60 protein-coding genes, 12 tRNA genes and 1 other RNA gene (1 of these 73 running past the window's edge) are annotated in these 56,924 nt (G+C 35.8%); 17 read left to right on the top strand and 56 right to left on the bottom strand.

Features of this window, described 5'->3' with window-relative positions:
- From ACFSCX_RS11070 to ACFSCX_RS11035, 8 genes are all read right to left on the bottom strand, one after another.
- Nucleotides 1–124: the 5' portion of a cold-shock protein gene (locus tag ACFSCX_RS11070; protein ID WP_377928291.1), read on the bottom strand. Its footprint begins 77 nt before the window's first position; 124 of the gene's 201 nt are visible here — the first part of the coding sequence; its start codon is at nt 122–124; its stop codon lies beyond the left edge, outside the window.
- A gap of 501 nt (nt 125–625) precedes the next feature.
- On the bottom strand, nt 626–1,558 hold the full coding sequence (locus ACFSCX_RS11065) for a manganese-dependent inorganic pyrophosphatase (RefSeq protein ID WP_377928290.1): 933 nt from the start codon (nt 1,556–1,558) through the stop codon (nt 626–628).
- Nucleotides 1,559–1,679: 121 nt separating this feature from the next.
- The gene (locus ACFSCX_RS11060) at nt 1,680–1,835 is read right to left on the bottom strand and encodes a hypothetical protein (protein ID WP_377928289.1); all 156 of its coding nucleotides are present in this window, start codon (nt 1,833–1,835) and stop codon (nt 1,680–1,682) included.
- A gap of 149 nt (nt 1,836–1,984) precedes the next feature.
- Entirely contained in the window at nt 1,985–2,125 is a 141-nt protein-coding gene (locus tag ACFSCX_RS11055; RefSeq protein ID WP_377928288.1) for a hypothetical protein, read from the bottom strand.
- A 133-nt stretch (nt 2,126–2,258) separates the two neighbouring features.
- A complete protein-coding gene (locus tag ACFSCX_RS11050) occupies nt 2,259–2,405 on the bottom strand; it encodes a hypothetical protein (RefSeq protein ID WP_377928287.1) in 147 nt (48 codons plus the stop codon).
- Nucleotides 2,406–3,195: 790 nt separating this feature from the next.
- Nucleotides 3,196–5,556, bottom strand: a complete 2,361-nt coding sequence (locus tag ACFSCX_RS11045; protein WP_377928286.1) for an FdhF/YdeP family oxidoreductase — start codon at nt 5,554–5,556, stop codon at nt 3,196–3,198.
- Between the two features lie 365 nt (nt 5,557–5,921).
- Nucleotides 5,922–6,281 (bottom strand): Na-translocating system protein MpsC family protein, encoded by a 360-nt coding sequence (locus tag ACFSCX_RS11040; RefSeq protein WP_377928285.1) that lies wholly within the window; start codon nt 6,279–6,281, stop codon nt 5,922–5,924.
- Nucleotides 6,282–6,353: 72 nt separating this feature from the next.
- Complete coding sequence (locus ACFSCX_RS11035) at nt 6,354–7,625, bottom strand: L-lactate MFS transporter (protein ID WP_377928284.1); 1,272 nt, start codon at nt 7,623–7,625, stop codon at nt 6,354–6,356.
- A 441-nt stretch (nt 7,626–8,066) separates the two neighbouring features.
- Here ACFSCX_RS11035 and fdhD point away from each other — a divergent pair, with 441 nt between their 5' ends.
- From fdhD to ACFSCX_RS11020, 3 genes are read left to right on the top strand one after another with little or no spacing between them, the layout of a single operon-like run.
- Entirely contained in the window at nt 8,067–8,858 is a 792-nt protein-coding gene (gene fdhD, locus ACFSCX_RS11030) for a formate dehydrogenase accessory sulfurtransferase FdhD (RefSeq protein ID WP_377928283.1), read from the top strand.
- A 27-nt stretch (nt 8,859–8,885) separates the two neighbouring features.
- Nucleotides 8,886–9,905 (top strand): GTP 3',8-cyclase MoaA, encoded by a 1,020-nt coding sequence (gene moaA / locus ACFSCX_RS11025; RefSeq protein WP_377928282.1) that lies wholly within the window; start codon nt 8,886–8,888, stop codon nt 9,903–9,905.
- A 14-nt stretch (nt 9,906–9,919) separates the two neighbouring features.
- Nucleotides 9,920–10,159 (top strand): hypothetical protein, encoded by a 240-nt coding sequence (locus ACFSCX_RS11020; RefSeq protein ID WP_377928281.1) that lies wholly within the window; start codon nt 9,920–9,922, stop codon nt 10,157–10,159.
- A 215-nt stretch (nt 10,160–10,374) separates the two neighbouring features.
- Here ACFSCX_RS11020 and moaD read toward each other — a convergent pair whose 3' ends face one another.
- The 4 genes from moaD to ACFSCX_RS11000 are packed head-to-tail and all read right to left on the bottom strand — an operon-like array spanning nt 10,375 to nt 12,854.
- Nucleotides 10,375–10,608, bottom strand: a complete 234-nt coding sequence (gene moaD, locus ACFSCX_RS11015; protein WP_377928280.1) for a molybdopterin converting factor subunit 1 — start codon at nt 10,606–10,608, stop codon at nt 10,375–10,377.
- Nucleotides 10,601–11,074 (bottom strand): molybdenum cofactor biosynthesis protein MoaE, encoded by a 474-nt coding sequence (locus tag ACFSCX_RS11010; RefSeq protein WP_377928279.1) that lies wholly within the window; start codon nt 11,072–11,074, stop codon nt 10,601–10,603. The genes moaD and ACFSCX_RS11010 overlap by 8 nt, the downstream gene beginning before the upstream one ends.
- Nucleotides 11,071–11,595 carry a molybdopterin-guanine dinucleotide biosynthesis protein B gene (mobB, locus tag ACFSCX_RS11005; protein WP_377928278.1) on the bottom strand — a complete coding sequence of 175 codons (525 nt, stop codon included), beginning with the start codon at nt 11,593–11,595 and terminating at the stop codon, nt 11,071–11,073. Before mobB ends, ACFSCX_RS11010 begins: the two co-directional genes overlap by 4 nt.
- Nucleotides 11,586–12,854, bottom strand: a complete 1,269-nt coding sequence (locus tag ACFSCX_RS11000; RefSeq protein WP_377928277.1) for a molybdopterin molybdotransferase MoeA — start codon at nt 12,852–12,854, stop codon at nt 11,586–11,588. The genes mobB and ACFSCX_RS11000 overlap by 10 nt, the downstream gene beginning before the upstream one ends.
- A gap of 186 nt (nt 12,855–13,040) precedes the next feature.
- Between ACFSCX_RS11000 and ACFSCX_RS10995 the strand changes: the two genes are divergently transcribed.
- Together ACFSCX_RS10995 and ACFSCX_RS10990 are read left to right on the top strand one after the other, a co-directional pair.
- On the top strand, nt 13,041–13,517 hold the full coding sequence (locus ACFSCX_RS10995; protein ID WP_377928276.1) for a spore coat protein: 477 nt from the start codon (nt 13,041–13,043) through the stop codon (nt 13,515–13,517).
- A 123-nt stretch (nt 13,518–13,640) separates the two neighbouring features.
- Nucleotides 13,641–13,835, top strand: coding sequence for a hypothetical protein (locus tag ACFSCX_RS10990; RefSeq protein ID WP_377928275.1), 195 nt, complete (start codon nt 13,641–13,643; stop codon nt 13,833–13,835).
- A 141-nt stretch (nt 13,836–13,976) separates the two neighbouring features.
- On the opposite strand, the gene ACFSCX_RS10985 is transcribed toward ACFSCX_RS10990, so the two are convergent.
- The 4 genes from ACFSCX_RS10985 to ACFSCX_RS10970 all read right to left on the bottom strand — a co-directional run bounded on the left by ACFSCX_RS10985 (nt 13,977) and on the right by ACFSCX_RS10970 (nt 18,097).
- Nucleotides 13,977–14,429 carry a pyridoxamine 5'-phosphate oxidase family protein gene (locus tag ACFSCX_RS10985; RefSeq protein WP_377928274.1) on the bottom strand — a complete coding sequence of 151 codons (453 nt, stop codon included), beginning with the start codon at nt 14,427–14,429 and terminating at the stop codon, nt 13,977–13,979.
- An 86-nt stretch (nt 14,430–14,515) separates the two neighbouring features.
- Nucleotides 14,516–15,100: a DNA-3-methyladenine glycosylase I gene (locus ACFSCX_RS10980; RefSeq protein ID WP_377928273.1), complete on the bottom strand. Its 585-nt coding sequence runs from the start codon at nt 15,098–15,100 to the stop codon at nt 14,516–14,518.
- A 156-nt stretch (nt 15,101–15,256) separates the two neighbouring features.
- Nucleotides 15,257–16,204 (bottom strand): ATP-grasp domain-containing protein, encoded by a 948-nt coding sequence (locus ACFSCX_RS10975; protein WP_377928271.1) that lies wholly within the window; start codon nt 16,202–16,204, stop codon nt 15,257–15,259.
- A 453-nt stretch (nt 16,205–16,657) separates the two neighbouring features.
- A complete protein-coding gene (locus ACFSCX_RS10970; RefSeq protein ID WP_377928270.1) occupies nt 16,658–18,097 on the bottom strand; it encodes a PAS domain S-box protein in 1,440 nt (479 codons plus the stop codon).
- Nucleotides 18,098–18,232: 135 nt separating this feature from the next.
- Between ACFSCX_RS10970 and ACFSCX_RS10965 the strand changes: the two genes are divergently transcribed.
- Nucleotides 18,233–19,168, top strand: coding sequence for a CobW family GTP-binding protein (locus tag ACFSCX_RS10965; protein WP_377928268.1), 936 nt, complete (start codon nt 18,233–18,235; stop codon nt 19,166–19,168).
- 290 nt (nt 19,169–19,458) lie between these two features.
- On the opposite strand, the gene ACFSCX_RS10960 is transcribed toward ACFSCX_RS10965, so the two are convergent.
- Nucleotides 19,459–19,953 (bottom strand): hypothetical protein, encoded by a 495-nt coding sequence (locus tag ACFSCX_RS10960; protein ID WP_377928267.1) that lies wholly within the window; start codon nt 19,951–19,953, stop codon nt 19,459–19,461.
- A gap of 136 nt (nt 19,954–20,089) precedes the next feature.
- Here ACFSCX_RS10960 and ACFSCX_RS10955 point away from each other — a divergent pair, with 136 nt between their 5' ends.
- The 4 genes from ACFSCX_RS10955 to ACFSCX_RS10940 all read left to right on the top strand — a co-directional run bounded on the left by ACFSCX_RS10955 (nt 20,090) and on the right by ACFSCX_RS10940 (nt 22,703).
- Complete coding sequence (locus ACFSCX_RS10955) at nt 20,090–20,380, top strand: hypothetical protein (RefSeq protein WP_377928266.1); 291 nt, start codon at nt 20,090–20,092, stop codon at nt 20,378–20,380.
- 66 nt (nt 20,381–20,446) lie between these two features.
- Nucleotides 20,447–20,692 (top strand): DNA alkylation repair protein, encoded by a 246-nt coding sequence (locus tag ACFSCX_RS10950; protein WP_377928265.1) that lies wholly within the window; start codon nt 20,447–20,449, stop codon nt 20,690–20,692.
- 123 nt (nt 20,693–20,815) lie between these two features.
- Nucleotides 20,816–22,069 (top strand): two-component system sensor histidine kinase NtrB, encoded by a 1,254-nt coding sequence (locus ACFSCX_RS10945; RefSeq protein ID WP_377928264.1) that lies wholly within the window; start codon nt 20,816–20,818, stop codon nt 22,067–22,069.
- 76 nt (nt 22,070–22,145) lie between these two features.
- Nucleotides 22,146–22,703, top strand: a complete 558-nt coding sequence (locus ACFSCX_RS10940; protein ID WP_377928263.1) for a hypothetical protein — start codon at nt 22,146–22,148, stop codon at nt 22,701–22,703.
- Nucleotides 22,704–22,726: 23 nt separating this feature from the next.
- Here ACFSCX_RS10940 and msrA read toward each other — a convergent pair whose 3' ends face one another.
- The 13 genes from msrA to ACFSCX_RS10875 all read right to left on the bottom strand — a co-directional run bounded on the left by msrA (nt 22,727) and on the right by ACFSCX_RS10875 (nt 39,147).
- Nucleotides 22,727–23,683 carry a peptide-methionine (S)-S-oxide reductase MsrA gene (gene msrA, locus ACFSCX_RS10935; protein WP_377928262.1) on the bottom strand — a complete coding sequence of 319 codons (957 nt, stop codon included), beginning with the start codon at nt 23,681–23,683 and terminating at the stop codon, nt 22,727–22,729.
- A 502-nt stretch (nt 23,684–24,185) separates the two neighbouring features.
- Complete coding sequence (locus tag ACFSCX_RS10930) at nt 24,186–25,022, bottom strand: manganese catalase (protein WP_377928261.1); 837 nt, start codon at nt 25,020–25,022, stop codon at nt 24,186–24,188.
- An 80-nt stretch (nt 25,023–25,102) separates the two neighbouring features.
- A complete protein-coding gene (locus ACFSCX_RS10925) occupies nt 25,103–25,372 on the bottom strand; it encodes a hypothetical protein (protein WP_377928260.1) in 270 nt (89 codons plus the stop codon).
- A 143-nt stretch (nt 25,373–25,515) separates the two neighbouring features.
- On the bottom strand, nt 25,516–25,857 hold the full coding sequence (locus tag ACFSCX_RS10920) for a DUF120 domain-containing protein (RefSeq protein ID WP_377928259.1): 342 nt from the start codon (nt 25,855–25,857) through the stop codon (nt 25,516–25,518).
- A gap of 317 nt (nt 25,858–26,174) precedes the next feature.
- Complete coding sequence (gene rsgA, locus ACFSCX_RS10915) at nt 26,175–27,236, bottom strand: ribosome small subunit-dependent GTPase A (RefSeq protein ID WP_377928258.1); 1,062 nt, start codon at nt 27,234–27,236, stop codon at nt 26,175–26,177.
- Between the two features lie 304 nt (nt 27,237–27,540).
- The gene (gene parC, locus ACFSCX_RS10910; RefSeq protein ID WP_377928257.1) at nt 27,541–29,982 is read right to left on the bottom strand and encodes a DNA topoisomerase IV subunit A; all 2,442 of its coding nucleotides are present in this window, start codon (nt 29,980–29,982) and stop codon (nt 27,541–27,543) included.
- A gap of 3 nt (nt 29,983–29,985) precedes the next feature.
- Nucleotides 29,986–31,956 (bottom strand): DNA topoisomerase IV subunit B, encoded by a 1,971-nt coding sequence (parE, locus tag ACFSCX_RS10905; RefSeq protein ID WP_377928256.1) that lies wholly within the window; start codon nt 31,954–31,956, stop codon nt 29,986–29,988.
- Between the two features lie 166 nt (nt 31,957–32,122).
- On the bottom strand, nt 32,123–32,536 hold the full coding sequence (locus tag ACFSCX_RS10900; protein WP_377928255.1) for a CoA-binding protein: 414 nt from the start codon (nt 32,534–32,536) through the stop codon (nt 32,123–32,125).
- Between the two features lie 441 nt (nt 32,537–32,977).
- The gene (locus tag ACFSCX_RS10895) at nt 32,978–33,277 is read right to left on the bottom strand and encodes a hypothetical protein (protein WP_377928254.1); all 300 of its coding nucleotides are present in this window, start codon (nt 33,275–33,277) and stop codon (nt 32,978–32,980) included.
- A 215-nt stretch (nt 33,278–33,492) separates the two neighbouring features.
- Nucleotides 33,493–34,905, bottom strand: coding sequence for a DEAD/DEAH box helicase (locus tag ACFSCX_RS10890; RefSeq protein WP_377928253.1), 1,413 nt, complete (start codon nt 34,903–34,905; stop codon nt 33,493–33,495).
- Between the two features lie 11 nt (nt 34,906–34,916).
- Nucleotides 34,917–37,091 (bottom strand): DNA topoisomerase III, encoded by a 2,175-nt coding sequence (locus ACFSCX_RS10885; RefSeq protein ID WP_377928252.1) that lies wholly within the window; start codon nt 37,089–37,091, stop codon nt 34,917–34,919.
- 39 nt (nt 37,092–37,130) lie between these two features.
- On the bottom strand, nt 37,131–37,319 hold the full coding sequence (locus tag ACFSCX_RS10880; RefSeq protein WP_377928251.1) for a hypothetical protein: 189 nt from the start codon (nt 37,317–37,319) through the stop codon (nt 37,131–37,133).
- A 79-nt stretch (nt 37,320–37,398) separates the two neighbouring features.
- Entirely contained in the window at nt 37,399–39,147 is a 1,749-nt protein-coding gene (locus ACFSCX_RS10875; protein WP_377928250.1) for a glycosyl hydrolase family 18 protein, read from the bottom strand.
- Between the two features lie 184 nt (nt 39,148–39,331).
- Here ACFSCX_RS10875 and plsY point away from each other — a divergent pair, with 184 nt between their 5' ends.
- The 3 genes from plsY to ACFSCX_RS10860 all read left to right on the top strand — a co-directional run bounded on the left by plsY (nt 39,332) and on the right by ACFSCX_RS10860 (nt 41,500).
- Nucleotides 39,332–39,931, top strand: coding sequence for a glycerol-3-phosphate 1-O-acyltransferase PlsY (gene plsY / locus ACFSCX_RS10870; protein ID WP_377928249.1), 600 nt, complete (start codon nt 39,332–39,334; stop codon nt 39,929–39,931).
- 85 nt (nt 39,932–40,016) lie between these two features.
- Complete coding sequence (locus ACFSCX_RS10865) at nt 40,017–40,196, top strand: hypothetical protein (RefSeq protein ID WP_377928248.1); 180 nt, start codon at nt 40,017–40,019, stop codon at nt 40,194–40,196.
- 134 nt (nt 40,197–40,330) lie between these two features.
- Entirely contained in the window at nt 40,331–41,500 is a 1,170-nt protein-coding gene (locus tag ACFSCX_RS10860; protein ID WP_377928247.1) for a CapA family protein, read from the top strand.
- 15 nt (nt 41,501–41,515) lie between these two features.
- Here the strand turns inward: ACFSCX_RS10860 and ACFSCX_RS10855 are convergent, their stop codons facing one another.
- From ACFSCX_RS10855 to ACFSCX_RS10840, 4 genes are read right to left on the bottom strand one after another with little or no spacing between them, the layout of a single operon-like run.
- Entirely contained in the window at nt 41,516–42,583 is a 1,068-nt protein-coding gene (locus ACFSCX_RS10855; RefSeq protein ID WP_377928246.1) for a DUF4097 family beta strand repeat-containing protein, read from the bottom strand.
- Nucleotides 42,580–43,074 carry a hypothetical protein gene (locus ACFSCX_RS10850; RefSeq protein WP_377928245.1) on the bottom strand — a complete coding sequence of 165 codons (495 nt, stop codon included), beginning with the start codon at nt 43,072–43,074 and terminating at the stop codon, nt 42,580–42,582. Before ACFSCX_RS10850 ends, ACFSCX_RS10855 begins: the two co-directional genes overlap by 4 nt.
- Nucleotides 43,075–43,081: 7 nt before the next feature.
- The gene (locus ACFSCX_RS10845) at nt 43,082–43,555 is read right to left on the bottom strand and encodes a hypothetical protein (RefSeq protein ID WP_377928244.1); all 474 of its coding nucleotides are present in this window, start codon (nt 43,553–43,555) and stop codon (nt 43,082–43,084) included.
- Nucleotides 43,552–44,106: an RNA polymerase sigma factor gene (locus ACFSCX_RS10840; protein ID WP_377928243.1), complete on the bottom strand. Its 555-nt coding sequence runs from the start codon at nt 44,104–44,106 to the stop codon at nt 43,552–43,554. The genes ACFSCX_RS10845 and ACFSCX_RS10840 overlap by 4 nt, the downstream gene beginning before the upstream one ends.
- 423 nt (nt 44,107–44,529) lie before the next feature.
- Between ACFSCX_RS10840 and ACFSCX_RS10835 the strand changes: the two genes are divergently transcribed.
- The gene (locus ACFSCX_RS10835; protein ID WP_377928242.1) at nt 44,530–44,823 is read left to right on the top strand and encodes a HesB/YadR/YfhF family protein; all 294 of its coding nucleotides are present in this window, start codon (nt 44,530–44,532) and stop codon (nt 44,821–44,823) included.
- A 16-nt stretch (nt 44,824–44,839) separates the two neighbouring features.
- Here ACFSCX_RS10835 and ACFSCX_RS10830 read toward each other — a convergent pair whose 3' ends face one another.
- The 6 genes from ACFSCX_RS10830 to ACFSCX_RS10805 all read right to left on the bottom strand — a co-directional run bounded on the left by ACFSCX_RS10830 (nt 44,840) and on the right by ACFSCX_RS10805 (nt 48,695).
- Complete coding sequence (locus ACFSCX_RS10830) at nt 44,840–45,145, bottom strand: hypothetical protein (protein WP_377928241.1); 306 nt, start codon at nt 45,143–45,145, stop codon at nt 44,840–44,842.
- A 4-nt stretch (nt 45,146–45,149) separates the two neighbouring features.
- The gene (locus ACFSCX_RS10825; RefSeq protein ID WP_377928240.1) at nt 45,150–45,575 is read right to left on the bottom strand and encodes an acyl-CoA thioesterase; all 426 of its coding nucleotides are present in this window, start codon (nt 45,573–45,575) and stop codon (nt 45,150–45,152) included.
- Between the two features lie 12 nt (nt 45,576–45,587).
- Nucleotides 45,588–48,023 carry an AAA family ATPase gene (locus ACFSCX_RS10820; protein ID WP_377928239.1) on the bottom strand — a complete coding sequence of 812 codons (2,436 nt, stop codon included), beginning with the start codon at nt 48,021–48,023 and terminating at the stop codon, nt 45,588–45,590.
- Nucleotides 47,983–48,210 (bottom strand): small acid-soluble spore protein Tlp, encoded by a 228-nt coding sequence (tlp, locus tag ACFSCX_RS10815; protein WP_377928238.1) that lies wholly within the window; start codon nt 48,208–48,210, stop codon nt 47,983–47,985. The genes ACFSCX_RS10820 and tlp overlap by 41 nt, the downstream gene beginning before the upstream one ends.
- A gap of 115 nt (nt 48,211–48,325) precedes the next feature.
- Entirely contained in the window at nt 48,326–48,475 is a 150-nt protein-coding gene (locus ACFSCX_RS10810; protein ID WP_377928237.1) for an acid-soluble spore protein N, read from the bottom strand.
- Between the two features lie 88 nt (nt 48,476–48,563).
- The gene (locus tag ACFSCX_RS10805) at nt 48,564–48,695 is read right to left on the bottom strand and encodes an FbpB family small basic protein (RefSeq protein WP_377928236.1); all 132 of its coding nucleotides are present in this window, start codon (nt 48,693–48,695) and stop codon (nt 48,564–48,566) included.
- 257 nt (nt 48,696–48,952) lie between these two features.
- On the opposite strand from ACFSCX_RS10805, the gene ACFSCX_RS10800 reads away from it, so the two are divergent.
- The gene (locus tag ACFSCX_RS10800; RefSeq protein ID WP_377928235.1) at nt 48,953–49,516 is read left to right on the top strand and encodes a helix-turn-helix domain-containing protein; all 564 of its coding nucleotides are present in this window, start codon (nt 48,953–48,955) and stop codon (nt 49,514–49,516) included.
- Nucleotides 49,414–50,343: an IS3 family transposase gene (locus tag ACFSCX_RS10795; RefSeq protein WP_377928297.1), complete on the top strand. Its 930-nt coding sequence runs from the start codon at nt 49,414–49,416 to the stop codon at nt 50,341–50,343. The genes ACFSCX_RS10800 and ACFSCX_RS10795 overlap by 103 nt, the downstream gene beginning before the upstream one ends.
- A gap of 45 nt (nt 50,344–50,388) precedes the next feature.
- Here the strand turns inward: ACFSCX_RS10795 and ACFSCX_RS10790 are convergent, their stop codons facing one another.
- Both ACFSCX_RS10790 and acnA read right to left on the bottom strand, forming a co-directional pair.
- Nucleotides 50,389–50,949, bottom strand: coding sequence for a peroxiredoxin family protein (locus ACFSCX_RS10790; protein WP_377928234.1), 561 nt, complete (start codon nt 50,947–50,949; stop codon nt 50,389–50,391).
- A 179-nt stretch (nt 50,950–51,128) separates the two neighbouring features.
- Nucleotides 51,129–53,843 (bottom strand): aconitate hydratase AcnA, encoded by a 2,715-nt coding sequence (gene acnA, locus ACFSCX_RS10785; protein ID WP_377928233.1) that lies wholly within the window; start codon nt 53,841–53,843, stop codon nt 51,129–51,131.
- 243 nt (nt 53,844–54,086) lie between these two features.
- On the opposite strand from acnA, the gene sspO reads away from it, so the two are divergent.
- On the top strand, nt 54,087–54,236 hold the full coding sequence (sspO, locus tag ACFSCX_RS10780) for a small acid-soluble spore protein O (protein WP_377928232.1): 150 nt from the start codon (nt 54,087–54,089) through the stop codon (nt 54,234–54,236).
- 43 nt (nt 54,237–54,279) lie between these two features.
- Here sspO and ACFSCX_RS10775 read toward each other — a convergent pair whose 3' ends face one another.
- The 14 genes from ACFSCX_RS10775 to ACFSCX_RS10710 all read right to left on the bottom strand — a co-directional run bounded on the left by ACFSCX_RS10775 (nt 54,280) and on the right by ACFSCX_RS10710 (nt 56,898).
- Entirely contained in the window at nt 54,280–55,140 is an 861-nt protein-coding gene (locus tag ACFSCX_RS10775; RefSeq protein ID WP_377928231.1) for a tyrosine-type recombinase/integrase, read from the bottom strand.
- A 120-nt stretch (nt 55,141–55,260) separates the two neighbouring features.
- Nucleotides 55,261–55,332, bottom strand: a tRNA-Gln gene (locus tag ACFSCX_RS10770).
- A gap of 37 nt (nt 55,333–55,369) precedes the next feature.
- Nucleotides 55,370–55,751, bottom strand: an RNA gene (gene rnpB, locus ACFSCX_RS10765) — RNase P RNA component class B.
- Nucleotides 55,752–55,825: 74 nt separating this feature from the next.
- Nucleotides 55,826–55,900, bottom strand: a tRNA-Asn gene (locus tag ACFSCX_RS10760).
- Nucleotides 55,901–55,982: 82 nt separating this feature from the next.
- Nucleotides 55,983–56,059 (bottom strand) — tRNA-Ile (locus ACFSCX_RS10755).
- A 6-nt stretch (nt 56,060–56,065) separates the two neighbouring features.
- Nucleotides 56,066–56,139: transfer RNA gene (locus ACFSCX_RS10750), tRNA-Gly, on the bottom strand.
- A gap of 14 nt (nt 56,140–56,153) precedes the next feature.
- Nucleotides 56,154–56,227 (bottom strand) — tRNA-Cys (locus tag ACFSCX_RS10745).
- A gap of 3 nt (nt 56,228–56,230) precedes the next feature.
- Nucleotides 56,231–56,304, bottom strand: a tRNA-Trp gene (locus tag ACFSCX_RS10740).
- A gap of 14 nt (nt 56,305–56,318) precedes the next feature.
- Nucleotides 56,319–56,394: transfer RNA gene (locus ACFSCX_RS10735), tRNA-Asp, on the bottom strand.
- Nucleotides 56,395–56,398: 4 nt separating this feature from the next.
- Nucleotides 56,399–56,475: transfer RNA gene (locus ACFSCX_RS10730), tRNA-Met, on the bottom strand.
- A 41-nt stretch (nt 56,476–56,516) separates the two neighbouring features.
- Nucleotides 56,517–56,609, bottom strand: a tRNA-Ser gene (locus ACFSCX_RS10725).
- Between the two features lie 11 nt (nt 56,610–56,620).
- Nucleotides 56,621–56,697, bottom strand: a tRNA-Met gene (locus ACFSCX_RS10720).
- A 29-nt stretch (nt 56,698–56,726) separates the two neighbouring features.
- A tRNA-Ala gene (locus ACFSCX_RS10715) sits at nt 56,727–56,799 on the bottom strand.
- Between the two features lie 22 nt (nt 56,800–56,821).
- Nucleotides 56,822–56,898, bottom strand: a tRNA-Arg gene (locus ACFSCX_RS10710).
- Between the last annotated feature and the right edge of the window lie 26 nt (nt 56,899–56,924).

Here is a 56,924-nt window from a genome sequence, read left to right as displayed (position 1 = left end):
CTAGCGATTTAAAACCTTCTCCCTGAATTGCAGAAAAGTGAACGAACACATCTTCTCCACCTTCACGCTCAATAAAACCAAATCCTTTTTCACTGTTAAACCATTTAACTTTACCACGTTCCATTTAATACTTCCTCCTAGCAATGTTCAAAAGTCGCAAATATCTTTGCTTGCTTATTATGTCCAGTGATATGTTAAATTAAACCTATAAAATTTTTATCGTAAAATAAAATTACTTGTAAACATTTTCATCTAAAACAAGCATTTACAATCAATGTTAACTAATAAAAAGAACATATAATTCTATTTGGTAAGAAAGAGAACCAATGGATCTCCCCATTGATTACTTTATATTGCATGATTTATCCCTATTATTTTTTCTAATTCGTTACCGTGTACCTTTAAATTTAACAGAGTGGAACTGATTGCTGATAGTTATCCATCATTGAATCTGATCCAGAAACATTTGTCGTTTGTATTTCTGATTTTAGTTTACACCGGATGTTCATTTTCTTTAAAGCCGGTATCTTTTCTAGTCACCATCTAAATCAATACCAGTCATTTACAACTTTCCGTGCTAGTTTATACCATATCAACCAAACGACTTTACCTCTTAAACCATGTATTACATCTTATTTAAAGTATCTGTCAATATTGGAACGATTTGTTTTTTGCGTGATACAACTCCTGTTAATAATGCCTTGTTGTGTTCAAGTGTTACATTATACGCCTTTTCCACCGCTTCCGTATTATTACCTAGTGCTAAAGCGATCGAATTGCTATTTAAAATATCCGTTACGACAAATAAGAATAAGTTTAGATCTTTTTCATTTATAACGTTTGTTATTGCTTCCTCTAGCTCTTTTTGACGTCCCATTACATCATTTGTATCCACAGCATTTACTTGTGCTATTTCCACCTTATAATTTCCCATTTGGAATTCTTTCGCATCAAGTGTAATCAATTCTTCAATCGATGTTTGGCTTAAATCAGCCCCAGCCTTTAACATAGCGAGTCCATAGCTATCTACATCCACCTCAGCTATTTCAGCTAATTCACGGGCAGCAGCTACATCTTGCTGTGTACATGTTGGAGATTTAAATAGTAATGAATCTGAAATAATAGCTGATAGCATTAATCCTGCAATATCCTTATTAATCTCAACCCCATTTTCCTTATAGAGTTTGTTTAGGATTGTAGCTGTACATCCTACAGGCTCTGCACGATAATACAAAGGATCACTTGTTTCAAAATTAGCGATACGATGGTGATCAATTACTTCCAAAACTCGAACGCTGTCGATATCACTTACACTTTGCTGACGTTCATTATGGTCAACTAAGATGACTCCATTTACCTCATTTGCTGCTGTCTCAATTAATCGAGGTGCATTGACGTTAAAATAATCTAACGCATACTGTGTTTCTCCATTAATATTTCCAAGACGGACAGGCTCAGCATGTAATCCTAGCTTAGTTTTTAATTCCGAATAAGCAATAGCAGAACAAATTGAATCTGTATCTGGATTTTTATGTCCGAAAACAAGAACTTTTTCCATAACCCTACTCCTTACATTATGTAATAATGGATTTATTCATTATGTATGTTAATCCACATTCTATTTTACACTACATATTCTATATAGAAAAAGATAATCGTATAAAAAACATATAAAAGAACTACTCATTATTAACATCATTCATTTCTGCATGCTCATTAAAATAAGTATTATCGGTAGTTGCATATTTAACAGCTTGTAAACTCTTGTCTTTTTCAATTCCAAAATATTTCTCTAAATTATGGTCCATTTGATTCGTCGTGTTTTCCTTATTCATCCTTATCACCTCGCATTTATACTATTATTCCCCGACTATTTTTTAGTACGTTTGTCCTCTTTATACCCTCATTATCAGTATTAGTGTAATAGAAAAACCCGTACAGAACGGCACGAGTTTATTTATGTTGGTTCTATTATATTAATACCTTACTTGTTAAAAAATGAAGGAATTACTCCTTTGGCGAATTCATAATCAAAGGCTAATGTAAAAATTAGTAATGCAATTAGAAATGCTATCGTTATACCTAATAAATGTTCTTCTAATGCTTTTATAACCTTTTTGTTCATTTGAACATTCCCTCGCAATATATCTAATACCTATTCATTTAAAGGAGATGAAGATGAACAAGTGCAGGTGGGTTTTGCCACGAAAGAAATAGTATTTCTACAAGTATATTTTCTAGGATAGAAGCACATACCATTAATCTTCCATAAACTGCCGAGCATAATAGAGGGATTCTTCATCCAAACCGTATTTATCCTTAATCGCATCTAGTTGTTCACGACGTGATTCTTCTATCACCTGAAAGGATCCTGAAATATTATGTGTTTTATCCTTTTCCTCCATGTGCTGATATGCCTCCTTTTTTCATCGTATGACAAAGGTTTAATCATAAAATAGTATTCCCTCTAATTAAGAAATTAACCTTAATTATGTAATTCGATAGCAGAACAATAGGCTCAGGGCGCCCTTTTAGCCTATGGCAGAGCAAATGTTCCTAAATGATAAAAATGGTGCTTTTCCCCTTTTTCTCATTTAGAGTTATTTGACCTCGAGTGGCTGGGTGCTGGAGCTGGATTCCAAGTCACTAGCCGATTCTCTTGCTGAAAACTTTTATACTTTCCAAATAATTAAGAAAAACGAACCTACTAAATGAATGTAGGTTCGTTTTTTTATACTACTATGTAAGTCCCATTTTACCGTAACCGATATAGAAACCCTGAACTTACCTCAGGTGGATCACCGCAATCTGATCTTCCGTAATCTCTTTTAAAAGGAGCGAAACTTCAAAGCAGATAATAATTGGCATTCCGTATCTATATTTTGTTCAGTTTCTATAATAGTCACTAGTAAAACAGGATGGTAAAAGTTACGAATATTTAATAAGGGAGTGTTAGCTAATAATAGCTTACATCTAGGATTATAAAGGTTTTCCACTTCTCATTCACTAGTAAATAGAAGGGATTATTAGTAATCTGTTCCAAGATTATTCTATTGAAGAACAAAAGGATCAGCGCGCCCCAGTTAGCCGCTGGCGGGCTGGGCGCTGTTGCTGGATTACTACGCACATCACTCCGCTATCATTTTTTTGTTTCCTAAACAATAAAAATAGGCAGGAGCTAAGCCTGCCTTTCTATTATGCTGGTGCATCAACTTCTAAATCGTCAATTCGTTTTTCTAAATACTGGGAATCCTTTCTTGCATTAAAACGCTCTGCTTTTTCAACAGTAACTGTTATATTATAATCTGGTATACCAGCGTATTTTTCATAACGTCCTCTTGGTAACAAGAAGTTTCCTTCTGGAAAATGCACTTCTAAGTTTCCTTTTGCAATATCTACAAATTTAGCCTTTCCTTGGAATACACCAAAACCATTGTAAACTACAATCGCTTCTCCCTCAGAAATGCTCAACTTCTTTGCATCCTCTTTATTCATAAGAACATCGTAGCGGTCTGCTCCATTAAATGGGTCAGTCTCTTTGTAAACCATAGAGTTAAATTGTTTTCCACGACGTGATGTAACAACAAACTGCCCTTCCTTTTTTCCAAGGTCTGGGATCTCAACTGATATTAAATTTCCTCTTCCATCAGGTGTAGGACATACGCCTCCTTCACACAACCATGCTCCCCCCCATTGGAATACGTCACCTTGTTTCTTTAAGTCTTGAATTCCATCATAATCGGGATTTGCAATAGCTATTTCATTGCGAATGTCTTGACCCGTTTTAAAATCCACTAAATGAGCCGTGTCTGGTTTTACTCGTTTAGCCAGATCAATATAAATTTTCCACTCTGCACGTGCTTCTTTGATTTCATTTTTATTCCCTTCAATTTCAGGTGAAAAATATACCATTCGTTCTGTAGATGTAGAAGTCCCTCCGTCTTCTTGTTCATATCTAGTTTTAGCAGGAAGGACAATGACAGCTTCTTTTGCATCCACAAGAGTGGATGTATTTAAAATGATGTCTTGATGAACTCTTATGTCAAGTTCAGATAGTGCTTTTTCAACAAAATGTGGATCAGGCATTGTTTCTAAGAAATTTCCTCCTGATAGATAATAGAGTTTGATTTTACGTTCATGATCTTGTGGTAGTACTATATTCTCAAGTGTCACACCAACAATATCTCCTTGCCACTTTCCAATCTCAAAACCCCAAAGTTTCTCGATACGATTAATATTCCCAGCATCAAAACCACCACCAGGTAATACAAATGGGTCCGCTCCCATTTCACCAGCACCCTGTACAGATGAATGACCACGGAATGGCATCAAACCATTATTTTTACGACCTATATAACCACGTAATAGTGCTAGGTTGGCAACTTGAGATATATTATCAGTAGCAAAGGAATGCATCGTTAAGCCTAGTGCCCATGCAAATACGGCATTTTTACTTTTAGCTAATAATTCTGCTAATTCCACAATTCGTTCATGTGTTATTCCAGACGACTTCATGATATTATCCCAGCTTTGTTTTTGAACCGTATTTTTTAATTCATCATATCCATTCACATGTTCTTGAACAAATTTATGGTTTATAGCAGAACCATGCTGCTTCTCTTCCATTTCAAACCAGTGTTTCATGATTCCGTGCATAAATGCTATATCTCCACCAATATTTACTTGGTAAAAGTCATCAGCAATCTTCGTTCCAAACAATGCTGACTCCATATTTGAAGGAATCCAGTATTTATCCATCGCAGGCTCACTGTATGGATTTACTACAATGATTTTTGTTCCCCGTTTCTTTGCTTCTAACATATATTTTGTTGATACAGGTGAAGCGTTAGATGCTACACTTCCCCAGAATAGAAGTACATCAGTTCCGAACCAGTCCTGGTAGTTCGCGGTTGATGCACCAACACCAATTGAACGCTTAAGAGCAGTTTTACTTGGCGAGTGACAAATACGAGATGCGTTATCAATGTTGTTAGTCCCTAAGAAACGAGCAACTTTTCCAGCTACATAATACGATTCGTTTGTGATCCCTCTAGAAGTTAAATAAAATGCATATTGCTTTGGATCTAGCTTCTTCATCTTATTTGCAATCATATCCATGGCTTCATCCCATGAAATTCGAGAAAATTTTCTTTCTCCCTTACGTCTTATTAGTGGGTACGGAATTCGTCCCAATTTTCTTAGCTCTGTACTATCGTATTTACGTAATTCATCAATATCTGCATGAATGACTTCTTCCTTTATTGCAGGCATCGTATTTAATCGAAGGACATTTAATCTTGTTGTACACATATGAGGTCCCTTCAGAGTTTGGTCATACAGTCCCGAAACCCCCAATGCACATCCATCACATACGCCTTGTGTGATAATTCTTGTGGCATATCCTAAATTATCCTTATTATCCCAGGCAATTTTCATGGTGTCTCGAAAATGTTGTGGCTTTACCTTCCCTAACCCAAACGGAATCGGACTAACCCAGTGTTTTGGCTGAAGTGCTTTCGTTGCTTTAATAGGTCCCTGGTGTTTTGTTTGTCCCATTTGATTCACTCCTAATCTATTAAACAAGTTTATTTACTTTAATTTATTCAAATAGTTAGAAAAACTAGACTAACGATAAATCCGTTGATTTAACGATAGTCTAATTTTTCTTATGAAAATAATGAAGAAAGCGTTTTCACTATTCACTATATACTATATTTTCGGAAGATATCCTTTTTTCTTGTTATAATTTATAAATATGATGATGTTTAGACATTAAAGAAAACTCATGATCCATTGTATAATAGGAATAAATTACAAGCCAAAAAAATAAAAAACCACCGATTTCCCTCTCCAACAACTGTTAGGAAGTTATACGGTGGTTAGTCTTTAACAGGTTCGCTGTCAAGTGCCATACCTTAATTTTATTTTGAGAATTTTTCTTGAATGTTCTGATCGAAAACAAATATGGACATTCCAAAATCTCGGTCTATATCTATATCTACAAATAGTTCCAAAAATTTACAGCCCAGAAACTCTTCCATTTCATTCGGAGGGTTCTTTCGGTACATTTCTTTCACCATTTCTGTCCTTGCAGCTCGTAGTGCTTGTTTTCCTTCATCCGCACTAGCGATAAATTTCTCTACAGGAGAGAGATTTCCTTCCATCTCACAGATCGCCCAATTTTTGCAAAAAGTGGTCGTTATTTTGCTCGGTCCTTTTCCCATATGCTTCTTTCGAAAGGAGCGAACGAGATTACTAAATTCCGCTTCGTACTTGTTCATGTTACCCTCCTACCTATTAGAGGCTATGCATGATTGGTATTGTACCACACCTATTATTAAGAATAAAGTTTTTTATCCGGCTAATGTACTCGAAGTGTTTGTTGCTTCGTTTTGTTTTCGTAGTTTATGAATATCACGTCGTATTAAAAGTGATACAATTAAGGCAATTACAAAGAGACCTGCAAAGAATGACAAGCTTCCTGCGTAACTACCTGTTGTATCTTTCACCCATGCAGCAAACATAGGTCCCGCCAAGCCTGCTGCTGCCCAAGCAGTTAATATATAGCCATGGATCGCACCGAGTTGTTTTGTCCCAAATAGATCTCCAATGTATGCAGGAATCGAAGCAAATCCTCCACCATAACATGTATATACAACCGCTAACATAACTTGGAATAATAGGGCTGCAGATGTGTGTGGTAATAAAAAGAATAATACAATTTGTAAAGCAAAGAACGTTGTATAAGTGTTAGGTCTTCCAATGTAGTCAGAAATGGAAGCCCATCCAATTCGTCCGAATCCATTAAATAAACCTAAAATACCTACAAGCGCAGCGGCTTCGGCAGTTGATAAACCAATACTCTCCTGTGCTAATGGTTTTGCAGCTGATAGAATTGCTATACCACAAGTTACATTTATGAATAACATAATCCATAAGTACCAAAATCTTGACGTTTTAACTGCCTCATTTGCTGTTAACTGTGATAAGTCTGTCTTAATTTTTGATTTCCCTGATTGAAGCTTTTCTTTAAATCCAGCTGGTACCCAGCCCTCTTCAGGCTTTTCTAAATATAGGGATGATAAAACCATAACTGCTAAATATGATACTCCAAGAATATAAAAGGTGTTTGCCGTTCCAACAGATTTAATTAAGGAATCCATAATTGGACTACTAATTGCAGCTGCGAATCCAAATCCCATTATAGCAAGACCTGTTGCAAGTCCCCTCCGATCAGGGAACCACTTTACTAGTGTAGAGACTGGAGCAATATACCCTACACCAAGTCCAATCCCACCAAGGACACCATAAGTGATGTATAGCAATGGTAATGAACCTAGTTTTACAGCTAACCCAGATCCGATAATACCTGCCCCAAAGAAAGCTGCTGCTAATAGACCTGCTTTTTTAGGTCCATGTTTTTCAACAAAGTGACCTAAGAATGCAGCAGATAATCCTAAAAATAAAATAGCTAAGCTAAAAGTAAATTGTACTTGACTCGCAGACCAATTAAACTCCTCCATTAGCGGAGTTGTAAAGTTACTCCATGCATATACGGATCCGATGGAAATATGAATTCCAACTGCCGACGCAGCTATGAGCCAACGATTTTTTGTTTTTTTCACAGATTTTCCCCCTTAGTGTTTCTAACAGTACAATTTGTTCATATTGTTTGTTCGTAAAGCTATTGTTTTCGTGTAAAATAATAAAAACCGTCAACCTTACTTAAAATGCATGGTAAAGAACATACACTTTAAGCTAGATTGACGGTTAGTTTCAAGCAGGAAACGCTACTATCGGACCAACAGTTAATCGCTTTCAATTATTTACAACAATTTAATCCGAAGACAGGATCGCTATCACGAATCAAAATGTTACAAGTTTTTGAACTTTTGTAAAAATATTAACACGTCCTTTTTCAATGTGCAATATTAATTTATTACTTTTTATAATGATTATCAATTAGGAATGATAGTATATCTTTAAAAAAGGTAAATGTTTATTACTTGTCTATTAAATCATTATGTGTTTATATTTTTAGTAATCTAAGATAATGGGTGATTATGATGATACCTAACATGAGTAAAAGCTATAAAATAACAAAATATAAAAATGGACAGCTCGAAGAATTGGATGATATGGTCGTTACTGAATTCCCCTTAACGGTGTTTATCAATAATAAAGAATTTGCAACGATGGTTTGTACCCCAACTCACTTCGAAGAAATGGTCATTGGATTTTTAGCGTCTGAAGGAGTGATTCGCTTCCGAGATGAGATAAAATCCATGTCCATTGATGAAGGTCGAGGCTATGCATATATTGACTTATTTACAGAAGTAACGACTAGTCAGCAGTATTATTCAAAACGTTTTATCGGGTCATGTTGCGGAAAGAGTCGACAGTTTTATTTCCACAACGATGCGAGAACAGCTAAAACATCAACAGCCACAACTACTGTTACTCCAGCACAATGCATACAATTAATGAAACTCATGCAAGAGGGAAGTCTTGTTTTTCAAGAAACTGGCGGTGTCCACAACGCAGCATTATGTACACCGGATGAGATTATCGTAAGTAGAACAGATATCGGAAGACATAATGCCCTCGATAAATTATATGGATATAGTTTATTAAATCGTATATCCGTACGTGATAAGATTATCGTTTTCAGTGGACGGATCTCATCTGAGGTTCTTGTAAAAGCAGCAAAAATTGGTGTAGGAATTGTTTTATCAAAATCCGCACCTACAGACTTAGCCATAAAGCTCGCCGACGATTTAAATATAACAGCAGTTGGGTTTATCCGAGGAAGCTCATTTAATGTATATTCTCATCCTGAGCGAATTGTTCAAGGATAAAGGATTAGTGGAAGGAGGCTTTTAGAAATGACATCAAAAAAAGATGTATATGACCAATTAAATCGCCCCCTTCGTGATTTGCGTATCTCTGTCACGGATCGGTGTAATTTTCGCTGCACGTACTGTATGCCTGCTGAGTTATTCGGTCCTGATTATCCATTTTTAAAAAAAGATGAGTTACTCTCATTTGAAGAAATTGAACGTTTAACAAAGATTTTCGTCCAATCTCTAGGCGTCAAAAAGATTCGTATAACAGGCGGGGAACCTCTTATGAGAAGCAATCTACCAGACTTACTATCAAAGATAAGCTCAATTGACGGGATTGAAGACATTGCAATGACCACAAATGGGTCACTACTTCCAAAGTATGCAAAGACTTTAAAAGAAGCTGGTCTTCATAGAGTGTCTATTAGTTTAGATTCATTAAACGATGATGTTTTTGGCAGAATTAATGGTAAAGGGGTTTCCGTTCAAACTGTTTTAGATGGAATTGATGCAGCACATGAAGCTGGGCTACTAGTAAAAATCAACATGGTAGTAAAACGCGGGATGAATGAGGATGAAATTATTCCTATGGCGAAGTTCTTCCGGGAAAAAGGACATATATTACGCTTTATTGAATTTATGGATGTAGGAAATACAAACAAGTGGAGATTTGATGATGTATATCCGAAGAAACAAATCATTCAAGATATTCATGAAGTCATGCCACTAGAACCAATTGATCCAAATTATACGGGTGAAGTTGCTTCTAGATATAGATATAAAAATTCAGAAGTGGAAATTGGTGTAATATCATCTGTTTCAGACGCATTTTGTTCAACCTGTAATCGTGCAAGAATCTCTGCAAAAGGGACTCTTTATACGTGTTTATTTGCATCAAATGGTCATGATTTACGTACACCAATTAGAGCCAATGATACAGATGAACAACTTTCATCACTTCTTGAAACTATATGGTTTCATCGAACTGACCAATATTCTGTAGAGCGGAGCGATGTAACGATAAAGAAACATAAAATCGAAATGTCTCATATCGGAGGCTGAGGAGGGCAAGAATTTTGAGTCCATGTAACATTGACCATTCTCTTGAAGATGTACAAAACAAGCTGGTTGAACAATTACCTTTTTTACCAGAAACTCTTGCCCAAAGATGCAAGTTATTTCTTACTACCCAAATAAATCAGCACCAACTAAATGAATTATTTCATTTGTTGAAGAAGTATGACTTATCGACAGATGAAGAACAAATAGTACGGAACAGAAAAATTGAAGAATTAGTTGAACAACTACTATATTAGAATAACAAAATGCGAGAGAATGTTCTTTAATGAAGAAAAGGGGGTGACCTTTCTCATTTATCATTACCGATTATTTGACCTCTAGGGCTGGGCGCTGGAGCCGGATTCGTACGAACATCACTCAGCTATCCACAAATGATGCGCTTAATAGTATCCTAAACAATAACAATAGGCATAACTTTAATTAAAGTTATGCCTATATTATGTACAATTTTCTATCCCCCACTAACTGGCGGTATGAGTGCTACAACATCCCCTGATCTAATGATATCATCCTTTACTGCATATTCTTCGTTTATTGATACCATAATATGATCTATATCAGACAACGAGTATTCTTTCACTACTTTCTCTAGCAAGCTTTTAACAGTTAGTTGATCTTCTTGTACCTCTATATTACCTACTCCTACTTGGTCTTTTAGATGGGCGAAAAATAATACTTTAATCATCAATATCCTCCTTTTCAGGATAACCTTTTGGGTAAGATTTTGTTTCCAATTGATTTCCTATCCACTTTTCACCATCTTCCCAATGTTCTTTTTTCCAAATTGGAACGATTTCTTTAATTCGCTCGATAGCATACTCATTCGCCTCATATGCATCTTTCCGATGTGGAGTGGAAACTGCAATTACAACTGCAATATCAGAGATTGTAAGTCGACCAATACGATGGGTAATGGCTACGCTTGCTTCCGTCCATTTTTTTTTGATTTCTACTCCAATTTGTTCTAGTTTTTTTTCAGCCATAGGCACATATGCCTCATATTCTAAAAATAGTGTTTTCTTCCCTTTTGTCATCTCCCGTACTGTACCAATAAAGGTTGTAATGGCACCAACATTTCTACCAACTACCTTATCTATGATTTCTTGTGTTTGAATCGGTTGGTCAATCACTTCAAATAATTTCAATGTCATTTCATCCCCCTCATTTTTTCAGTTACTAATCGTAAATATGTGGCTTCATCATCGCCTCTTATATAATATGGAAAAGGATTGGGTTCATCTCCTGGATAGGCAAAAGTTGAAATCACGCAAATGATATTAGTGAGGGATTTCATGAGTTCAACATCCTCTGCATCATTAATCATTACAACCTTTGGATATGATTCGCTTTTATAACCTTCTATAATGATAGAATCCAATTCAAACGATTCAAATATATTGATGATAGAGGATAGGTTCCATTTTGTATCAGTTGCAGTCAATTGTATTGTTCCGTTACCTTCGACTGCAACTACTTTAGCACCCGCAGATCGATGCTTCTCACTATCTTTATCATCATCTCCAAGATATGGGATCCCGCCATGACCATGATGCTTAATAACCCCCACTGTTTTGCCTTCTTCTGTTAGCATTTTTGTAAGTTGACTTATTAACGTTGTTTTCCCACTATTTTGGTAACCTACCACCTGGATAATTCGCTCTTTTAGCTCCAAGGCCATTCACACCCCACGTCATCTTCAAGCAATAAAACATTTACCTTCATCCCCTTCTCATACCCTCGTGTTCCCCCGGGTAAAACCATTAATGCATTTGCATTCGCTAAAGATGAAACTGCATTAGATTTATCAAAACCACTAGGTTTCACAACAAGATGCCCATCTTGAATGGTAACCGTACTTCGTACAAGTCTTGTAAATGGGTTTGGCTTTGGATAATCCGCTTGAAGGATTGCCTGCGCCTTATTTAAGTGAGGTTCTTGGCTAAACAGTAGAGTACGTACAGCAGGTCGTGCAAACAATTCAAAACCGACATAACAAGCAGAAGGATTACCTGACAAACCAAATAATAACTTGCCATTCCATTCAGCTACTGTTGTTACACTTCCAGGTCTCATCGCAACTTTATTGAATAATACATTTGCCCCTAGCTTTTTGTAGATATCAGGTAAATAATCATAGTCACCTACTGATACCCCCCCTGTAGTGATGAGTATATCCACTCGGTCAAGGGCATCTAATAATGAATTATAACTAACCTCAAAATTATCTGGGAGTATCCCATAGTACGCAGCTTCGGCACCACTTCTCTCAATCTGGGCACAAACCATATATGAATTACTATTTCGTATTTTTCCTGGCTGAAGAGGTTCGTTAACATTTAACAATTCCGTACCTGTGGCAAAAACACCTATCATCGGTTTTTTTGCAACCTTAACTTCTGAATAACCGAATGTAGCTAAAAGTGCTTGTACGCCTGGATTTATTTTCGTGCCCTTTTTAACCAGTACCGTTCCTACTTTTGTATCCTCACCTTCTAAGGAAATATTATCTCCAGGTAAAAAGGAACGGTTTATGGAAAAATATTTCTTTTGTTCTTGTTCGAATTCTTTTGTTAATTCAAGCATAACAACAGCGTTGCATCCCTTTGGCAATTGAGCACCTGTCATGATACGAACCGCTTGGTTAGATCCTACCTCTTTATTAGATACATAGCCTGCACCAATCACATCAATCACTTCAAACACAATTGGATTGTTTATATTCGCCTCTCTACTGTCCTCTGCTCTAATAGCATAACCATCATATGGTGAACGATCAAACGGTGGTACGTTATGAGTAGCAACTACATCTTCAGCTAGGAAATGACCATAAGCTTTTGATATTGGGATTACCACCACTTCTCCTTGTCTTGTAAAATTCATAACTCGCCTTACTGCATCACTTATTGATATTGGCTTTCGAATTTCTACCATCCTATTCAACTCCAAAAAGTATTCATACAAGTAATGTAGCATACCTTTCCACATAATTCATGCTCTACACTCTATAAAAGTTTGAACGAAAACCAACATTTAAATGCCCATATTTATTAGGTAAAGCTTCCCTATTGCTATCCGTTGCATATTAATAATTGACTAAATTAGAGAGGGCTGACGAAAATGGAAATTAAAACACTAGCATGGCATGAAACTTTAGAACTACATGAAATTACGGTCTTTAATTCAATAGGTTTAATGAAAATGAAAGAGGCTCTAAATCAAATAACTGATACAAAACTCAAAAAGATTTATGAATCAACGATCAATAGTATAGAACTTAGTATTAAAGAATTATTACAGTTTTACCCTCATGCTCCCATGCCAGGTCAATCAAGTGAATATCGTTTAGATAATAGTTTTTATGCGGGTGATTTACTTGCATTTTTAAAATCAGGTGTCAGAAACTACTCAGTTGCCATTACGGAAACAGCATCTCCACAGTTACGTACCGTATTAACAAAGCAGCTTAACACATTGATAAAAGCTCATGAGCAAATTTTTCTTTATATGTATGAGAAAGGACTTTATCCTTCATATAACTTAAATAAACTCCTACAAGGGGATGTATCGCTCGCCCAGAAAGCACTATCTATGTGACATGCTAGTAGAAGTTGAAGAGCTTACTACTTTGCTCTTCGACTTTTAATTCTATATGGATAATTCCTACATAAACAATATAAAATATTGTTACGATAACAAAATGAAAGGATTGTTTTATTCATGAAAAATGAAGACCATGTAACGAATTCCTTTATTTACATTTCAAACGACCAGCATTTAATTAATGAACATAACCATGTTGCTACTGGCTTACCTAATGGAAAATCTGAGGAAAAGATATCTACAAATGAAGATACCGTTAATGAACAAAGAGTGATGGATGCTCGTTTCCGTATTGATCTTCATAAATTTTAATTCAGTAATTAAATAAGAGGGGGCTGTTCAATAATTTTTTTGAGTATAAAAAAATCGTCCTATCTAGTAAAAATGTAAGTGACCAAACCCACATTTTAGAAAGGCCGATTTTTTAGGGACTTATCGGACAGCCCCTTCTTTCTATTTTAAGTATTCAAGTAATAGCTCATGAACCTCATTATCTAGTTTTTCAGCAAGCGTTGCATCATACGTTTTTTTATACTTTGGTAGTTGGACTACTTTCCCTCCATAGAACATAGCGTCTTCTACCTCAGTAATTTCAATAGTTATGACTCTATATTTCATTGTTTTTTCAATAATCTCAGACACAGATGCTTTTCCCTTTATGGAATAATACGTGTCTACTGCAAGTACTCCTAACGTGACGTTTGGATTTTTTTCTAGATTTGAGATACTAGAACCTTTATGTCCTACAGCTATCGCTATTTTTTTTCCGTCTTCGCTTGGTAGAAGCCAAGAAACCGCACTTACCTGTGCTTCATTTTCAGCGGTAACGGTAATGAGAGATACAATTACCTCTTTCCTCAAATCATCAATTAATAGTTGAGGTAAAGTATCGAACGTCTTTGCCATCAATAACACTCCTTATTTAGGATTTAATAAGTATTTTCCTATTATAATGTACCCTAACTAAACAGAAAAAAACAAATGGTTGGATTTTAATAACTAGTACTTGACGAGATTTGATGACTTCCTCGATAACATTGACAAGTAACTAAATGGTCGTTGACCATTCCTGTTGCTTGCATAAATGCATAGCAAATAGTACTGCCTACAAATTTAAATCCTCGTTTCTTTAAATCTTTGCTTAAGCGTTCACTTATTGGTGTTGAACTTGGAACCTCTTTTAAGGTATGGAAGTGATTTTGAATCGGTTTTCCATCTACAAAAGACCAAATATAATCCCGAAAAGAACCATACTCCTCAATAACTGTAAAGTAAGCCTTTGCATTTGTTCTAACAGCATTAATCTTTAAACGATTCCGGACGATGCCTTTATTTTTCATAAGCTCATCTATCTTCTGATCGTTATAATGAATAATTTTCGAAGGATCAAAATTGTCAAAAGCTTTTCTGTAGTTCTCTCTCTTTTTAAGAATTGTATACCAGCTAAGTCCCGCTTGTGCTCCTTCTAAATTCAAATATTCAAACAATAGCTGGTCATCAAAAACGGGAACCCCCCACTCATTATCGTGGTATTCTAAATATAAAGGATCTTCATTAACCCACGTACATCTATCCACTTTTGCTCCTCCAAATGTTCAACTTATGTACAATTTTATACATTTTTATGAACCTTTTATTCTTTTATTATAAAGTCCTTTTTCAAAGATTTGAAGGAAAATGCCTAAAACAAAACAAACGGGACTTTACGAAATATCCAAAGCCCCGTCCATTATTTAAAACTTAACCCTGATAGCTTCTAATTCTTCACCTAATTTCTTTGCTAATTCGAGCATACCGAATTTATTTGCCACTTTTTCTGCATCTGGATTATAATTTGTGTTTGTATTTACATCGTATGTAAAAATTTCACCATCTCTGTTTCTTATAAACTCAATACCCGCTACTTTTATTTGATTTTCAGCAAGAAAACTTTCATATAACTTAATGATTGGATCATCAAATCCTTCAATAATTTGAAATTTTGGCTTTTCTTCTTTTACTTCACCAACTGGACAAAATAAGTCACCAATTTGGCAAGCTTCAGCTGGACAAAGCTCAAAACCATCAGATGTATCTACTCGTACTGCATAATGAAACTTACCACCAATAAACTCACACCGTGTTATGGAATGATCTGGTGACTGTATATATTCCTGGATAAGAGTAATTCCATCAACTGGTTCTTCAAACGTTTCTCCTAGAATGTAATCTTGCAAACTATTATAATGATCAAAAAGTTGAACACCAAGTCCTTTTCCTGCTCGATTATGCTTAGTAATTATTTGTTTAAATTCAAAGGACTTAGCTGCCTCGAGTATCTGCTCTCTCCCTGTAGCTGCAACTGTTTTAGGAGTCTGAATTCCCTGTTTATTCAGCGCTAAATATTGTAACACTTTGTTTAGTTCAAGTTGCAGTGCCCGACTCCCATTCCAGACAGTCCTTCCATAGAACTCTAACCAACTTAATAATCCTGTCGTAATTTCTGGAGCATAGCGATGACCTCTAGTATGAGAAGATGCACTCATTCGATTGTAAAAGATCCCTTGTGGTGGGGTCGTTGTCAAATCAACCTTCCCTTCTGCCATATGCCATTCCTCATATGGTAAACCAAGTTCATTCAAACGTCTTGTTAAATGAACGGTCCAATCGTTGTTTTCGTGTATGATATAAATTTTCTCCATTTTAGCATTCCCTTCAAATTGATTTCATTCCTCTTCTTTGAACACAAAACTGAATCATTTCGTCAGCAACTTACTTGATTCTACCACTATCGTCATTACTAGCAAATCGTTCCATTTCCTCATACTGGGGGTGTAGCTTGCAGTAACAGATGTGACAATCATACTGGTCATCTTCTGAAATTCTTTCAATTTGTGCTAGTGTTCCAAATAAATTTTGTCTTAGTCCACGGTTAGATAATGAATAATTGTATAGTTTTATGTCCCTTTCGCAAGTGGGAGTTATTAACAAAATCATTATAACTGCATACTCAATAGTTTCTTTTACATCAGTAATTCTAGCCTGATTTTTTTGCTTTCTTTCTATCTTTAAATTAAAGTAAACTTACCATAAAACTCGGGATTATACAAAAACCCCCCTAATGATTTAGTATATAAAGAAATAATACACCTATATTAAAAAGGGGTCTCATTACGCCAAACCGGTAATTTAACTGTAACAGTGGTTCCTTTTGCCTCTTCACTGTGTACTTCCAGTGTTCCATTGTGCTGTTCAACAATTCGATAACTCGTCATTAATCCAAGACCAGTTCCCTTTTCCTTGGTCGAATAGAAAGGTTCACCTAACTTACCTATTCGTTGTTTTGGAATTCCTATACCGTTGTCCATTATTGAAATAGAAATATTTTGTTCACATTGAGTTATTTCTATATAGATAGTCCCTTTTGATTGAATGGCATCTAATCCATTTTGAATAATGTTTAAAAAAACTTGCTTGAGGGCATTGGGATCTCCGTCAATAGAGGAAATGGTTGATTTTACGTCAACAACAATTTCCTTATTACTAAATAAAGCTTGTGATTCAAGTAGTTGAACAACCTGCTCAACAATCTGATCAACAAAAATTGACTTTCTCTTTTCATGATGTGGCTTTGCCATAACTAAAAATTCTGTAATTATCTCTTCGACTCTATTAAGTTCAGTAAGTACTATTTCTAAGTATTTGTTTGAAATGCTCTCTTTATCAAGGGAGAACAACTGGACAAATCCTTTTATAGATGTAAGAGGATTTCGTATTTCATGTGCAACTGCTGCTGCCAATTGACCTACTATTGCCAGTTTTTCGGACTTTCTAAGCATCTCATCCGTCATCTTACGTTGCTGTATGTCTCTTGAAACAGTTATTAATTCGCTAACTACTTTTGTATGTTCATTAATAACTGCTTTCACAGCTGTTTCTATCCAAACATATTCTCCTACTTTTGTTTTTATTCGGTATGTAAAAAGACCATTATTACCATTTCTCAATAATTGTTCATGGACCTTATTCACACTAAATCTATCTTCTGGATGGATATAATCATAGGGGGACTTGCCTACCAATTCATATGGGTTGTAACCTAAAATGGTTTTGACTGAAGGAGAAACATATAAGAATGTCCCGTCCACTGCGTGCAAATTTATCATATCGGAGGAATGCTCGGCTAACAACCTATACTTAGTCTCACTTTGTCGTAGCGAATGTTCCATTTCTTTTTTCTCAGTTATATCCATCACTTGTGCCAACAAACAACACTCTCCGGTATGTGGATCTTCAATTTTGGAAACATGAAGTAACCCCCATAAAATCAATCCAGATTTATGAATATACCTTTTTTCAATCTGATATTCTTTTCTCATTCCATTTAATATTTCTAGATATAACTGAAAATCAAGATGATAGTCTTCTGGATGAGATACGTCTTCTACTGTTAGTGTTCTCCATTCTTCTTTTTTATATCCAATAAATTCATAGAATGCATCGTTAGCTTCCAATTCCATGGAATCTTTATAACTAACTATTTGTGGTACTCGGGACTGATAGAAAAATTGTTTAAATAAAGATAGACTATTCATATACTCCCACCGTTCATAGCAAATATCTATATGAGTATAATAACACGATTTGTTCAAACAAATAATTGTAATTATTATATAATTGATATCTATAAATGTAACTCTTATTATATTGAATATACGGAGGAGAATGAAATGAAGGTACCTATATATATTTTATCTGGATTCTTAGGGGCAGGTAAGACTACCCTTTTAAAAAACATTCTTGAACAAGAAAAATCATTTAATCGAAATATTGCCGTTTTAATGAATGAATTAGGTGAAGTCTCTATTGATTCAAGATCTGTTGATGGGGATATTCCTTTAAAAGAACTTTTAAATGGATGTGTATGCTGTACCATTCAAGGGCAGTTAGAGGCACAATTGCAAGAACTTGTCCAATTACACAAGTTAGATGCCATCTATATCGAAACAACAGGAGTAGCACACCCACTAGAAGTGGTAGATGCTTGCATGTCACCTATCCTTATTGAAAAATTGAATGTTGAAGCAGTTATTACCCTCATTGACGCTAATAGATGGTGTGATCGGAAAAGTTTGAGTCCACAGCTACAATCTTTATTATTACAACAAGTTAAGTATGCCGATGTTATTCTCATCAATAAAATCGATGAAATTACGGAGATGCTTCAGGGTCAGCTGTCTTATGAAATTCAACAAATAAACTCTTATGGGAAACTGCTTCTTACTCGATTTGCTAAAGTCCATTTAAAGGACTTTCAAGTTAATAATACGGCGAACCGGAAAATAGCTGAGGGTTATGAAGCAACACATGTTCACCATCATCTTCAGTTGAAAACGTTTGTCTATAATTTCACTGTACCAGTAAATATTGACATATTCGAGGACTGGATCCGAAATATGCCTGACACAATATATCGAATTAAGGGATATATTCGATTTACTCATTCTGATTCACTGTTTCTATTTCAGTACTCATACGGGATGCCTTTGTACATGAAGGAACTTATTAAGATAACTACAAATCTTGTATTTATTGGTGAAAACCTTCCTGTTGAACAAATCAGACAAGAACTTCAGCAGCTAGAACGGGAATCGAATTCGAAATAATTAAAGTAAAAAGGATACGAATTTTGTAATTTGTATCCTTTTACTTATTAAGGTAGGTAGTTTCTCTACCATTTTTCTTGATAAAGCTTAGACTTTATTCCCACTATGAAAGGGAAAATTCTCCCTAAATAATTCACATGTAATTCAGCATTGCTCTTGTACAAGTATAAAAGAGCTTTCTTTCACTCTCTTCACCATAAACATCAGTCGATGAATTATTCACAATAACTGCGTCTAATTCAACACCTTTCGCTAAGTAAGAAGGAATGTTAACTTTCCATTCTTCGGAATTATTGTAAGGAGTTAGCGGCATCTAGTAATGCTTTTGATTTCCGTGGAATATCAGTATCCTTGGTAATTAATAAACGATATTCTAGACCACTTGTAATAAACTCAATTGAATAAGCCTCTCCTATTCCTTTATGGATTGCTTTTGCTCCGTTCTTCAGTTCAATCCATTTTCCTATTTGTCCAGGTTGAATGCTTAACTCTTTTTTCGAAGGTTTAATGATGATCATAAATAAATTATTTAACTTTTTATCATTTACATACATTAGCTCTAGGCTGTTATCAGACTTTATTTCTCCAAATTGATGTGTTGGATTAAAGGGTAGTTTTGTAGGAAGTGCGACTTCTTTTCCTACAATGCCTTCAAATTGTTCAACTGCAGCATGAATAGAAACTAATCCGTTAGAAGGAGTTGTAAATACCCTCTGATGCCTTGCATTTACCTCATTCGAAAAAAATAGTATTATACAAAACAGTAATAGACATTGTTTCTTCACAATATCACCTCGATATATATTTAGAATTATTATGACCAAGAATAGTGATACTATGAAACTAAAGGTTATACTTTCCGCTGTAGTCGAATAAGTTGATAACAACAATTAGCTTGTACATTGGTGGAGGTAGATTTTAATGAAAAAGAACTGGCTATTAGTTGTTTTGTTCGTAATTTTCTTGTGTGCATGTTCATTTGTTAAACGAAGCGAACCGTCCGATTCGGATCAGAATATGTATGAAATACAGCTACTTGAACAATTTGATGATGTTGTAAAACGAGCAACTAATTACGCAAAACAAAATGGAGCTTCTGAAGTCCTTTCTGTTTTTCAAAATACAGAAGAAAATTTATGGAGGTTAGAGTTTGAAAACGGGCTAGTGGTTTTATATGATGAAAAAACAAATGAAATCATACATGTTAGATAACGGAGTCTACCATACGTACATACTTTTTCTTAATTTTGGAAATCATAAGTATAGGAGGTGTCAGTAATGACAGAACCATACTTATGTCCAAATTGTAAAACGAATCGATCACGGTTTAATATTATTGAGCAAATTCCAAACTCTGTTAAACTTGATCCTTCTAGTGGCGAAGTGGTCCAACAATTCACAAACGAAACGTTAGATCCTTTTCACCTACCATATAGGGGACCAAAAGTAAAAGTACAGTGCGGCGCTTGTGGTTTAATTGAGGACGAGCAAGCATTCATTAAGCGTGCACAATACGGAAAATAGCTAAGACTTACTTTCGTCTTAGCTTTTTTAATTCGAATTGTATGAATTTTCTACTACATTTTTTTTTTGTGTGATATAGTTAACATAATAATTCAAGATTACTATAAGAGGAGAAACTCTTGAATGAAAGATCTAAATAACCAAAACATTAAACAATTAACAGCTCTTGAAAAGGAATTACTAGCTTATAGAGATCTTATATCGAAATTATCAATGGGAATTCAGTATGAAAATCCAGAACTGGGAATTCGTATTAATAAGGATCGTGGACAGGTAAAAACTGAAGTTATACATATACAGACGAGGAATCAGCCGTCTTTTTGTATTCAAGATCTTGTGATACCAAGAGACACTGACTTTGAAGAGGTAGAAGTACTTCTGTCCCCAATACTTGATACCGTCCCCCATCACATCGTTTTTTGTAATAATAAGGGGGAAATCACATTAATAAATAAAAAAGCGGCGTCTGACTTACACGTTAACCGAGAGAGGATGATAGGTAAACACATTCGCGAATTATTAAAAATCCCAGATAGCCTTATTATGTTACTTGAGACGATTAAAACACGTAAACAGATAGTGAATAGAGACGTGTTAGACTCGAACTATGGGATAAATAATACCCATATTGTATGGGATCAAGATGGTGAAATTAAACGAGTAATCGGTACTTTTGAGTTTTTAAATGTGGTGAAAGAAGCAGAAAAGCAGGCAATGGCTGGACGAATTGCTGCTGGTATTGCTCATGAGATTAGAAATCCACTGACTACAGTTAGAGGTTATTTACAATTTTTATTGGATAAGCTCTCCCCAGAAGTGTCTGGCATTGTAAGTTCATTATTAATACCTGAGCTAGATAGAGCCAATAAGATAATCTCCGATTTTCTTTCTATCGCTAAACCATCTGAAACTAAATTCGAGCTTGTGAAAATAAATAGCTATATATGTGATGAGCTCGGGTCGTTTTTAAAGAGTGAGGCTTTTCTACATAGAGTGGAGATTGAATTTAACTGCTCCCTTGAGGTCGAGGATTCCCTTGTATCAATTAATCATCAGGAAATTCTACAAGTCTTTATCAATCTCTTCCGTAATGCACTAGAGGCAAAAAATGATAATCCATTAAAGATTTCACTTGAAACAAAACGTGAAATGAACTTCGTTCAAATTATCTTCAAAGACAATGGAACAGGTATCTCCCCTATTCATTTAGAGCACATTTTTGATCCTTTCTTTACAACAAAAGATGAAGGAACTGGATTAGGTTTATCAGTATCAAGAAAAATGATAGAAAACCACGGTGGAAGCATGTTGGTAAGTAGTAGTGAGGATGGAACAACCTTTCTTATCAATCTACCAATCGCAAACACAATGTCGTAATTAATACATATTTGGTGAAAAGGAGTTTAGCACTTCTTTTCTTTTTACTTTATAAACCAAGTAGAGGAGGGAAAGTATGGTTGATATAGATAGAAAACATTTGAAACCAAACTCATATATATATCCACTAGTCGTGACTGTAGTGATATTTTTCCTTTTTCATTGGGACAATTCTAAGAACGAGCTAAACGAAATTCAAGATCTCCATTCAAGATTGATTACTTCCCAGCTTAAAGAAATTAGTTCAGTGCTATTCAGTGTTGAAGAAACATTGAATCAATACGATTATCCAATTAGCGATAATACAAGATCTTACTTTCAAGACGCACTTTCAAAAGATAAGGATAGGTTAAATCACATAACAACTACCATTTCAAGAATTAATCAGTATCCAACTTTCAATAGTTTGAATGAAAGATACCTTGATGAACTAAAAAACTCAGTACACGAACTGAGTGGTTTTCAGTACACTGAAGCAGAAATAAATTACGCAATCCACGGAATTTCTATAGCCCAAGCAGAGCTTTATACAATACTCGATAGTAGTTTTGATGTAGAAATGAAACAACACCGTGATGAGTATTTACAAATTCTAAATCAGTTGAACCAACATTTATCATTACTTAAAAAATAGGCAGCACCAGGTGCTGCCTATTTTTATTGAAATAATTTTTTATACTCTCCATACCCTTCCTTTTCTAAATCCTCTTTTCGTATGAATTTTAAAGCGGCAGAATTTATACAGTAGCGTAATCCACCCTTATCAACAGGCCCGTCGTCAAATACATGACCTAAATGGGAATCTCCCTTTTTGCTTCTTACCTCAGTTCGTATCATGTTATGTGAGACATCAAGTTCTTCCTTTACACTTCCTCCTTCCATAGGAGCTGTAAAGCTAGGCCATCCACACCCGGAGTCAAACTTATCTAGGGAGCTAAACAATGGTTCACCTGAAACGATATCTACATAAATGCCTTCATCTTTATGGTTCCAGAACTCATTTTGATATGGTCGTTCTGTCCCATTATTTTGTGTAACTTCAAATTGTAGAGGTGTAAGTTTTTTCTTTAATTCTGATTCTTTTTCTATGTCTCTCCATGTCTCTTTTAAGAATCGCTCTCTGCCAGAGCCAGTTCGATAGAGTTTATAGCGAATAGGATTTTTTTTATAGTACTCCTGGTGGTACTCTTCGGCTTCATAAAACACACCTGCTGGTAGGATTTCCGTTACAATTGGTTTGTCAAACCGACCACTTTCTTGAAGATCTCTAATCGATTTTTCGGCTAATTCCTTTTGTTCATCAGTATGGTAAAAAATAGCCGTTTGATACGATTTACCTCTATCAGCAAACTGTCCTCCTGGATCGGTAGGATCAATTTGTTGCCAAAACAATGATAATAATTGATCATACGGGAATACTTCAGGATCATATGTAATTTGTACAGCTTCATAATGACCCGTATTTTCTGAGCATACCTCTTCATATGTTGGATTTTCTTTTGATCCACCTGTATATCCAGAAACTACTTTATGTATACCTGGCTGTTCATCAAATGGCTTAACCATACACCAGAAACATCCACCTGCAAATGTAGCAAGTTGAAGATTTGACATATTACATCACTACCTTCCTAAATATGACTATGCTTTTTATCCATTATAACAGTCTCAACCACTATTCATCCATCTAAGGATATCGAAGTTAGTATTCCGATAATGTCATTATGTTAGAACTCGCATTTGATCTTTCGAATATGAATTGTTTTTATTATGAGTTAAAAAGATGCAAATTAATGCCTCACTGTAACTATTATCTATCACTGCAGCTTCTGCGTTTGTATACCCATAAGATAATCGGTGGTATTAAAAATAATATGAAGAAGATCCGAAACATTTGTAACCCTGTAACAATTGGAAGTTTGGCTCCTATCTAAAGGTAGTTGGAATAAGGAGAATAGAAAGCCTCCTATACAACCGACAAGGATTGTTTCAAAAAGTAGATTATTTTTTTCATAAAATCACACTTTCCTTTGCTAAACTACCACCACATCATATCATATCGAGCATTTGAACAGTTAAAAGAACTGCTCTACAAAGAGCAGTTCCTCTAGTTTTTCTACGCCTTATACATTGGCAAAAGAGTATCATGTATATATAAAGGAGCCGGATTTAAGAAAGGTTTGGGACCATATGGAACCGGCTGTGATACATATTGGAATACAGAACGGCCATCCATACTTGGACCATTAGCCCATCTCCCTTTACTGCTTGCTTCTCCTCGTGATAGATTATAAAAATCATATGCTACTGCTTGCTTTTCAAGTTCGCGAGGGAATGTCGTCGGAACAACTATATCTCCTTCGCGCGCTTCTAGTTCAGCTATTGCAGCCTTCCATTGATTTTGATGTGCGGTATCACGGGCAATAAGGAATGATAACATATCTTTTACACCCGGATCATCAGCAATTTCATATAAACGAACGACTTGTAATCTTCCTTGTGATTCAGCGTTCAAGTTTGCTCTGAAATCAGCAAGAAGGTTTCCACTTGCAATCGTATATTTTGCATTCCACGGGTAACCGGCACTATCAGTTGCCATTGCACCGAGTCCACTTACGATGGCATGTTGTGGATTCATATCCCCCATAATGGCGGCCAGCACTGGATTACTTGCATAAGCTGCTTCTTGTTCTTTCACTGGTGCACCATCAAGTAGTCTAGCAATCATAGTTGCTAACATTTCAACATGGGCAATTTCCTCGGTTCCAATATCTAAACACAAATCACGATACTTCGCATCTGCTCGGCAATTAAATCCTTGAAATAAGTATTGCATCATTACCGTTATTTCACCAAATTGTCCACCTAATACTTCTTGAAGTTTTTTTGCATATACTGGATCCGGACAAGATGGTTTTGCCTCATATTGAAGTTCTTTCACATGATAAAACATGAGTACCCCTCCCATAATTTAAACATCTGTACATAAATATTATGAAAGGGATTAATGTGTGTCTGTCCTTACTCCATACTCTACTTTGGATTTTTCTTTTGCCCTTCGACGACAACCTTATCTGTATGATATTTGTCAAATTCACCAATTTCCTCCTGAATCTGACCTATAGTTGGTAAATCATCATAACTTTCAATAATTTCATGATTAACAAGACTGACTAAATGATATGGATAATCATCGTCATCGTATGGAGACTGAATGATTGTATATACACCTCCACCTCTTGTAAAAAAAAATTGTAGATGGCTTTCTAATTTATCTTCACTCTCTTTAATAATGTAGACCATACTCTCACCTCTATTAAAATCTTCTAGTAAAAGTTTATTCATTTAATAGAGAATTAGAACGCAAAAAAAGCCGCCTAACATAAGTAGGTAGCTAGAATTTCATCATATTGCAATTCAAAGGAATAACCAATGAGCGATCCTGGTTAAACATATTCTGGAATTGTTACTTTGACCTCATCACCATCTTTTAAGCCAAATGAGTCATTTATGTTGGCTAGCGTTGCTATTTCTATCATTGTCGGTTGGTGTTTACTATCATGATTTGCTTTCACTATGAATACTCTTTCTCCATTTAGATAACAGAGCATGTTTTGACAATTATTCAATATATTGGATTGAATATGTAGTGATTCCTCAAGTTGAATATTTAGTGTATCAGGTAAAATATTTATACCTGTCTTCTTTGAATATTCATTTTCTAACTTTTCCATCCATTTTGAAGAATGACTGACAGAATTGACAACCTTACCACGAAGCACTTTCATAGGTCTCTTCCTCCTTCTATTACTTTTACACTTGCTGATTACCGTATTTAATTGTAATTCTATTGTATTTATAAAGTCTTTTTCAAAATTTGTTCGCTTTTATCTATTTACTCTCTTATTCTATTATACAAAAAATCCAGTTAAACGTTTATAATTTTCAGTCTATTTTTTACACCCTATTCCGACATCGTTTTGTCGAAAAAAGATTCATGTTGGTTTTTTCCTTATACTTTCCAGACTATGTTATAATTAAATACTTCAAAAAGTATCATTTTTAAAGAAAAAAATGCCTAGATTAATTATCTAGGCATTTCCCCTTACTTGCGGTGTATTCTCGTTCTGTCCCCGGCTACTTTTTTCCACTTCGCTTTTTCTGCAAGCTGCGCTTTTTTATCATTTTTTCGATCCAAGTAAGCCAATTCACGTTGAAGCTTTACAAAGCTTTGAAACCTCTTCTCATCCAACTGTCCATTCTCAATCGCTTCTCGAACAGCACAGTTTGGCTCATTCTCATGTTTACAATCACGATAGAAACACTTCTCTGCGATTTGTTCAATATCTGAGAAGCTATGACTCATTGAGCCTTCTGCCTCCCACAGCTGAAGCTCTCTCATCCCTGGAGTATCGATAATCATTCCCCCAGATGGCAATAGGACTAATTCACGATGTGTCGTTGTATGACGGCCTTTTCCATCTTCCTCTCTTATATCCTGAACTAATAGTTTCTCTTCGCCTAAAAGGTAATTCGTTAACGTTGATTTTCCAGCACCAGATGACCCTAATAGAGCTACCGTTTGACCCTCTTGTAAATATCCTTGAAGATCTTCTAAGCCCGTTAAATCTTTTGCACTCGTAATATGAATAGGTACGCCAAGAGCAACAGATTCAACAGCAGCAATTTTAGAAGATATATCCTCACATAAGTCCGACTTTGTTAAGACTACAACCGGATTTGCACCACTTTCCCATGTGAGCAATAAATATCGTTCTAAGCGTCTTATATTAAAATCTTGATTTAATGCATTTACTAAAAATACACTGTTTACATTTGTTGCAACTATTTGCTCTTCTGTCGTATCCCCTGCAACTTTTCTTGAGAACTTACTGAATCTCGGAAGTACCCCATGGATTGTGGCTTTTCCTTCTTGATATCTAGGTGAAAGGATGACCCAGTCACCGACAGCTGGGTAGTCCTCTCTATCCTCTGCCTGAAATCTCAACTTCCCACTTACTTCCGCTAATAGTTCACCTTGTTCTGTTAATACTCGATACATCCGTTTATGTTCTAACGTTACCCTACCCGGGACTAGTTCTTTATTTTCAACTACCTCTAGTGCTTCTTGTAGATCTGTATTCCATCCAAATTTTGCTAAATTCAATTTTGTTTCCTCCTACGGAACGTTTATTATTGTTTTTTTTAAACTAAAAAAGAACCGTTACACGGTTCTAAAAAAAGACATACAAAAACCATGGGAGACAACACAACCCATGGTTTCATAACGTTCATATAGGATGAAGTTATTTAACAAATACCAAGGGTTGTGATATGAAATTATTAACATTGAATTCAATTAACTTTTTCATAAAACATCCCTCGCTTCCGTTCATATATTTGATTTAATTATATAACAGAAAAAATGGTATGTAAATACTTTATTACCATTTATTTATATTTATTTTAGTTTACTCGTTTTTCTCCTCAGTATCTTTTGGTACTTTCCAAGCTTCAACTACTTCCCCTGCATCATCAATATCGATTATAAATGAGCCATTACTATATCGATCGTTTGAACGTAATTTTAATGGATCAATCGATTCAAATATATTATCAGATGTACGGATCATCACTTGATTCTTTTCATCATATACAGTCACGATACGAACAATACGGTGAGGATTTGATTTTAATTCTCGTAGCATTACAACCCCACGTTTGGCTCTCGTTGCTTTTTCAAACTCAGATAGTTGCATCTTTTTAGCCGCTCCACGATGTGTTACCAAAACAAGATTCGGCGGATTATCTGGAAGTAAAATTACCCCAGATACAACAAAGTCCCCATCCTTTAAGTTAATTCCCTTTACACCTGCTGACCTTGCTCCAGTTGGATTAACCTCTTCCTCATTAAACCATAATGCATATCCAGTGCTAGTTGCGAGGAATACATCAAGAGTTCCATCTGTTATATGAACATCAACTACTTGATCATTATCTTTTAAGTTAATTGCCACTAATGGCTTAGAATAACGCTGTACTTTGTATTGATTTAATTCAGTTTTCTTAATCATTCCTAGTTTTGTCATAAACAGAACGTAGTGAGGAGTATCAAAATCCTTAATTGGAATAACTTCGATTATTTCTTCTTCCTTATCAATCGGAATTATATTACCTATATGCTGCCCTAAGTCTTTCCAGCGAATGTCAGGGAGTTCATGGACAGGAAGATATAAATAGTTCCCTTTATTAGTAAAAAGAAGCACTGTGTCAGTCGTATTAACTTCAAGCTGTCTTAACATCCGGTCTGTATCCTTCATTCCAAAATCTTGACCGTTTGAGGCAGCATAGGATCGTAAACTTGTCCGTTTTACATAGCCATCTTTCGTTACAGTAACCATTACGTCTTCAGATGGAACCATAACCTCTAAATTGATTTTAATCTCTTCAATTTCTGCTTCAATCCTTGATTTTCTATCATCAGCATATAACTTCTTTACTCTCTTTAAATCAGCTTTAATTACACTTGATAATATTGATTCACTATTTAGAATGTGAGTCAATTCTGCGATCTTTGCTGCTAGCTCTTCAGATTCTTTTTGTAAAGCAGTAATATCTGTGTTCGTTAAACGGTATAACTGTAATGAAACAATTGCTTCTGATTGTGGCTCTGTAAACTCATACTGTTTTATTAAATTATCTTTTGCATCTTTTTTGTCTTTAGAAGCACGGATCGTTGCGATTACTTCATCTAGAATAGATAATGCCTTCATGAGACCTTCTACAACATGCTGTCTTTCCTCAGCTTTTGAGAGCTCGTATTTAGAACGGTTTGTAACGACTTCCTTTTGATGATCAATATATGCATCTAATAAAGATGGAAGACTCATTAATCTTGGTCTACGATTGTGAATAGCAACCATATTAAAATTAAATGCAACTTGAAGATCTGTGTTTTTATATAAGTAATTTAAGACTCCGGCTGCGTCTGCTTCTTTCTTTAATTCAATGACAATCCTTAATCCAGTTCGATCTGTTTCATCTCGAACCTCTGATATTCCTTCTAATTTGCGGTCCAGCCTTAGCTCATCCATTTTTTTCACTAAGTTTGCTTTATTCACTTCAAAAGGAATTTCTGTAATAACAATTTGCTGTCTGCCACCCTTAACATCTTCGATTTCAGCATGGCCACGAATAATAATTTTTCCTTTACCAGTTTCGTATGCCTTCTTAATTCCATCAATACCTTGAATGATTCCACCAGTTGGGAAATCAGGACCTTTCATGACCGTCAATAATTCGTCAACGGTTACATGTGGCTTGTCCATTCGCATCACAACTGCATCGATAACTTCACCTAAATGATGTGGAGGTATGTCTGTTGCATAACCAGCTGATATACCAGTTGATCCGTTCACTAGAAGGTTAGGGAACATTGCAGGCAGCACGGTTGGTTCTCTGCTTGTATCATCGAAGTTCGGGATAAATTCAACTGTCTTCTTGTCGATATCACGCAATAACTCTGATGCAATAGCCGAAAGTCTCGCTTCTGTATAACGCATAGCAGCAGGTGGATCCCCATCAACACTACCGTTATTCCCATGCATTTCAACTAAGACATTTCGAATCTTCCAATCTTGACTCATCCGCACCATCGCATCATATACAGAGGAATCACCGTGTGGATGAAAGTTACCTATAACGTTACCAACTGTTTTAGCTGACTTCCTAAATCCTTTTTCTGCTGTATTCCCTTCTGCATGCATTGCATATAAAATACGACGCTGCACAGGCTTAAGTCCATCGCGCGCATCAGGAAGAGCACGTTCTTGGATAATATATTTACTATAGCGACCAAATCGGTCACCAAGGACATCCTCAAGTGGTAAATCCTTGAACACCTCTAAAGACATTTGTTAAACCTCCTCTATTACCGTTAGATTATCATTTTCTAAAAGATTTGGGTCATCTTCCATACCAAAATCAACGTTTGTTTCAATCCATTTACGGCGAGGTTCAACCTTATCTCCCATTAACGTTGTTACACGACGTTCTGCTCTTGCAGCATCATCAATACGGACACGAATCAGTGTACGAGTCTCTGGCCTCATTGTTGTCTCCCAAAGCTGATCGGCATTCATTTCTCCTAGACCCTTATATCGTTGAATTGTGTATCCTTTTCCAATTTTCTTAAGTGCACCTTTTAAGTCATTTTCAGACCAAGCATACTCCACGACTTCTTTCTTCCCTTGTCCTTTGCTTACTTTGTAAAGCGGTGGAAGAGCGATATAAACCTTACCTGCTTCAATTAATGGTCTCATGTATCTATAAAAGAAGGTTAAAAGAAGAACTTGAATGTGTGCTCCATCTGTATCTGCGTCAGTCATAATGACAATCTTATCATAATTAATATCTTCGATTGAAAAGTCTGGACCTACTCCCGCGCCAATTGCATGGATGATTGTGTTGATTTCCTCGTTTTTGAAAATATCAGCAAGCTTTGCTTTTTCTGTATTGATAACCTTTCCTCGAAGTGGAAGAATAGCTTGAAAGCGACGGTCTCTACCCTGTTTAGCTGATCCTCCTGCAGAATCACCCTCCACCAAATACAACTCATTTTTTTGAGGGTTTCTAGATTGAGCAGGAGTTAGTTTTCCGCTTAACACCGCTTCTGATCGTTTTCGTTTTTTACCGCTTCTTGCTTCCTCTCTTGCTTTACGAGCTGCTTCCCTAGCTTGATAAGCCTTAATTGCTTTTTTTACTAATAGAGAGCTCGTATCAGGATTCTCTTCAAGAAAGTAAGCTAACTTCTCCGAAACTACAGAATCTACAGCAGATCTTGCTTCGCTTGTACCTAGTTTTCCTTTTGTTTGACCCTCAAACTGAAGGAGTGCCTCAGGAATTCGAACAGAGACCACAGCTGCAAGACCCTCACGTATATCCGACCCGTCAAGGTTTTTTTCCTTCTCCTTTAATAATCCAACCTTTCGGGCATATTCATTCATAACACGTGTCATCGCAGTTTTAGCCCCAGCCTCGTGTGTTCCTCCATCCTTTGTTCGTACATTGTTTACAAATGAAAGGACATTCTCAGAGTACCCATCATTAAACTGAAATGCAAAATCAACTTCTATCTCATTTGCTTCCCCCTCAATGTATACAACGGAATGCAATGTATCTTTTTCTTCATTCAAGTACTCCACAAAGGCTTGGATACCACTTTCATAATGGTACACATCGTGCTGATCATAACGTTTATCAATTAATTCAATTTTTAATCCTTTTAATAAAAAGGCAGATTCACGTAATCGTTCACTTAACGTATCAAAAGAGTAAACAATTGTGCTGAAAATCGTTGTATCTGGTTTAAAATGTATGGTTGTTCCCGTCTGTTTCGTTGTCCCAATCTTCTCTAGCGTTGTTGCAGGTTTACCACCGTTTTCAAACCTTTGTTTATATATGAATCCATCACGCTTTATTTCAACCTCTAGCCACTCAGATAAGGCATTTACAACAGATGCCCCTACTCCATGAAGTCCCCCACTTGTTTTATATCCACCTTGTCCAAATTTACCGCCAGCATGGAGTACCGTAAATATTACCTCAGGTGTTGGTTTTCCAAGCTTATGCATACCAGTGGGCATACCGCGCCCTTTATCTTGAACGGAAATACTATTATCTTTATGTATCGTTACGATGATGGATTCCCCATATCCCGCAAGTGCCTCATCAACTGAATTATCTACAATCTCATACACTAGGTGATGAAGTCCTCTGCTATCTGTACTACCTATATACATACCAGGTCTTTTTCTTACAGCCTCAAGACCTTCAAGTACTTGTATTGCATCATCGTTGTAATCAAACTGGTGTTGTTGCCTAGCCAAAGAGTTCGTCCCCTTTCGTTACTTCCAAAATCTCATTGTCTTTTATCTATTGTCACGAAAATAGTTGTCTATGCATTATTGTACTTGTTGTTTTGAATTTCGCAAACACCATTTTGCAAAAAGAAGAAAAAAATCCTTGATACATCAAGGATTTCACGATTAAAAATTATTTTGTTAACGCATGTTCTACCTTTATGCAACGATCCATAACAACAGTATGTCCGTTATCCTTTAATAAGGTATAAGCTTCTTCATTTTCTAATCCTAGTTGTGCCCAGAATACATCCGCATCAATCTCTAAAAATTCTTTTGCTACCCCAAACAGATGCTCGGACCTTCTAAAAACGTTGACGATGTCGACATGACCTTCAATATCCTTTAAACTCGGAACTGATTTAACCCCTAATATTTCAGTAGCTTTAGGGTTTACAGGAATAATCTCATAGCCAGCTTTTTGCATTGCTTCACTAACCATATAAGAGGTCTTTTCTGGATTATCTGATAATCCAACAACTGCAATTCTTTTGCTTTTCTTTAAAATTTGACCAAGCTCGTCTCTTGTTGGATATTCAATAGGCATCTTTTGGCACTCCTTTTTAGATTAACTATGCTCTAATTTGTACGTGATTTCAAGTAATATGCGATTTTGGTTTCATTCATGGAGAAATACTATTCTGTTATTACTGTGCCACATGTCTCAGTTAAACTCGAAAAATTCTTCGAATATGTTCATTTATCGCTCATTCATTTTGTCTCAGCATCCACTGAACAAAAGGCTCAGAGCGTGCCGTTTAGTCTCAGGCAGAGCAAATGTTCTGTCATGAAAAAAGGGTGATTTTCCCGTTTATTCATGACAGGATAATTGATCTCTAGTAGGATAAATGGCAAAGATCGTGGCCATTTCATCTTGGCTGGGCGCTTGAGCTGGAGCTGGATTACTAAGCACATCGTAATAAGAAACTAAAAACTTATCATTTCATATTCATTAAAAAATAGAGCCTTCAAAAAGGCCCTCAACCAACTATAGATAAGCATTTTCACAATTATCATGATCCCCATAAATCATATTTACCATTTCGTGAGCGGCTGACTCAGACACTCTTTTGTAATCATTGGCAAAGTGTTTTAAACTATCACAGAAACCAACATTATCTATTCCCACACCTTCAGACCAGCTAGCAAAATTATGATAGTCCTGAAGAGGGTCATAGGATTCAAACCTCGCTACAACATCACTTTTATTACCTAGTGTTGTTACTTCAATTCCCTTATATGTATTGGGATTATGTTCATCATAAATGACACAAGCATAAAAAATCATTTGAATGCTCCTTTATTCTTTTTGTTTAGTTTTGACAATCCTATCATCTATTATGAGTTAATCATGTATTTTCCAATATTACCTTTCTTTACACTGAATCGGATACAATTTAAGGTTGTAATTTGAATGTAAGTAATTTACAGTTTAGTTCTTTCAATGTATCACGATTCAGGATATTATAGACCAAAAAATAACATGAAGTTTGCATGGTATTTTTATGATTTGTGTCTACCTCTTCCAGACGACCTTCTTCCCACTGTCATAGTGGACTGTTTTTGATTTCTAGCTTTACTCGTCCTATTTTTTCGTGACCGAGTAGATATATCTTCAGTGCTTTTATAGGTATAATTACTTGAATTAACTAAATGCTTTTCCCCCGATTCGTTCTTCTTTACGTGACGATTTCTTTGAGGGGATGATACACTCTCACCTTCGCCTTGATTAGTCAAAGAGGTAGCCTCTAATGATTTTTTAGGCAAACTGAGCTTTATTCCTTTTTCAATCATTTGTAATTGATTCTTATCTTTTGGTGAAATTAAGGTGATTGCCAAACCTTTTCCACCTGCACGACCAGTTCTACCGATTCGGTGAATGTAGCTCTCGACATCCTCTGGAATATCGTAATTAAATACATGGGTTACCCCTTCAACATCAATTCCACGAGCGGCTACGTCTGTTGCAACTAAAAACTGCAAATCAGCATTTCTAAATCGTTCCATTACTTTTTCACGCTTTGATTGCGAGATATCACCATGAAGCTCGTCACTATTATAGCCTAAAGATAGTAATGCTTCATTTAATTTAGATGCTCTTCGTTTTGTTCTACAAAAAATAACGGCAAGAAAGGGACGATATTGATCCAGCAGTCTGCATAAAGTTGTTTGCTTTTCACGATCTGTTGTCTCATATACAATTTGTTTGATTTCTTTTAAGGTTTGTCGGTCTTCATTGATTTTAATAACCTCAGGGTTATTGGTGTATTTTCTAGCTAAAGAACGAACCTGCTGAGAAAGTGTTGCAGAGAAAAGCATCGTCTGACGATTAGGAGGTGTATATGACAGAATCTCCTCTACTTCATTTAGAAAGCCAATATGAAGCATTTGATCTGCCTCATCTAGTACCACCATCGAAGCGGTCCGCAAATTTATCGTTTCTCTTTTTAAATGGTCTACTATTCTACCTGGTGTTCCAACGACAATATGTATAGAACCAGATAACTTCTTAATCTGCCTATCAACATCTTGCCCACCATATACAGCTAGAACATGTATCTCATTAGATTTGTATTTAGTTGTTTCCTCCGTGATTTGGATGGCCAACTCACGGGTAGGTGTAATTATAATTGCCTGAATATGATTTGATGATATATCAATATTATCAAGTATTGGAATCATAAAGGCTAACGTTTTCCCGGTTCCTGTTTGGGCTTGGGCTATTACATCTTTTCCATCCCGCAGTACTGGAATAGCCTTTTCCTGAACTGGTGTAGGGGTAACGATTCCGTTTTTTCGTAATTTATCTATAAGCGTTGAACTGATACTTAGCTTCTGTAATGAATGCAATTCCTTCACTTCTTTCTTTTTTAAGTCTATTACTAGCATGACCGATTCGAGTAAACAAAATGTCACAAAAAAGAGCCTCATTTTAATTGAGGCTGATCACCATTTATGTAGGGCAAAAACGTAACCTTATATTCATTTCCACTTAGTTCCAAGAATGAATCAAATGACTTATCTCCTTTCTTAAAACCCTTTATTAGATCGGTCTTCCCAACAGAAAGTAGTTTTTGTACATTTGATTGTGAGATTTTTTTACCTAATATCATTTTTGAAATGGTAAATGAACACTTTGTTTTACTGTAATTTGCACAACCGTAAAATTTGCCTTTGTCAATTACCGATCCACCACATCGTTTACATGTACCAACTGATTTCCCCATTGAAGCCCTAGCTCTAACACTTTGGATGGCTTCTGTGTTTAAATCAACAAAACTCCATTTTTCAGATCCTTCTACTGCATCTTGAATGATCTTTTCTGCCATTTTTTTAGTTTGTTCCATGAAAACAGCTGGTGATGCTTTGCCATGTCCAATTTCTGATAGTCGTTGCTCCCATTTTGCAGTCATCTCTGGTGATGCTAATATTTTATCGCCTACTGCTCGAATCAATACCTTTCCTTTATCAGTTGCGTATACTAGATTCTTTTTTACATCAATATACTTTCGATCCTTTAACATCGTAATAATACCGGCTCTTGTTGCTTCCGTCCCTAATCCTTCAGATTTCATTAATACCTTTTCAAGCTCACTATCCTCTAGATGCTTTCCGGCTGTTTTCATTAATGTGATGAGTTGTCCTTCTGTATAACGTTTTGGAGGTTGTGTTTTCCCCTCCTTCACTTTAACAGATGTAACAAGCCCTGAGTCACCCTTATGAAGAATCGGTAGGATGGTATCTTTCTCCTGGTTATCATCGTAAATCACCTTTCTCCAGCCTTCTTGTATCTGCATCTTACCTTTTGAAATAAACTCAGCTCTTTCATCAACCATTGTTCGAATCGTCGTATAATCAAAGACTGCTTTCTCGTAATGAGCGGCAATTAATTGCCTTACAACTAAATCATACATTTTCTGTTCATCACCTGACAGTTTAGACAAGTTGGGAACCTGCTCTGTCGGAATGATTGCATAGTGGTCGGTAACTTTCTTTTCATTTACATATCTTTTGTTGCTTTTAATGGATTGGACAGGTAATGGAAACAAATCTAGGAAAGATTCCAGTTTACTTATTTTTTCAAGGATAGCTGGAAACGTTTCAGCCTCTCCTTCTGTTACAAAAGACGAATCAGAACGAGGATAGGACACGATTCCTTTTTGATATAGTTGTTGCATAATATCTAATGTTTTCTTCGGTGAGAATTTGTAGCGTTTATTGGCTGTTGCTTGTAAGGACGATAAGTTAAACAAGAATGGCGGCTGGTACTCTTTTCTGTCTGTTTCAATCTCTTTTACTTTTGCTTCTTTTTGATCACAAAATCTAGCAATCTTGTTTGCTAGGATTTCATCTAGAATTCTGGAGTCGTTGTCCTTTTGCCATTTCCCTTCATATTTATTTCCATCAATTTGGAATGTTGCAACTACCTCCCAAAACTGTTCTGACTTAAAGTTTTCAATTTCATGTTCTCTCTTTACAATTAATGCGAGTGTAGGTGTTTGAACTCTACCCGCTGAAAAGACATCCGACATTCCTTTTTCTTTTAAGAGGAGGCTATACACTCTAGAAGCATTCATGCCGACAACCCAGTCAGCACATGCTCTAGTATAAGCCTCATAATAAAGGTTTCTTGTGTCAACTTCGTCTAATAATTTTTGAAATCCTTCATGAATTGCTTTTTTCGTAAGGGATGAAATCCACAACCGTTTAATCGGTTTCTTCACACCAGATTGAGTAATAATATTGCGAACAATAAGTTCACCTTCACGCCCCGCATCACCCGCGTGAATAATCTCCGTTACATCCTTTTTGATAAGCAATGATTTGACAACATGAAATTGCTTTGCTTTTGATCTCTCAACTTCATATTTAAAACGGTCAGGTAAAATAGGTAGATTATGTAATGACCACCTTTTCCATTCTGGATTGTAAGATTCTGGAGCAACTAGTTGGCATAAATGCCCTATTGCCCAAGTCACATATGCACCTTTTGGAAATAGTTCATTTGGAAGTATTTCTATATATCCCTGGTGTTTCTTGGATTGAAAAGGAGATGCGAGTGTAGCTCCTTGATCTGGTTTTTCTGCAATTATCACTTTCATAAAAAAGCTCCTTCAAAATAGTGCTTATTCATTATAAGGCTAGCCTAAGTATTCTTCAATAAGTTCAAAATTTAGAGGAAAATATTGTATTGCATACTGATAGGAATATTGAATCGAAGAGTTTGAGGCAGTATCGTGGTTATTTAATTCTTGTTTTCCCTTTTTCGGTACAGATTTTAATTCTACAGATTCAAAGTGTTGAGTAAGTTCCATAACCATTTTCTCCATGAAAGTGTCCCCCCTTTACTTCCATTATATCATGAATCTTTATCAATATGATTAAAGCAAAAAACTGAGCAGGTTGCCCTTACTCAGTATTTTCACTCTTGCTATATTTTACGTGTTTTAAGGAGTCATCCATACTTTTCCAGGCTTCATCACTTGCAAAAAAGCGACTCCATGTTGCAATACCAGCTAAGTGATATTGATGAACAAACTGTGCTCTTCTTGCTAGTGAATCTTCATCTTCAATCCAAACTTTGTATGTGGCCTTCTCTTTTTCATCTCGGTATTCCCCATACATTTGTCCGGATACTTCATCAAAAATTGGATTTACATCATGCTCCGTAATCCATTGTTTTACATAGTCCATTGAATATGCTTTTGATGATACTTCGATGTTACCACCTTCTGTATCTTGTTCCTTCCATATCCTTGTATAGGTTGGTAAACCTAGAATAAGCCTGTCATTTGGAACAACTTCTAAAAGTTTCTGTAGATTTTTTTCAACCCATGGAAAGCTTGCTACACTACCAGCTTCTGGGGATGTAGCCCAGTGCTCATCATAGGCCATGACCATTATATAATCAACAATATCAGCTAATTTAGCGCGTTCATAAAACATCGACCAATTTTCACTACTAGAGATGAATGTAATATCTAATGAGACGATTAACCCTGCTTCATGCAAATAAGGTGTCATTTCTCTTACAAATTGGGTCAACAGTTTTCCATCCTCAAGATTCACATTTTCAAAATCTATGTTAATCCCATCTAGATTATACGTTTCACTATAAACAAGCAGCTGACGAATCATCTTTTGCCTCGTCTCATAATCCTTTAACACTTTATGAGTAAGGCCAGGATCAAATGCATTGGAAAATAAGCCCCATACTTGGAGGTTCTTTTCTTTTGCCCATTTCATATATTCCATTGAACCTAGATTAGTAATATCCCCTGTTTCATTGTTTACTTCAAACCATGTTGGAGATACAACATTTACACCTTGTAAATTCGGCAATGTATTTGTATCAGGATTTTTGGAATATACTGCCTCCCATGTTAGATTAATGGGCCAAGAAATCGGTGGTGAGAATCTTTTAGGTTCGTCAAGATTAATGATGACCGTTTGTGGATCTAATAAAGAAACTACATTTTTCTTAACATATCCCGCTACACCATCATTTGCCCTTACAAAGTAATAACCTTCTTCTTCTGCTTCAATATCTACAATCTCTTCAGCAACAAGATCTCTCACATATGAGCTTGTAAGTGTCGGTTTAGTTCTAATTCTTAATTCGGCTTCTCGTTTTTCACTGAGAATTTTTCCAGTTAGAATGGTCTCACCATCTTGCCTGACTAATATTGCCCGGTCTCCATCAAGTAGTGAAACTTGGAATGGATAGTAAAGTTCAATAGCTTGAAATGAAACATAAGGAGTATCATCCTCTGATTTCAAGGCTGGAAAATCAACTTCTACAGGTTCCTCGTTTACAAAAAGTGTTAGAGACTCAGAAGGCATTTGGATCACTTTATTTCTCGTTGTAATAATAATAGAGTCAGACTTTTCATCGAAAGTCACCTCAGGATCAATTTCCTTTTGAATAAAATCTAGCGGTAAATAAATTTGTTCGTCCGTAACCAACGCCTCTCCAGCTATTTGTCCATTAAATATAATAGGATGAGCCGTATGAAAAAACTCTATTTTCTCGTTAGAAGGAAAAGGATATAATAAAAAGAAGAGACTACTAGATATTAAGATTAAAGAAATAATAAGCCCAAGTACAATCATAGGTAGTGCATGTTTTTTTCGTGGATTTTTTGCTAATCTTGACATATTTCTTCCTCCCCTCTTTTATCCTACTGAATTCTCAGCTAAAATAAAAGAGAATTTAGTCAATTAACAAATTTTGTCCGATTGCAAGATTTTCTGTTCGTAAAAGAAAAGTAATGGTACAATAAGAGTAGTTTCTAGGACCTGCTACTAAATTGACCATCGTTATATAAAAGGAGACATGGATATGCTTGAAGTCATCATTATTATATTAGCTTACATACTGGGGTCCGTTCCCTCAGCACTCCTTGTGGGAAAGATTGGTTATGGTATTGATATCCGGGAGCATGGAAGTGGAAATCTTGGAGGAACGAACACCTTTCGTACATTAGGAAAAAAAGCTGGCTTTATCGTTACAATCTCAGATATTTTAAAGGGAACCCTTGCTGCTAGTTTACCTTACCTATTTGGAGTTGAAGACATTCATCCATTATTAATCGGTACCTTTGCAGTAATCGGTCATATGTATCCTATTTTTGCAAAATTCAAGGGTGGAAAAGCAGTTGCAACATCTGGTGGTGTGTTACTACTTTATAGCCCGATCTTATTCCTTCTCATGATCGTTATCTTTTTATCATGTTTATTCATTACTAAATTTGTCTCCTTATCATCTATGCTTACTGGTTTGTTTACCGTTACGTATAGTGTATTCACCCAAGATATCCCACTTATTATCGTGACATCATTACTTGTTGCTTTTGTTTTTTACAGACATCGAGCTAATATTAAACGCATAATCAACAAGACAGAACCAAAAGCGAATCTATTTCGGAAAAAACACTCATAACAAAGAGTGTTTTTTTCTTTAAATGGGATGATTTCTTAATCAATTACATACACTAAATTTACTTTTATGTGAAAGTAGGGGTAAAATGGAAAATCGACATCAGCAAAGAAACTTTGTTTATGAGGTAGAGGTTTCAGGAGAGAGCCACAACGAAGAATTTTCATTAGAGTTATTTGAAGAGCTAGGAGCACCAGAATCATTTAAGAAAATTAGGACGTTTGATGAATTACTAATCTGGAACGATCAATTAGATACGGATTCATAATTTATTTACAATATAAATGTATATTAACTCCACTCCGCATCTTACATATTATGTAAAATACACAAAAATTTAGGACATTCTGTCTAGAATTGTATTATAGTAGATAGTAGATTGTGGAGAAAAGGAGTTTCATTGTGAAAAATAACTATTTACTTTTAGGTATCTCTTTAATTGTTCATTTAGTATTAATCTCATCAATTTTAGTTTACTTTATGTTACTAAATAAAGAGCCAATTGCAGATACCACATTTTCCTTTAATAAGCATTCTATGAAACAAAGTGACATTTCTACTAAAAATTTTAGGAGTAGTGTGACTTTAAAAGCAGTTGGGGATATATTAATTCATGGGACCCTTTATAATTCTGCCCAAACTACTGATGGCTATGACTTTTCCCCCATGTTTTCTGAGGTGAAATCCCATTTAGAAGATGCCGATATTACTTTTGCAAATCAAGAAACGATGATTGGAGGTGAAACGATAGGATTATCAACATACCCTCGCTTTAATAGTCCTTATAATGTAGCAGATACATTAAAAGATGTAGGGATTGATATTGTTTCAATCGCCAATAACCATACATTAGATCGCGGTGAGCAGGCATTATTAAATGCTACATCTTACTTTGACCAAATCGGACTGTTGTATACAGGTGGTTACCGCACTATTTCGGACAGTCAGGTGATTCGAACGATAACCCGTAAAGGTATCACTTTTTCTTTCTTGGCCTATACGTATGGAACAAACGGGATTCCTATTCCAAAAAATAAACCATATATTGTAAACTTAATAGATTACGATAAGATGACAAATGATATAAAAGCAGCAAAAAAAATAAGTGATGTTGTTGTTGTAAGTTTACACTTCGGAAACGAATATCAACGGATGCCAAGTGATGACCAAAAAGAGATCGCAGCTCATGCCGTCAACATGGGAGCAAATATTATTTTAGGTCACCATCCTCATGTCCTCCAACCCATGGAATGGATTGAAGCCGAGAATGGGAATAAAGGATTTGTTGTTTATTCTTTAGGTAATTTCTTATCCGGTCAGAAGTCAATCTATCGTGAAATTGGAGGAATCCTTACACTTACCATTCAAAAAGAAATAAAAAATGGTTCACAAACTATTGAAGTGAAAGAACCAACTTTTCTACCAACCTATGTATCTAAAAATGGGTACAAAATTGTACCTTTAAAGAATGCATCAAACTATGGATTACCAAACTCGACTAAATGGTTAGCCGAAATTGATGACCATATGCATCAATTATTCCCTGAGAACCAAATGGCTCAAGCCAATTAGGCTTGAGCCATTTTTCTACTTTACATCTACCTTAACATCTCCATTTACACTTGATAGCTGTACATTGAAAGTCCCTTTTCCTAAAATAAGTGTACCTTCTTTTTTATAATCAAAATCTTCCTTCTCATTTTTTCTTATCCAGTTAACTGTGTCTTTTACTGTCCCATTGTTTGTTTCTGCCTTAATAGTAGAGTCACTGTCTACTGGTAACTGCATGGAAATCGAACCATTCACTGTTTTGAGTTCGGCTGTATTAGAAACTGGATTAATTGTTTTCACTTCTATATTTCCGTTTGTTGATGTGGCAATCAATTTACCATCCCAGTTTTCGACCTCTACATTCCCATTTGTATTTTCAAGAATTGTAGATTGAGCCATTTTTTTAACAGAAAGATTACCATTAACCATTTCAATTTTTGAGCCCATTAGAAGATTTTCAGCTTCAATTTCACCATTAATTACTTTCACATTTACAAATTTATCCTCAGGAACGGTAATGTAGAAGTTTCCTTCAAACTTTTGCCACCCAAAGATTTTTTGATTTTGTGGATGCTCAATTTGAAAAATCAGTTTATTTCCTACTGTATTTATTTTTATACTATTGTTAAAATAATTATTTGCTTGTTTTTCACTTTCCGTAGTGATATTTAATACTCCATCAATAAGGAAGCTATTTCCTTGATCCCCTATTATAGATACATCAGCGTTTGGAATGTCTATGATAATTTCCTCAATTGAGTTCGTATCAGCGGATAATTCAAACTCTTCAGTATAAATTTGTCCATTTACTACAGATGAGATTGCAGGAAAGATCCCACTTGATTGGAATCCATAGATCATCATACTAACAAAACCAAGCATTATGACGATAAACAAACTAATCCCATCAAACTTTAATGGCTCTTCTTTTTTTATGAATTGATGTAGTAATACTTCTAAGCCGAGAATTACTAATAAAATCGGCCAACCGTTTGAGATAAGCCAACCTATTGGCATCGCCCAGAAATTATTTATCAGCCATATGATTCCTAAGAAAATGAGTAACAAACCTGCGGTTAATGTTCCAACTTTCCAATGCCTCATTCGTTCTCCACCTTACCTTCTGGTTCATGTGTCTCTGTTGGTTTTGATGTAGGAATAATATTTTTACCGGTTACTAAACGAATACCAATAATAACAAGGATGGCTCCAATTAGGACATTTTTGGAAATCTCGTAGATTTGCCAATCAAAGTAATATCTTGTTACTTTCTCTAATAAGTAGACGGTTCCTAAGATAATAAACCCCCATCCAAATAATAGTTTCTTGTCTTGAATAACTCCCCATTGAATAATTGGGGAATCCAAAAGTTCTTTCGTTTCTTCCATTTGCTTATGTTGTTGCAGAGCATCGAACAGACTATAAAACCAAATAATCGGAATTGCAAAACCAAAAAATATCATTACATCGGCAAAAGATATAGCTCCGAAAAATATAATCATAAATTGCAAACCTCGGTTCATCAGACCTAAGTAAAAATGACCTAATCCCGGTAATAAAGATAAAATAAACGTTAGTCCTTTTGATTTATTCATTCTATTTTCACTCCTCATAAATCTGTTGAATGATACTATCTAACTCAATCATTTCCAAAAACTTCGAACCACTTGTAGTCAATGTTTCGATTCTTACAGTTGCATCCACAATGCCTCCTATAAATTGATATGAAACATGTTGAATCTCTTGAAATAATCCCATATTGGCAACAATTATAGTTGCAGCAGCTGAAACCATAAAATGAATCCAAGTTTGTGTTGATTTATTCTTTCCGGTAGAGACCCATTTTTTTGGTACAGATGGTCCTTCATCTAAGCTGTCCATAACCCTATCTACAAGATTATTTGGGGGTTCAAAGGAAGAAGGGTCATTCCAGACTGCTTGTAGCTCCAAAAATTCTGAATAGGCAATTGAACATGAATGACAAATTACTAAATGCTCTACTACCCTTTTCTTATCTTCACACTCTAGCTCCTCAAGCTGAAGAGAAATAAATTGATCTATCGTTACATGCTTCATCTTAATTCTTCCTCCTTTCCGAAATATTTCCTCATTAACCCTTTTGCCCGATAGAGTCTTGTTTCAACAGTTTTGACAGCAATACCTAATTCATTTGAGATTTCCTGATAACTATACTCATTGAAATAATACAGCTTAATCACATGACAATATTTATCTGGTAGTTTATTCATGATAGAAAGTAACTCTTCTTGTTCTAGTTGTTTTAGTAGCTTTTGTTCAGGCAATAATTGAATTTTATCGGCTGTATGTCCAAACTCACCATTAACATCATATGCTGCTTTTCTTTCGTATCGTCTTTTCCAATCTAATGCCTTATTCATAGCAATCCGATAAATCCACGTTGAGAAGCTTGATTCTTCACGAAATACATGAATCGATTTGTATACTTGTAAAAAAACATCCTGTGCTATATCTTCAGCATCTTTTTCACTTTTGGATACTTTGTAAGCAATAGCCCATACTTTTTTTTCATATCGGGAGACAATTTCCCTGAAACATTCAGTTTGACCGGTCAAGATTTTCTTTACTAACTGTTCATCGGTACTCATGTACTCCCCCCTTTTTAGCCATATCATTTATTTTGACGCTGTAAAATTTTTATCCCCTTCAAATAATTCAAAAAAAAAAACACGATGAATGTACCATCGTTGAATTCGCTACTTAATCATGATATCCTCTTCAATATTTAAGGTTACTTCCTCCATCCGCTTATCTCTGTTTTGTCTTTACATAAATTCAGATTGTACAGGTGTTTAGGAATATTTGAAACAACATCGAATGATTGCTGAATCTATTCGACCTACTTCCAATCAACTTAATGGTTAGTTGATTTTCTCCTATATAACAATAAAAAAATTATTGATTTTATGAAGATTATGTTTACAACAATTCACTCCTAAGCCCTGTTCATTGTGACATCCGCATATTTTCTCTATAATAAAAGTATCTTTTTCTTTGAAAGGAGAAAAATCATGAAATTATTGATAGATGAACAGGCAGCTAATTGGTATAGAGATGAATTAAATTTAGATAAAGGGGATTCCATTCGTTTTTTCGTCCGTTATGGTGGCTGTGGAACAGTTCAATCTGGGTTCTCTTTAGGCGTTTCAAAGGATCTCCCAGATGAAATAGGAATGTCTGCATATTCTAAAGACGTCCATTTCTTTGTTGAACAAAAAGATCTATGGTATTTTGACGGACATAGTCTACATGTGTTATTTAATGAAACCTATAAGGAACCAGAATTTAACTACATTAAAGAGTAGCCGCGTTTGAATGCGGCTACTTTAGCCTAAATCGATCAATTTGATCCAGAATACCTTCTTTCTCCAAGATCTCTACTTGTTTATCACCTATTAAGTCAAAATGCGGATACCCCTCTCGATGATGGATCCATTCCTTTTTTAAACCATGTCTATTTCCCCACTTAATTAGTACATTCAAATTGGAAGAACCCGCTTTTGTTACTGTTTTAATAGATGGATACTTTGGATGGATCCAAAAATGTGTAATAAAGACTACTTGATCCCCTTTTTTAACTGCTAATTTCCAGTCATTTAATTCTTTACGATTTATTCCAAATGCCATTAGATTAGTCTTCCTTCTTAGCTGCGTGTAAGTATTTTTCATGCCAATCTGGAAATAATTTACGAAAAGAAATGGGCTTAAAGCTTTCCTTTTTCACACAAACATGTGTCGAGCTAGCTGTGATAGCTAAATCTCCATTAGGGGTAAACACTTCATACTCATATACAGATCGAAAGCCATCATAATAGCCTATCCACGTTTTTATCGTTGCTGTTTCTCCATAACGAAGTGGTTTTTTATAAGCTATTTGTAGATCAATAACAGGGGAAATGTATCCTTCTGACTCGAGTGAAGCATAGCTAAATCCTAAGTCTTTTATTAACTGTGTTCTTCCAACTTCCATCCAAACTAAATAATTTGCATGATACACAACACCCATCTGGTCTGTTTCTGCATACCTTACTTCAATTTCTTTTGTAGAAATAATCATGTTCTTAACTCCTTAGCGAAAGGCCAACAATGCCTTTTTTATGTCTTCCTCTATTATTCGTGAAAATTCACTTTCATCAACCTCTATTTGCTCCATTATTCGTTCAGCCTGAACTTGTAAGAGTTCTTCAGTGAAGTTAACAGCGAATCTTCCATTGCCCTCAATATTGTTCGCTGCGACATATTCATTTAAGTAAAAAATTGCCTCATCTGTAAGTTTATAATCATACTCTTTCACACGAAAATGGATGATGTCTACTATATCACTTGGTGTATAATCAGGAAAGTGAAAAAACTTCTTAAATCTTGATTTTAATCCTGGATTACTCCTCATAAGTTCGATCATCTCATTAGAATACCCTGCCATTACAATGACAAGATTTTCATGATGTCTTGTCATTTGTTCTACAATCGTGTCAATGCACTCTTTCCCAAAATCAGAGGGTCCCCCTGTTACAAGAGAGTATGCTTCGTCAATGAAAAGCACTCCTCCTAATGCCTCCCTAATCTTCTTTCTCGTTTTTATGGCTGTTTGACCAACAAAGCCGGCGACTAAATCAGCTCGACTCGTCACGATTAGGTGGCCTCTTTTTAAAAGCCCACACTCCCTTAAAATACCAGCATATATAGAGGCTATTGTTGTCTTACCTGTACCTGGATTCCCTGTGAAAATAGCATGTAGCTGAATTGGGACTGCAGTCAATCCCTTTTCCTTTCTTAATTGTTGAATCTGTACAAAATGATGGATTTTTTTGATTTCTTTTTTTACATGTTCCAATCCTATTAATTCACTTAACTGCTTTTCGGGTGATATTTGAGGTTCATGATCGTTTAAATCAGTAATATCATCCTTCTCAAGGATTGTAAATTCAAGAGGATTGCTATCATTTAACTCTGTTGAAGCCCCCTTTTGAAATATCACATCCATCACAATACTCTTTACAGTTCTTGCATTTCCAAAGGTTTCATCAACTCGTTGTTTTTCAATCCTGTAGACTAGCTCTGTTAACGCTTCTTCTGTAAAACTATAATCATTATCTAATGCAACCCTCTTTGCAATTTCAATAAGTTCATCGTTTGAATAATCGAGCAGCTGGATATAATTACTCTCGGGGAAACGGCTTCGTAAGCCTGGATTTGAAGTAAGAAATTGTCTCATTTCTTCAGGGTAGCCAGCTAAGATTACAGCAAATTTCCCTGCAAATTCGCCGCTTGTCATAGCTGTAACTAGAGTATCAACTGCAACTTGTCCGTAATCATTCCCTGTTTGTCCTTCTCTCTTTAAGCTGTATGCTTCATCAATAAATAAGACTCCACCTAGCGCTTTTTTTATGACATTCTTTACATTCTCTTCGGTTTGACCAACATATGCTCCCACTAACTGTGAACGATCTACTTCAACAACCTCTGATTTTGGAAGTATGTTCAACTCATAATAAATTTTAGCCAGTAACCGAGCTAATGTCGTCTTTCCTGTACCTGGATTCCCGGTTATAATCATATTCAAGCTTACTTCGTCCTTCATCGTAAATCCCAATTTTTTCCGCTGCTTTTCATATTGTAAATAGTGATAGTGTTTCTTCACCCGATTCTTCACAGATTGCATACCAATCATTTGATCAAGCTCTTGTAGGCTACTACTTTCCGTAGTTAGAAAAGAATCGTCAGTAAATTGAAATGTTTTATTTAAAAGATTAATTTTCTCTATCGCAGTCATCATCTCTTCCAAATGGATGGAAGTATAGAACACCCCAGTTAGGGAACTATGATATTCTTCCGTTGCCTTAAGTAAATTTATGACAAGCGCATCTATTTCTTGTAAAGTTTCTAACCACTTTTTCAGTTTTTGATGAGTTGGATCCTCATTAGAATGTTGTTGTAGAATTCGCTGCATTTTTTCATGTTCATCAAAAAACGCATCTAAAAATGTACGACATATTCCAATATACTCTTCTGCTAGTTTTTTCTTTGCAGTTCGATTATCTGTTTCACGAATAGTTGGAAACTGTAATATTGTAGTAATTTCCCTGACGGATTTTAGTACATTACACAAATAGAACTCTTTTACTTCATTATTATTTGGATCTAGACTTTTTGCTTTTTCTAACCAAGATTCTGATAAATCATCCATCTTATGTAATCGTGTTGATCTTGACCTTGCAAGCATATAAAATAAGGTAGCTTCATGTAGGGAACTTTTTCCCTCAATTGATCTTAGCGTAACAATAATGTCCCCTTCATTTTGTACAATGCCAATAGTATTCAAATCATGCTTCCATTCATATATCTTCTTCTCAATCTCATCCTTATGAAACACATATTCATTATTCATTCTTATCACCATACTTATCATATCATTGAAATCTCTTATTGAAAAAGACCAAGCATTTTTTGCCTGGTCTTTTGCTTTAATGTCCTTGATTATTTCTAGCCTCGTCCTTAATTTCATTTCGGAATGCATCTATACTTTCTCTTCTTCGTTCATTTTTAGCTTCAATAGCCGCACGGTCCTGCTCATTCGAGAATGCCATGGCAGCTTCGGCTTCCTCCATGTTTTCAATCGTATTATGAACCATTTCTTGAAGCTTTTCTACATTATCACTGCGGTCGTCTGGATTTGGACGTGTATAAGCCATCATTTTACCCCCTTGCTGTAATATCAAAAATTAGTGTTGCTTTTTCTAAAGGAAGTTATGTAACCCTTTTATTTCTAAGTGAAGGATTATCTGTACCTTCACTTAGAAATTTTTATTACTCTCCTTTAGTTTGTATTACTTGTGCGTGCTCTCCGGACTTATCCTGATACTTTTTCCCTTTATTTCCACCAAATCCACGTGGCTGCGTACCTAAGTGGTTCGGTACAAAATGCTCAGAATTACGCTTCGGTTTACTTTTACTCATAACATTCCCCCCTTAGATGTAATGTTAGCTTCATTGTGATTTAATATGTAAAAAAGGAAGCTGGTATGTTTAACCGCTTCCCTTTTTGCTATTCAGCTTTATTTAATCTCTTTTGTTCAATACGATCCTCTATTCTTTCTAAAGCTTCTCTGTCATTCATGAGCTGTTGTTTATTTTCTAATACTAACTCCTGAAATGTCCTTTTCCTCATTTTCCTCATATATAACACCACCCCTTCTTTCTTATGATATTGACCATTTTGCCCATTATCTAATAGAATTATGACATTTTTTTGAAAATTTAAAGTCATATAAAAATACAATCTTTATATATATTTGTACTTAACATATTTAAGCGACCTTTAAATCAAACATAGGAGAATATTGTAAAAATTAAGTTTCATAACCGAAAAAAGACCCTTATGGTACTGCACCCCAAAAGTTAGAGTTGCAAATCTAACATCTGGGGTGTTTTTGTATGGCAAAGTACGGTAGTAAATTTAAATTAAAAATCGTAATGGAATATCTAGGAGGTACTCTAGGATATAAATCATTGGCTAATAAATATGGTATTCCTAGTGAATCTCAAATTAAGAGATGGGTTCGTTCTTATAAAGAATTTGGGGAAGACGGACTTTGTAGGAAGCATTCTAAACAAGTTTACTCTGTCAAATTTAAGTTAGATGTATTAAACTTTATGAAACAGACAGGTGCTTCCTACCAAGATACTGCGATTGTTTTTAAGATGAACAATCCTCCATTAATTTCGAATTGGTATAAAACCTTCTTAGAGAAAGGTATAGAGGGCCTGCAAGAAAAAGTGAAAGGGCGGCCTTCTATGTCTAAAAATCATAAAGTAAAATCACTAAAACAAGAACAAGAATTATCTCGTGAAGAACTATTAGAACGTGAAAATGAACTTTTACGTTTAGAGAATTCATATTTAAAAAAGTTAAACGCTTTTCAAGAGAATCCGAATGCCTTCCTAGAAAAGCACAAGCAGCGTTGGCATTCGAACTCAAAGAAGAAGGATTCAAATTAAAAGATGTTTTAGTAGTAGTTGGTATTCCAGGGGCAACTTATCACTACCAAGTGAAGCAATTGAAAAAAGACGATCCAGATAAAGAATGGAAGGAAAAGATTACCAAACCATTTCAAAAGCACGAGGGTAAATACGGGTATCGTCGCATTTATTTAGAGTTAAGAGGACAAGGGTATGTGATTAACCATAAAAAGGTTCAACGAATAATGAGCGTATTAAGTTTAAAATGTGAAAAATTCACAAGGAAATCTCGTTATAAATCATATAAAGGTACTGTTGGTAAAGTAGCCAAAAACAGCTTGAATCGTAGATTCAATACATCTATTCGTCTTCAAAAACTAGTAACAGATGTGACCGAATTTAAATGTACTGATGACCAAAAGCTATATTTAAGTCCCATTATGGATTTATACAACGGCGAAATTATCTCTTTTGGTATATCTAACAGACCAACATTAGACTTCGTTTTAGAACCATTAAATAAGGCACTGGAAATCATTAAAGATGAAGCAAAATACCGTTCCACTGTACACTCGGATCAAGGTTGGCATTATCAACATAATACGTGGGTAAAAACATTAAAAAGAAATAAAATCTTTCAAAGCATGTCTAGAAAAGCAACCTGTGCGGATAATGCGGCAATGGAAAACTTCTTTGGGATTCTTAAGCAAGAGATGTACTACGGAGAAGACTTAGTACCTTATGAAGAGCTAAAAAGAAAAATTGAGGTATACATGGATTACTACAACAATGAACGCATTAAAGTAAAACTGGCTGGTTTAAGTCCAATACAATACCGAACTCAAACCAGCCAATTAGCTGCATAATAAAAACTCTAACTTTGTGGGGTCACCACCTATTTGGGCCTTTAATTAATTCATGCTTTTAGTTAATCTCTTCATATCATTAACTGACATAGGTCCGATAAAATGATATTGGATCGTTCCTTGTGTGTCTATGAAAAATGAAGTTGGAATGGTGAGAACTTTATACGCACTCGTTACTTTTCCTTTTTCATCAAGGAGTATTGGAAAATTAATGTGATTGGCTTCAATAAATTGTTGTATAGCTTCATCCGAGCGTTCACGGTCACGAAGATTAACAGCTAATATTTCAACCTCTTCACTATATTCATCATAAAACTCTTGCATATGTGGCATTTCATCTTTACAAGGTGGACACCAGGTTGCCCAAAAATTTAAAATGACCTTTTTCCCTTTATAATCAGAAAGTTGGACTTTTTTACCCTCAAGTGTTGATAATGTAAAATCAAATGATGAATTCCCTACAAAACCTTGATTCTTTATAATTTCTCCATAATGTCCTGCATTTGCAGGAATGATTACTTTCTCTTCTTCCTTTGCTAGTAGTTGGGTATATAACGTATATCCAATTAAACCTAATAAGATTCCAATGGCTATAATCCGTTTCATGATAAACATCCTTTCAGAATTGCACTCGAGTATAGTAGTTGTCCTACTTTACTATATAGTATATTTAGGAGGAATATGATTTCTCTTCCTAGATATTCTATCATGTTTGGTACTTATTCTGATCAAATTCACGGTTTTGTAACGAAAAAAGAACCACTATTGAAGTGGTTCTTTACATTTTAGTTTTCTTTTAATTTATCACGTAATACCATTTGAAGGATTCCACCATGACGGTAGTAGTCAACTTCTACTTCACTATCAAAGCGTACTAGAACATCAAATTCTTTCTTATTACCAGCTTCATCCGTAGCAGTTACTCTCACTAGATCACGTGGTTTAACATTCTCATCGATTTGAACTTCAATTGTTTCTTTACCAGTAAGTCCAAGTACTTCTGCGTTTTCTCCTTGTTTGAATTGAAGAGGAAGAACACCCATTAATACAAGGTTACTACGGTGGATACGCTCGAAGCTTTCTGCAATAACCGTTTTAATTCCCAAAAGATTGGTTCCCTTAGCAGCCCAGTCACGAGAAGATCCCATTCCATAGTCATTACCAGCAAGAACGACTAAACCTACTCCATCTTGCTTATACTTCATACATGCATCATAAATGGACATAATTTCACCAGTTGGCCAGTAAGTAGTGAATCCACCTTCAGTACCTGGTGCAATTTGGTTCTTAATACGGATGTTTGCAAATGTACCCCTTGTCATAACGCGGTCATTACCACGACGAGAGCCATAAGAGTTAAAGTCACGTGGACTCACACCATTCTCTTGTAGGTAACGTCCAGCAGGTGTATCTTTTCCGATTGAACCAGCAGGTGAAATATGATCAGTTGTAACAGAGTCACCAAACTTACCAACTACTCTTAGTCCTTCTAATGGCTTAACCTCACCTGGTTCTGGTGATAAGCCTTCGAAGAACGGTGGGTTTTGGATGTATGTTGAATCCTCATCCCATTGATATAATGCATCATCAGTTGTTTCAATTTGGTTCCAACGCTCATTATCATCAAATACACGGTCATATTCTTTACGGAATAATTCAGGTGTAACAGTGCTCTTAACAAGTTCATTAATTTCAGCTGTTGTTGGCCAAATATCACTAAAGAATACATCGTTTCCATCTTTGTCCTTACCAATTACATCGTTTTGTAAATCAATATCCACTGTCCCAGCTAAAGCATAAGCAACAACTAAAGGTGGAGATGCAAGGTAGTTTCCTTTAACTAGTGGGTGAATACGCCCTTCAAAATTACGGTTACCTGAAAGTACAGACGTAACTAATAAATCGTTCTCAGCAACTGCCTTTTCAATCTCATCCGCTAATGGCCCTGAGTTTCCGATACAAGTTGTACATCCATATCCTACTGTATTGAATCCTAATTGCTCTAGGTAAGGAAGTAGACCTGAATTTTCTAGGTATCCAGTAACAACCTTTGACCCTGGTGCTAAAGAGGTCTTTACATATTTAGGTACCGTTAATCCTTTTTCAACCGCTTTCTTTGCAACTAAACCAGATGCAATTAATACATAAGGGTTTGAAGTATTTGTACAGCTAGTGATGGCTGCGATTGCTACTGCACCTGTTTTCATTTTTGTTTCTTCACCACTGTTAAACTTAACAGTAATTTCTTTATTAATGTCAATTGGTTGTAAGCCAAATCCTTGGTTACCAGCTGGAGCTGCTAGAGCCTTTGTGAATGATTCTTTCATTTGAGAAAGCGGAATTAAGTCTTGAGGACGCTTAGGACCAGACAGATTCGCTTCAATTTGAGAAAGATCAATTTCAACCACATCTGTGAAGATTGGATCTTGAGCATCACGGGTATAGAATAAGCCGTTCGCTTTTGAATATGCTTCAACAATCTTAATTAATTGTTCATCACGACCAGTTAAACGCATGTAATCTAACGCCTCTTCGTCAACTGGGAAGAATCCACATGTAGCTCCATACTCTGGTGCCATGTTTGCAATCGTTGCACGGTCAGCTAAAGGTAATGCTGCCATACCAGGTCCGAAGAATTCAACAAACTTGTTTACTACACCTTTAGCACGAAGCACTTGAGTAACTTTTAATGCTAAATCTGTAGCAGTTGTACCATTTGGAAGTTCTCCTGTTAACTTAACCCCAATCACTTCTGGAACTGGGAAATATGATGGTTGACCAAGCATTCCTGCCTCAGCCTCAATACCACCTACACCCCATCCAAGTACACCAATACCGTTAATCATTGTTGTATGTGAGTCAGTTCCTACTAAGGTATCTGGAAATGCTTCAAATTCGCCGTTTTCACCTTCAACAGCATGAACAACGTTAGCTAAGTATTCTAGGTTAACTTGGTGCACAATTCCTGTTGCAGGCGGAACAGCACGATAGTTATCAAATGCTTTCTTAGCCCAGCTTAAGAATTTATAACGCTCAGCGTTACGTTCAAATTCAAGATCCATATTAAAAGCTAGTGCATCCGGTGTACCTGCTCTATCTACTTGTACAGAGTGATCTATAACTAGATCTACTGGCTTCTCAGGATTAATTTTTTGTGGATCTCCACCCATGTCTGCCATTGCTTTACGTAAAGATGCTAAATCAACAACTGCTGGTACTCCTGTAAAGTCTTGAAGAATTACACGAGATGGCTTGAATGGAACATCAATATCTTGTACTTCATCAGTTCCCCATTTAGCTAAGTTTTCAACGTGCTCCTTCGAAATTACACGTCCGTCGTATTGACGTAATACAGATTCAAGTAAAACCTTGATTGAATAAGGTAAGCGGGATACATTGCCTACCCCTGCTTCTTCAAGGGCTTTAAGTTGATAATAATTATACTTTTTTCCATCCACTTCAAAGGATGAACGAGCTTTGAATACATCGTTAGTTGCCACGTGTACTCCCCCTTTAGTTTTTCAGTTTTAGAATGTAGTGAATAGGTCCATACCATTAATTTAGAATGTACCATTAAATATCCTACGTCCCTATCTTAATACAAGTATATACATAAGTAAATAACAAGAAAGTTATTGTTTGCAATAAGAAATTCTTATTTAGTGACAGTCACTTGTCGAAATTTCTATGCCAACATATTTTCTCCCAACTTTACTCATCCTAAAAGTGTGGAGGTGATATAAATGGGTAAACGTAAGGCAAATCATATTATACCTGGAATGAATGCAGCAAGCGCACAGGGAATGGGTGCAGGTTATAATGAGGAATTTCAAAATGAACCTTTAACAGCAGAACAAAGGCAAAACAACAAAAAAAGAAAGAAAAATCAATAATATAAAGTTTTAAAGGCACTCAACTGTGAGTGCCTTTTTTTAGTTATGCAAATGTCCTTTTAATGGCAATAGTCATATTATGCTCTGCATCTTTCTTTACGTAGCGTTTTGTAATATTTATATCTTTATGTCCCGCTAGCTTTGAAACGGTATTTAAATCAACGCCATGATCAACTAATCGATAACAAAAAGTGTGCCTTAACAAATGAGGATGTACATTATACTTTTTTAACATATATTGAACAGCTCTAGTTGTTATACGCTGATTAAAGCTCGAAATAAATAATGCATTAGAATCTGTGTCTAAGCTGTCTAGATATCGTAGTAGGTGTTTTAATGCAAATGTTGAAAGTGGAATCATCCTACTATTATGCAAACTTCCTTCATCCCTTACAACAATTTGTCCCTCATCAGAAGATCCAATCTTAATATCTGTTTTATTTAAATTACACAACTCAGAAACTCTTATGCCCGTGTGTAGCAATAAATAAACAATAGCAATATTTCTGATATTACCATCTAACTCTATTTCATGTAATAGTTGTATTTCTTCTTCTTTTGTTAAAGATTGAGGACGAAGTTTAGTATTTTCTTTCTGTTTACGAGGAAGGTAAGTTCTAATATGGGGTTTTTCTATATAACATAAGAAAATATTAATGGCAGCTATATGCTTTTCTATAGTGCTTGAACTTTTATTTTCTTGTTTTAATGATTCAACATACTCATGTACACCTTTCGCATCTATATCATCAATGTTATTAATTATTTTATTAACAATTAAGTAATTTAAAAAATGTTCGACTACTTTTGAATAAGTTTTAAAAGTCCCCACTGACTTTCCTTGTTCAATTAATGATTTCCCAAATAATTGTAAGACATCATTTGTATTGTTACCAGTTCTCAAGAATCTCCCCCCCTTGTCAGAATTTAGCATAGCACCAAACTTCGTAGAAATAAACTTTTATAAAATATATTCGAAAAATTAAAAAGGGTAGTGTATTACACCACCCTTTTTAGCGTTTAGCTGGGCTAGCTGGATTCGAACCAACGCATGACGGAGTCAAAGTCCGTTGCCTTACCGCTTGGCTATAGCCCAATAATTATATTTACTTAATTTATTTTGTTCAGAATCTTCGTAAGCCGTATTCTGTTCTTAAAGTGCTAGTAACGAATACTTATTATTCTCGCACTGAAAGGAGAATCATCTATCTCATAGCTGATTAACTATGGTACCCTTTAGTTCATTTACCTTCAGGCACTTCCCTTACCAAAATTTAGGTTTCTCGCTCGTGGGGTTTACCTCGTTCCACCCTTATTGTTTCCAATAAGGCTACGTCACTGTGGCACTTTCAAAGTATTCATACCATATTCACTTGAACTTAGGTATTTTCCTTGCCGTCAACTATTAATAGGTTGCTCTAGCTTACTGTTTCGCTAGACACGATCACTACAAGCATCTCAGCTTGTGCGAGTACGGACTTTCCTCACAGAAAAACTGCGCGATTCTCTCCAATTCTGAACAGTTATCATTTATAATAATATCACACAACTTCACTTAAGTAAACTTCTACGAATATATAGGTATAAATTGGCTCCACCAGTAGGATTCGAACCTACGACCCTTCGGTTAACAGCCGAATGCTCTACCGCTGAGCTATGGTGGATTAATATTATTTATATTGATACGTAAAAAGTTGTTTGTGTTATTTAGTATTTGCAGTAATACCGATTGTATTCAATAAAACATGGTGGGCCTAAATGGACTCGAACCATCGACCTCACGCTTATCAGGCGTGCGCTCTAACCAGCTGAGCTATAGGCCCATCAATTGGAGCGGGTGATGAGAATCGAACTCACGACATCAGCTTGGAAGGCTGAGGTTTTACCATTAAACTACACCCGCATAATAAAAGGTATTGGAGGCGACACCCAGATTTGAACTGGGGATAAAGGTTTTGCAGACCTCTGCCTTACCACTTGGCTATGCCGCCACTTGGCAGGGGCAGTAGGAATCGAACCCACACCAAGGGTTTTGGAGACCCTCGTTCTACCGTTAAACTATGCCCCTAAAAAATATTTAGATGGCGGTCCCGACGGGAATCGAACCCGCGATCTCCTGCGTGACAGGCAGGCATGTTAACCGCTACACCACGGGACCACTTTGGTTGCGGGGGCAGGATTTGAACCTACGACCTTCGGGTTATGAGCCCGACGAGCTACCAGACTGCTCCACCCCGCGATAATATGATATTCTATTTTTTATTTACCATTAAAGAATTATGGCGGAGGAAGAGGGATTCGAACCCCCGCGGGCTGTTACACCCCTGTCGGTTTTCAAGACCGATCCCTTCAGCCGGACTTGGGTATTCCTCCATAATATTTTTTGGTAGCGGCGGAGGGGATCGAACCCCCGACCTCACGGGTATGAACCGTACGCTCTAGCCAGCTGAGCTACACCGCCATTAAATAAAAAATATAAATAATGAAAAGTGGAGCCTAGCGGGATCGAACCGCTGACCTCCTGCGTGCAAGGCAGGCGCTCTCCCAGCTGAGCTAAGGCCCCAAGAAAATAAATAGTATAAAGATGGCGCGCCCGAGAGGAGTCGAACCCCTAACCTTTTGATCCGTAGTCAAACGCTCTATCCAATTGAGCTACGGGCGCTAAATGGTGCCGAGGACCGGAATCGA

The sequence above is a fragment of the Bacillus salitolerans genome, assembly GCF_042680805.1.
In the GTDB taxonomy this organism is placed as follows: Bacteria; Bacillota; Bacilli; order Bacillales; family SA4; genus Bacillus_CJ; species Bacillus_CJ salitolerans.
Note: the sequence above shows the minus strand (reverse complement) of the source record. Positions and strands in the feature narration are given on the sequence as shown.

Bases quoted from the DNA above. Each gene is read 5' to 3' on its own strand.
- tlp (WP_377928238.1), bottom strand. From the start codon at position 48,210: ATGGCTTATACACGTCCAAATCCAGACGACCGCAGTGATAATGTAGAA.
- ACFSCX_RS10885 (WP_377928252.1), bottom strand. From the start codon at position 37,091: ATGAAAGTGATAATTGCAGAAAAACCAGATCAAGGAGCTACACTCGCA.
- ACFSCX_RS10930 (WP_377928261.1), bottom strand. From the start codon at position 25,022: ATGTTTTATCATGTGAAAGAACTTCAATATGAGGCAAAACCATCTTGT.
- ACFSCX_RS11055 (WP_377928288.1), bottom strand. From the start codon at position 2,125: ATGAACAAAAAGGTTATAAAAGCATTAGAAGAACATTTATTAGGTATA.
- ACFSCX_RS10950 (WP_377928265.1), top strand. From the start codon at position 20,447: ATGACAGAACCATACTTATGTCCAAATTGTAAAACGAATCGATCACGG.
- moaD (WP_377928280.1), bottom strand. From the start codon at position 10,608: ATGATTAAAGTATTATTTTTCGCCCATCTAAAAGACCAAGTAGGAGTA.
- ACFSCX_RS10925 (WP_377928260.1), bottom strand. From the start codon at position 25,372: ATGGTCTACATTATTAAAGAGAGTGAAGATAAATTAGAAAGCCATCTA.
- ACFSCX_RS10820 (WP_377928239.1), bottom strand. From the start codon at position 48,023: ATGAAATTAAGGACGAGGCTAGAAATAATCAAGGACATTAAAGCAAAA.
- ACFSCX_RS11045 (WP_377928286.1), bottom strand. From the start codon at position 5,556: ATGGGACAAACAAAACACCAGGGACCTATTAAAGCAACGAAAGCACTT.
- ACFSCX_RS10825 (WP_377928240.1), bottom strand. From the start codon at position 45,575: ATGATTATTTCTACAAAAGAAATTGAAGTAAGGTATGCAGAAACAGAC.
- msrA (WP_377928262.1), bottom strand. From the start codon at position 23,683: ATGTCAAATCTTCAACTTGCTACATTTGCAGGTGGATGTTTCTGGTGT.
- ACFSCX_RS10880 (WP_377928251.1), bottom strand. From the start codon at position 37,319: ATGGAGAAAATGGTTATGGAACTTACTCAACACTTTGAATCTGTAGAA.
- ACFSCX_RS10940 (WP_377928263.1), top strand. From the start codon at position 22,146: ATGGTTGATATAGATAGAAAACATTTGAAACCAAACTCATATATATAT.
- ACFSCX_RS11050 (WP_377928287.1), bottom strand. From the start codon at position 2,405: ATGGAGGAAAAGGATAAAACACATAATATTTCAGGATCCTTTCAGGTG.
- sspO (WP_377928232.1), top strand. From the start codon at position 54,087: ATGGGTAAACGTAAGGCAAATCATATTATACCTGGAATGAATGCAGCA.
- fdhD (WP_377928283.1), top strand. From the start codon at position 8,067: ATGATACCTAACATGAGTAAAAGCTATAAAATAACAAAATATAAAAAT.
- ACFSCX_RS10955 (WP_377928266.1), top strand. From the start codon at position 20,090: ATGAAAAAGAACTGGCTATTAGTTGTTTTGTTCGTAATTTTCTTGTGT.
- parC (WP_377928257.1), bottom strand. From the start codon at position 29,982: ATGTCTTTAGAGGTGTTCAAGGATTTACCACTTGAGGATGTCCTTGGT.
- ACFSCX_RS10800 (WP_377928235.1), top strand. From the start codon at position 48,953: ATGGCAAAGTACGGTAGTAAATTTAAATTAAAAATCGTAATGGAATAT.
- plsY (WP_377928249.1), top strand. From the start codon at position 39,332: ATGCTTGAAGTCATCATTATTATATTAGCTTACATACTGGGGTCCGTT.
- ACFSCX_RS10895 (WP_377928254.1), bottom strand. From the start codon at position 33,277: ATGATTTTTTATGCTTGTGTCATTTATGATGAACATAATCCCAATACA.
- ACFSCX_RS10850 (WP_377928245.1), bottom strand. From the start codon at position 43,074: ATGAATAAATCAAAAGGACTAACGTTTATTTTATCTTTATTACCGGGA.
- ACFSCX_RS10945 (WP_377928264.1), top strand. From the start codon at position 20,816: ATGAAAGATCTAAATAACCAAAACATTAAACAATTAACAGCTCTTGAA.
- ACFSCX_RS10970 (WP_377928270.1), bottom strand. From the start codon at position 18,097: ATGAATAGTCTATCTTTATTTAAACAATTTTTCTATCAGTCCCGAGTA.
- ACFSCX_RS10845 (WP_377928244.1), bottom strand. From the start codon at position 43,555: ATGAAGCATGTAACGATAGATCAATTTATTTCTCTTCAGCTTGAGGAG.
- ACFSCX_RS11000 (WP_377928277.1), bottom strand. From the start codon at position 12,854: ATGGTAGAAATTCGAAAGCCAATATCAATAAGTGATGCAGTAAGGCGA.
- ACFSCX_RS10855 (WP_377928246.1), bottom strand. From the start codon at position 42,583: ATGAGGCATTGGAAAGTTGGAACATTAACCGCAGGTTTGTTACTCATT.
- ACFSCX_RS10920 (WP_377928259.1), bottom strand. From the start codon at position 25,857: ATGAAAGTGCTTCGTGGTAAGGTTGTCAATTCTGTCAGTCATTCTTCA.
- ACFSCX_RS10900 (WP_377928255.1), bottom strand. From the start codon at position 32,536: ATGCCTATTGAATATCCAACAAGAGACGAGCTTGGTCAAATTTTAAAG.
- ACFSCX_RS10805 (WP_377928236.1), bottom strand. From the start codon at position 48,695: ATGAGGAAAATGAGGAAAAGGACATTTCAGGAGTTAGTATTAGAAAAT.
- ACFSCX_RS11010 (WP_377928279.1), bottom strand. From the start codon at position 11,074: ATGACATTGAAATTATTTGAAGTGATTGACCAACCGATTCAAACACAA.
- ACFSCX_RS10810 (WP_377928237.1), bottom strand. From the start codon at position 48,475: ATGAGTAAAAGTAAACCGAAGCGTAATTCTGAGCATTTTGTACCGAAC.
- ACFSCX_RS10840 (WP_377928243.1), bottom strand. From the start codon at position 44,106: ATGAGTACCGATGAACAGTTAGTAAAGAAAATCTTGACCGGTCAAACT.
- ACFSCX_RS10975 (WP_377928271.1), bottom strand. From the start codon at position 16,204: ATGGAGAAAATTTATATCATACACGAAAACAACGATTGGACCGTTCAT.
- ACFSCX_RS10835 (WP_377928242.1), top strand. From the start codon at position 44,530: ATGAAATTATTGATAGATGAACAGGCAGCTAATTGGTATAGAGATGAA.
- ACFSCX_RS10865 (WP_377928248.1), top strand. From the start codon at position 40,017: ATGGAAAATCGACATCAGCAAAGAAACTTTGTTTATGAGGTAGAGGTT.
- ACFSCX_RS10965 (WP_377928268.1), top strand. From the start codon at position 18,233: ATGAAGGTACCTATATATATTTTATCTGGATTCTTAGGGGCAGGTAAG.
- ACFSCX_RS10985 (WP_377928274.1), bottom strand. From the start codon at position 14,429: ATGGCAAAGACGTTCGATACTTTACCTCAACTATTAATTGATGATTTG.
- ACFSCX_RS11040 (WP_377928285.1), bottom strand. From the start codon at position 6,281: ATGAACAAGTACGAAGCGGAATTTAGTAATCTCGTTCGCTCCTTTCGA.
- ACFSCX_RS10875 (WP_377928250.1), bottom strand. From the start codon at position 39,147: ATGTCAAGATTAGCAAAAAATCCACGAAAAAAACATGCACTACCTATG.
- ACFSCX_RS10830 (WP_377928241.1), bottom strand. From the start codon at position 45,145: ATGGCATTTGGAATAAATCGTAAAGAATTAAATGACTGGAAATTAGCA.
- ACFSCX_RS11065 (WP_377928290.1), bottom strand. From the start codon at position 1,558: ATGGAAAAAGTTCTTGTTTTCGGACATAAAAATCCAGATACAGATTCA.
- ACFSCX_RS10995 (WP_377928276.1), top strand. From the start codon at position 13,041: ATGGAAATTAAAACACTAGCATGGCATGAAACTTTAGAACTACATGAA.
- ACFSCX_RS11060 (WP_377928289.1), bottom strand. From the start codon at position 1,835: ATGAATAAGGAAAACACGACGAATCAAATGGACCATAATTTAGAGAAA.
- ACFSCX_RS10990 (WP_377928275.1), top strand. From the start codon at position 13,641: ATGAAAAATGAAGACCATGTAACGAATTCCTTTATTTACATTTCAAAC.
- ACFSCX_RS10790 (WP_377928234.1), bottom strand. From the start codon at position 50,949: ATGAAACGGATTATAGCCATTGGAATCTTATTAGGTTTAATTGGATAT.
- moaA (WP_377928282.1), top strand. From the start codon at position 8,886: ATGACATCAAAAAAAGATGTATATGACCAATTAAATCGCCCCCTTCGT.